Source organism: Psychrobacter sp. P11F6 (assembly GCF_001435295.1).
Classification (GTDB): domain Bacteria; phylum Pseudomonadota; class Gammaproteobacteria; order Pseudomonadales; family Moraxellaceae; genus Psychrobacter.
In genome coordinates this window covers 2,731,260-2,788,930 of the sequence record NZ_CM003594.1, presented here as the reverse complement: position 1 = coordinate 2,788,930, position 57,671 = coordinate 2,731,260, and the positions used below count along the sequence as shown (strand labels likewise).

The window sequence follows — 57,671 nt, the reverse complement described above, 5'->3', positions numbered from 1 at the left end:
CGACCGCGCATTACGTCACCGCTGAGCTTGATCAAGGTCCTATCATTGAGCAAGATGTACACCGAGTCACTCACCGTCAAGGTGTGACGGAGCTGCGCGCTATTGGTCGTGATATCGAGCGTAATGTCTTGGCACGCGCTGTGAACTGGCATGTACAAAACCGCGTGATTGTAGCGGGTAATAAAACCGTGGTTTTTAATTAGCCTTTAATTAGAGCGATTTTAAATTGAGAAGTGCTGGTTAACAGAAGGTTAAAAAAAGCCGTGAGTATTATTCATTAATACTCACGGCTTTTTTCTGGACCTATTGCTATTGCAGCGCTGATTTTATATCAGCATCTCTAACACAAACTTGCTGCCCACAAAGCCAATGGCTAATAGGATAAAAGCATAGATAGTCATATTGGCGGCACGTTTGCCCCGCCATCCAGCACGCCAGTTACCGACCAGTAGCGCCCCAAACAATAACCAAGACAGAAGGCTAAACACGGTCTTATGCACAATATGCTGCGCCATCAAATCCTCTACATAGATAAAGCCAATGCCCAATGCGATACTTAGTAGGACAAAACCGACCAATAGCATATCGAATAATAGACTCTCCATACTTTGTAGTGACGGTAGTTTATTCACCCAAAAACGATGAATAGAGTGGTGCTTGAGTTCGCGTATTTGTAGGCGTAAAAATAGCGCTTGCACCGCTGCCATCAGCAGCACACAATAGGCGGCAAGTGATAGTAATATATGAGCTTCAAGCCCAATACTGATATTTGTAATGGGTTGATAAGGCGCACGGCCAATATAGCCAATTGTCAACCCTACCAATGCTGTTGGCGCTGCCAGTATGCCCAGACTGACAATAGGGCGATATAAACAAAATAAAAAATAGAAGAACAAAAAGAACAAGCTGATTAGGCTAATGATATTAAAAAGATTGAAGTTTAGCCCGTAAAGCGTCACAACATAAGGATAAAGTAGCGCCGCATGCGCGAGCATGCCGACCATCAATAATCCCAAGCTGATGCCTTTATGGATAGGCTTATCCCGAGTCAGTGCCCAACTAAGGTAAGCGCTGACTAAGATATAGGCTAGGCTAGCAAGTAAGAATGCAAAGTGCACAGATAGAATGCCTCATCTCATACTGAGCGTAAAATAGCCGCTCAATTTAATGCTAAAGTGGTATTATCGGAATGATTAGAATAATCGTCCAATTTATCATAAAATGGGTGCCAATTGAGCACCAACTTGCTTATTCCTTATAAATGCTTGGCCAAGTTTGCTTGAATAAGCGCTCATATGCCTAGCTTATAAAGCGATTGTCTATAAGTCATAAAGCGCTGCGCTAAGCTTTGGTAATGCTGTATTTGCAAAATCATTATAATTTTGGCGTCGTCTTGGTGCTATAGTGTTGATAATAGACTATTTTTTATCATTGTTTTTATGAAGATACGATTAAATAATTTACAGTATTCCCTAATAATATTTATCCGCCATTTAAGCTGAAGCCAGTTTCACTAAGTATTGTTTTAAGTAAGCATTATTTTAAGTAAATATTGTTTTCACCAAGAATTATTTTAACTGAGAGTTATTTATGTTTGATACCTTAACAGAACGCTTATCGTCGAGCCTGCGCAATATCGTCGGTACTGGGCAGTTGACCGAAGACAACATCAAAGATACCCTGCGTGAAGTGCGTATGGCGCTACTAGAAGCCGACGTCGCGCTACCCGTCACCCGTGACTTTGTGAAGCGCGTCAAAGAGCAAGCGCTTGGTGCGGAAGTGCTCAAAGAGTTGGCACCGGGGCAAGCCTTTGTCAAAATCGTCCATGACGAACTGACCGAAATGATGGGCAGTGCCAATCAGCAGCTTGAGATGACGGGTAAGCCACCAGTTGTTTATTTACTGGCTGGTTTGCAAGGTGCAGGTAAAACCACGACGGCCGGTAAATTGGCGAAGTTTTTACAAGAGCGTCATAAGAAAAAGGTGATGCTAGTATCCGCTGACGTCTATCGTCCAGCGGCGATTGCTCAGCTTGAGCAAGTGGCAGGTCAAGTGAATGCCAAGTTTGTTAATTCAAGTAGCGACGAAAATCCGATTGATATTGCCTTACGTGCTATCGAAGAAGCAAAGATTCAGTACCAAGATATTTTGATTATTGATACCGCTGGTCGTCTGGCTATCGATGAGACTATGATGGCTGAGATTAAGGCGTTAACTGCAGCGGTCAATCCTTCTGAAACGCTATTTGTCGTCGATGCGATGACGGGTCAAGATGCGGCAAATACCGCCAAAGCCTTTAATGATGCGCTGCCATTAACAGGTGTCATCTTAACCAAAACTGACGGTGATGCGCGCGGCGGTGCGGCACTTTCTGTACGTGCGATTACTGGCAAACCGATTAAGTTTTTAGGTCGCGGTGAAAAATTAGACGCGTTAGAGCTGTTCCATCCTGAACGTATCGCTCAACGTATACTTGGTATGGGTGACGTACTGAGTTTGGTCGAAGAAGTTGAACAAAAAATCGACCGTGATAAAGCCGAAAAAATGGCGAAAAAGATGCAAAAGGGCGGTGATTTCGACCTTGAGGATCTATTGACCCAGTTTCAGCAAATGAAAAGCATGGGCGGCATGGCAGGCTTCTTAGATAAGATGCCAGGTATGGGCGGCTCGGATATGCAAAAAGCGGTCGAAGATGCTAAGCCAGAAGAAAAAGTACGTGAGATGGAAGCGTTGATTAATTCGATGACGCCATTTGAGCGTAAAAATCCCGATAAAATTAACCCAAGCCGCAAGCGCCGTATTGCCGCAGGTTCTGGTCGTGAGATTCAAGACGTCAATCGTTTGCTTAAACAACACAAACAAATGGCAAAAATGATGAAAATGATTTCCAAGCCTGAAGGCATCAGTAAAATGATGAAATCGATGCAAGGGTTGATGGGTGGCGGCGGTGCTGGTGGCGGCGGTGGCGGTCCTTTATTTGGTGGTGGCGGTCAGCAAGGCGGCGTCAAGGATGTGAATCCACAACAAATGACTAAGCAGATGGGTCTGGATCCAAACAACATGCCAAGCACCGAAGAGATGCAAAAACAAATGCAGGAAATGCAGAATCAAGCGCCAAAAAAGTTTAAAACCCGTTTTTAATTGATAGATGCTTAGATTGCTATAGTATTGAATTCTTAATGAAAACCCCAAGGTGTAAGTCGCTTTGGGGTTTTTTATGCCTGTCATGTTCCCATAAATATTGATGGATTAAGTATGAAAATTTAGAAATTAATAAAATTTGCCTATCCTAAATGCTATGATAGGCGCTGTTTTATAATGCTAAGTCAATAGGCCGAGGTTATGATGTTTTTAGCAATGGATACCGTGTTTGATCAGTGTTCGATCGCGATTTTAGATGCCAGTGGTCAAGTGCTATCGAGTCATACGGAGACGGGTAAACGCCAGCAAACCCAGCAAATTCTGCCAATGATTGACGCCGCTTTGTCCGAGGCTAAGCTCAACCTTGCTGATTTACAAGCCTTGATATTTAACCGTGGTCCTGGTGCCTTTAGTGGCATACGGATTAATACGGCAGTAGTACAAGCATTGTCTGTCGCCCATGATATTCCTTGTGTAGGAGTCTCAAGCCTACAAGCGATTGCGCAAGCGGCGTATCAAAAATATGGTGTGACCGAAGTGTATAGCGCCCTTGATGCGCGTATGCAGCAAGTTTATTTTGGGCAATATGTGCTAATAGACAACCTTATGCAGGCGGTTAAGCAAGAAAATGGCGAAGATACCGAGCAGTTGCTCGATTATGACAGCCAGACAGTGCTTAATATTCCCATTGCTGGCAATGGTGCGCCGTTATTAACATTACATGACGGTCAGATCATTCAGGCAGATATTCACCCTGACGCTACTGTGATAGGGCAGCTTGGTATTGCTCAATTTAGGGCGACAGGCGGCACAGAAGCCTCGCAAGCTTTACCAAAGTATCTTCGCAACCAAGCATGGAAAACGCTCAAAGAGCAAGGTAAGGCGTAACCATCATATTAATGCTAGCCATTATCAGTGCTATATAAAATATAAAAATACTCTAAAACACTATTAGCCAATAGATCCATATTTAGGAAAGCCATCGTGGATATCATTTTATTAATTCAAGCTGTTATCATGGGTATCGTTGAAGGTATCACTGAATTTTTACCCATCTCTAGCACTGGCTACTTGATTTTATCAGCGGATTTGATGGGCTTTTGGACCAAAGAAAAAGTCGATTTATTTGTGGTAGTGGTGCAGCTTGGCGCTATCTTAGCGGTCATTTATGATTACTGGGACAGACTATGGCAAGCGCTTATGGGTCTGCTGACAGGCAAAGCTGAAGGCATGAGTAATCCACGCCAGCTAGGACTTAGCTTGATTGTGGCGACTATTCCAGTGATGATCGTTGGCTTCACCTTCGCTGATGAGATTAAATCATATTTATTTAATCCCATCGTCGTGGCCATTATGCTGATTATCGGTGGTTTATTGATATTCTATGTAGAAAATCGCCCGAAAACGATTATTGCGCAAGAAGCAGAAGACGTCGGCCTAAAAACCGCGTTGATGATTGGTCTGCTGCAATGTCTGGCATTGATACCGGGAACATCACGCTCAGGCGCGACAATTATCGGCGCGCTATGGCTCGGCGTCTCACGTAAAGCTTCCGCTGAATTTTCTTTCTTTTTGGGTATTCCAGTCATCGTGGGCGCGGCATTATTGGATTTGCTAAAGCATCATGACGTATTAACCAATAGCGAGGATTGGCTGGTATTAGGTATAGGTACGGTGGTGTCATTTATCGTCGCCTTACTCTGTATCCGTTTGCTAGTAGAATGGGTCAGTCGTCGCGATTTTAAAATATTTGCGTGGTTACGCATTATTACTGGCATCATTGTATTAATAGCGGCTTGGGGTTTCGGTTATCAAATGGCAGGCTAGAGCCGATTGTAGGATTGGGTCTAGCCTGCCGCGAATAGGAAAGTAGAGATGACTGCTTCACGCCAAGGGTTCAAACAGAGTAGTAACATTATGCACTGCCAACTATACTATGTCAGCGAGTCGCAGCATAGTCAGGTTGCAGATATACAAGCGTTGATCATTGCACATCAGCTGCCCATTATTTTACACCTTGAGCTGTTTACCGATAAGCTTAGTCAAAAACGGCGCCAGCAGTTAAGCCAGACAGCTACCCAACCTATATTGTTGTTGGATGAAAAAAACAAGCTATCATGGCTGAGCGATGGGTTAAGCGTTGCACCAGAATGGGATAAGCTGCAACGCCGTGTGGTGAGTGCGGGGCGTAAGTCTGAGTTATTATTACAAGCAGTCAAAATCACATCTGACAGTCATGTTATCGATGCCACAGCAGGCTTTGGTCATGACAGCTTGATATTAGCCAGTACGGGCGCACAGGTCATTATGCTCGAGCAACAGCCCTTGATGGCATTGTTATTGTTAGTAGAACAGCAGCGTATGAGTGTGCTAGCAAATTGGCAAAAGCTGATGAGCCGTCTGCATATTATCAATACCGATGCGCTTGGCTATTTTGCAACTCTAGCAGCGGATGCGATAGATGACACTAAAGAAATCGATATGAAAGCAGTCGATGTGGTGTATCTGGATCCTATGTTTCCGGAAGACAGTTACCAAGATAGCAAAACGGGTAAAGGCGCTAAAGTGGGCAAGCATATGCAAGCCTTACACCAATTGGCTAGCCCACCAACGCTAGAACAAGAAGAACAGTTGCTACAAAGTGCGCAAGCAGTCATCCGTCAAAAGGGACAGAACACAAACATACAGGGGCGCGTGGTCGTTAAGCGTCCGCAATTTGCACCGTTACTTGCGCATCAACAACCAAGTGAGAGCTGGCATAACGAAGCCGTACGCTTTGATGGTTATTTTGTTTAATAGCCGTTTCTCATCATAATAAATGCGCCTAGCGATTGAACTTAGCTGTTGAACTAAGTTATTTGACTCAGTTATTGAGCTTAGAGCGCGCAGTTAGCAACTCCATATTTGTAAAATTGAGAGTGATTAGATTTAGGAGAAGGGAATGTCGACGCTAATTATTTGGATCATGGGTGCAGGATTATTATTAATAAATATCATTTTGCGCACCCGAATATTAAGGTTGGAAGCCCGTTTAAAAGAGTTCAGTCGTCCTGAAGATTATGTGGCATTTTTGCGTCAACAAGCCGCACCAAAAGACAAAATCCCTGCCATTAAAGCCTTACGCAAACAATATCCTGAGCTGTCGCTCATCGAGGCCAACAAATTGTGGCAGCAAATTCAGTAGCTCGCCAATGTATTAATAATTCAATGTAATAGCACTTCATATAAGAGCTGCCGAAAAAGTAGGCAAACACGCACAAAAAAACCTTCTATTAATGATAATAAAAAGCCATGACATTTAACGACAAACTACAAGCTTACCTGCAGCTGACGCGCTTTGATAAACCAGTAGGTATTGAGCTATTATTATGGCCAACGCTATGGGGCGTAATGCTGGCGGCGATGGGTCAAGCGCAACAGCAAGGTTCAAGTGCAGCTCTACCAAGTCTTAAGATGTTGGTGATTTTTGCGCTTGGCGCAATTTTTATGCGGGCGGCAGGTTGCGCGATCAATGATTTTGCCGATCGTAAGGTCGATGGTCATGTGACCCGCACCAAAGGCCGTCCATTAGCTGATGGGCGTCTGTCTGCTAAAGAAGCAGTCGCTGCTTTTTTAGTATTGGTATTACTCAGTGCCAGTTTGCTGTTCTTTTTGCCGATAGCCGTATTTTACTGGTCGCTTGGCGCAGCGTTATTGGCATTCATTTATCCATTTATGAAGCGTTTTACCCATTTGCCGCAAGTATTTTTAGCAGCGGCGTTTGGTTGGGCGATACCGATGGCGTATGTGGCGATACAAGGCGCGCCTGATATATGGTGTTGGCTGTTATTTGTCGCTTATATGTGTTGGACCGTGGCTTATGATACCCAGTATGCTATGGCTGACCGTGAAGATGATTTAAAAATTGGGGTCAAATCAACGGCGATATTATTTGGTCGCTATGATGTGATTATTATCTCGCTGCTACAAACATTGTTTTTGCTTATTATGGGCGCGGTCATTTGGCATTACTTTGCACCGACAAGCTTAGGCCTGACGCCAGTATTTGGCTTGGCGTTAGTTGCGATGATGTTTGCTAAGCAAAATAGCGCTTGTGCTACTCGTAATGCAAGAGCCTGTTTTCAGGCGTTTTTAGCCAATATATGGGTAGGGCGTTACGTCTTTGCTCTCATTGCAATCGCTTGTCTATGGACGACTTTAAATGGATAATTTCAAAAAGCTCTCAAAGTCAAAAGCGAAAAAATCTTCTGATGCCAATGCACCTGTCATCGATTATCAAGCAAAGCTAGCTGAGCATGGATTAACACGCGAACAAGTGATCGCCACCGAGCGTAAATTGGCTAAGTTTGCTAATACGATGGATTCGCTGGTACGTGTGCCTTTTACCAAACAAGGCATGGGTGCAGATGCGGCGCTTTCGACGATTCCGCTGGCAGGAGATTTAGCGGGACTGGCTTTAACCAGCTATGCTTTTGTATTAGGGCGTCAGCTGGGAGTACCAGCGCATAAAATGACGCCTGCGGTCAGACTGGCACTCATTGATATGGTCGTTGGTATCGTACCGGGTATTGGCACGCTGCTCGATATTTTTATTCGCCCCAGTCGTAAGACTTTAGGCATCGTGCATGAGCATCTGCACGATGAATATGGTATTACTGAAACGATGCACATGGATCGGCCGTTTTTGCATCAATCGCTAGAAGACAAACAGCGTAGCCGTTTTGGCGCTTTTTGGCACAATCCTATCATTGCATGGCTGTATTTGCACATTCCCGATCTGTTGGGATTGATCGTTATTGTGGTGGTTGGTTGGGGACTGTGGGCAGTAATCAGTTGGCTGGTCAGTCTGTTTGGCAAAGTAACTGGATTTGGCTAGAGAAAAGTTAATAGCATTAAAAAGGCGGCAAATATCATAAATATTTGTCGCCTTTTTAATGCTCAAGAGATTTTTTTATGTAACTTTTTAAAGGTGCTAAGCTGTATTTTTTAATCAATTACTCAGTGATGACTTCTGCTTCGGCACTGACTGCATCAAAGCTAGTAATTTTGTTATTTTGGACAAGGTCGATAGTACCACCACCAGCATGACTGACCAGCTCGATGCTGCCATCGCTTGATCGATAAGTCGGGTTATTGCCTTGACCTTCAGGTGCACTTAGTGTCATTTTTGGTTTATTAGGTAGGCTAATGATAGCGTTGAGTACGCCTGCTGCCGAGGTTTCAAAAACGACCGAGAGTGATTCACCAGCCGCATTTTTATAACGGACATCAGTAATTTGCGCGCCTTTAATGGCTTGTTCTGGATTTGGTGCTATGGCAGTATTGTTTGCTACCGAGTCTGTTGCACCAAGGTCATTTTCTAGCTTAGTTAAGCTTACATCTTGTTCTGAGCTTACTTCAGAATTTGCGATATCATCACCATTATCAGCGGTCGTATCAACATTAATATTGCTAGTCACGGGTGTGGTTTGTACTGCCGCTTCAGAGATTGTTTCGTTATCTGTCTCAGGCTCTGGTGTTTTTTGGCAAGCACTCAATAGTGAGAGACTTAAAAAAATAGCAGAAATCGCCTGAAAATAGGGTTTTGATTTTGCAATTGTAAGAGCATCGATTTTCATAATCATACGGCTACCCATTGGCAGAGTTTTTGTTTAAATATAGTGAACGACGTAGAATTATTTAACCCTCAAAGTCAAATATGACCGTCATCTGCTATTGTTATCAATTTCTTGCTTATTATCTACAGGCATTATTATTTCAGTTTTAGGTTGTCGGCTGCCATACCGCTTTCTTTATACACGTCATCTAAGTATCGACGGCTGGCAAGTAGCTTGTCTACAACGCCACTTTGGCTTTGGATATTGAGCTTTTGAGAAAAGTCTAAAATCGAGTTTAATTGATCTAATACCATGTCATAGCTGGTATTTTGTTTGTCGGTATCGATAATGACTGTTTTGGCATAATGTTGATCGAGGCTAAGGTAGTCGCCAATCAATTCTGGAACACGTGTGGTGATGAGTTTATTGAGAGTAAATAGCTGTGATTCAGTGATTTCTTCATGATGGGTAGACTCATATTGTTGTCCAATATCGTCCATCACAGATCGAAACGTCTTAGGTACTTGCTCGTCATAAAGTAGCTTGATAAAAGGATGTCGAGCTGAAAAGTTAATCATGCTGAGCCCGTTAGCTCGCTCATGATTTACCTCGTTGTTTACAGTCATACCTGCTTTAGACTGGGTAGCGACAAGATTTGCAGAAGCCAAGTATTCTTGATGCCGCTGTATAGAAGCAATCTGTGTGTGCTTAGACTTTTCTTTCATCACAAAAAATATGGGCACAATAACAATTAGGCTAAGCAAAATGAGTAAGGTAAAAAAAGACATGTCGTGACTCTGTCATAAAAAATGCTATTTATTAAAAAAATGTTTTTAGATTACAATATAACATGCTTGTGTTATGTTAAGGCAAAATAGCGGTCGATAAAAGTTGTATCTCGCTACTGTTTATCTCGCTATTATGTACCTTACCACTATATATCTTACGACTAAGTGCTTGCCTATTTCTAATTAAGGAAGATGATGAATAATGACACGATTACGAAGAGTCAGTTAGCCGCTTATAAACCAACTACTGCTTACGTCGGGACTTCTTGGGCGGTGATGTTGGTGGGTGTCCTAGCGTATTTACTTGGCTTATGGAATGCACAGAGTATGTTATTAAATGAAAAAGGCTATTATATAGCAGTGCTGGCGCTAGGTCTTTATTCAGCAATTAGTTTGCAAAAAACCCTTCGTGATCGTAGTGAAGGTATCCCAACAACCAATATGTATTATCTAATCAGCTGGGCGGCTCTTGGATTATCCATTGCGCTAATCGCGATTGGTTTGATGAATGCGGGAAGTTTAAGCTTAAGTGAAAAAGGATTTTATATGATGGCATTTACCATGAGTTTATTTGCTGCAGTGACCATCCAAAAAAACACCCGTGACGAAGCACAGATTCGCACTTTAACTGCACCAATGATTACGACTGATACTCAAAGTAGTACTAAAATTGGTCATCAAGAGTCCCGCGACTCTGACACTGGAAAATCACTTTTTGGCGCGGTTAAATCTAGAATGGAAGGCAGTGATTAAACCTTTGACTAAAAATCTCAAGTAAGCGGTGTTTGTAAACGCGTACGATTTGGCGACAGGCGCGCAAGCATCGCTGTTGATAAGGGGGCAAATGTTCCTAACATCATATCTGTTAGCGCTTCAGCACATATTGGTGCGATGGCATACCCCTTAGCTCCCATGGCACTCATCACCCAAGTTCGTTTGCTGTCTGCTAACGCTCCAACGATAGGATGGTAATCAGGCGTTTGCGTACGAATCCCCACCCGTCCTTGCCACAAACTAATATCTGTTGGAATAATCGAGTCCATCTCAGGAATGGCAGTCACTAGTTTGTCGCGGCTAATCTGATGCTCTTCTGTGCGGATATCTATGTCGGTATCATTGCGTATAAAGCTTGCGCCTAATAAAAACTGAGAGTGCTGTTCTACAACATCGTTCAATTGTGCATCGCCTGTTTGCGCGGTAAATAACGCACAGTAACCGCTGTATTTAAGCGGTATTTTGGGCAATATGGTGAGCTGCTCGGTTGTGGGCGTAAACCAAGAAAGCTGACCGCGAATTTTACGACAATCAAAAATACGCTTGTCCAGTTGATGACTCTCAAAAGCTGCGCAAATGACCACATTATCAGCGCTAATGGATATCGTCTGCTTATCCTGATTATTGCCCTCGATACAAACACTTTCTTCTGTTTCGCTAATACTCTTTACCTCTACTTGCTGAAAGTGGATGAGCGGATGCATTAGGATAGTATCTTTTAATGCTTGTGGATTGACCAAGCCAGACTGTGGTAAATACAAGTTCTCTGATAAATCTTGTGTTTTTAACCCGCTGACAGTTTGCGCCTGCTCATGGGATAGTGTGGTGGCCATCTCATCGGGATAATCAGCGATTTGCTCTGTGCCAATATTGGCTTTCATAAGTAGATCAAGAGCGCCCGTTGGTTCAAGTATTGGCACAAATTCTAATTTTTCAGCGTCTACATTTAGGCATCGATATAGCCTGCTGCTATAGAGATAGCCTATGGTATGCAAATGTTCGTCGACATGATGAATGGGCGTCATCTTGGGGGCAAGTAGGGCGCGAGGGTTGCCTGATGCGCCCGCCAAAGGTGCTGATTTATCTAGCAAAGTCACTTGAATACCACGATTGGCCAGTGACCAAGCCGTTAATAGCCCCGAAACGCCAGCGCCAATGACAATGCTATGGGCGGGCAGGTTGTCAGTGGGTTTGGCAGATTGGCTATCGTTGTCGGGCGCGGCGGTGCTAGCATTATTGTAAAAGGTGATGTCTTTATTGTAAGAGGTGATGTCTTTACTATTGGTGTCTTTACTATTGTCAGTTAAATTTATGGTATCTAGCATGACCGCCGTTAGCATTTCGTTCTTACGACCAAAGCCTTTCACTTTTTTAATCTGAAAGCCACAATCTTGCAGCGCACGTTTGACGATGCCGGCACAGCTATAGGTGGCGGCAGTTGTATTGGGTCGTGATAAACGCTGTATTTGTGCAAAAATACTATCCGCCCACAATGTACTATTGCAAGAGGGCGCAAAACCATCTAAAAACCAAGCGTCAACATAAGGTGCATGCAAGCTAGAAGAGTTATTTGCCAGTTTGGCTAAGCTCTCAGCAGCGTCACCCAACCATATATCAAAAGTCAAATTATCATCAAAGAAACTCAAACGATGACAGCCCGCGATAAGAGGCGGATAGGCCGCTAATAATAGCTCAATCAGTGTTGTCAATTCAGGCGCGCGCTGTCCCCATAAGGCAAGTATTTGGGTAAGGTCGGTAAGGGGTATCGGGAACTTTTCAGTGGTAATAAAATGCAGTTTTGCAGTTGCTAATTGAGGGTGTATATCTCGCAGCTGTCGCCATAGCTGCCATGTAGCGAGAAAATTCAGTCCAGTACCAAAGCCCAATTCAGCAACCGTAAAGCATTGCTTTGGTGCAAGATTGGTCAGTCGTTCAGGCAATTGATTGTGCGCCAAAAACACATGACGCGATTCCGCTAAACCATCAGCATTTGAGAAGTAAACATCACCAAACTCACCCGATACAGGCACTTTATTACCCGTATCATCCATCTGCCAATCAATCTTGGCAGGGGTGATATTTGATGAGTGAATGCTTAGTGACTGAGTGTTTTTAGAGGGTGTCGACGATGTATCAGTATCTTTTGATTCGAACATGGATTTAGACATAGACAGTCACATAAGATAAATCAATAAAAAGCGCGTGGTACTAGTTACCAGCGTTCACGGCGGACAAACACCAACCAAGAAATAAAAATACCGACCAGTAAGCTAATTAACACAGTAAATGCACCGTATAAAAAAAGCTGACCTTTGCTCTCGTAGACCAAAACATTCACTTGAGTTTGCAAGTCATTCAACTCGCGCTGCAACTGTGCATTACGGCTTAATAGCTGCTGATTGGCATCGGATAACGCTTTATCAGATGGTTGTAATTGCGCCGCCAATGTATCGCTGATATTCATCACTGAGTTTTTTGTTGGTTGAGCGGTCGATATTGGTTGAGCTGGCACGGGTGTCGTGAGTGTTGGATCAGCCACATCGATAGCTGTCACCGTCGGCGCAGCCTGTGCTGAAACAGTAGCCATAAAAATCATACTAACAATGCTACGCTGATAAGAGCGACTTTTTAACAAAGATAGGCACTGAATCACGATTTTGCTACTTTAGCTGATGCGCTGTCATCCGCTTTTGGCAATGTATGGATAAAGGGTTTGATATCTACGTGACTGTACACGCCATCACGTAAGTAAGGCTCATCATTCGCCCATGATTGCGCTGCTTCTGCAGAGTCAAAGTCAGCAATAATTAAGCTGCCTGACATCTCATCTTTGCCATGCTCGATAGGTGTTGGACCAGCGATAATCAGTCGATTGTCATGATCTAAAGCTTGCAAGCGTTCGACATGTTCAGCGCGGGTAATCTGACGTTGTGCGCTGCTATTGGCCACGTCATGACCAATAATGGCAAATAAGGACATGAGACTTCCTCGATTAATAAAAATTATGATTAATTTAAAGTGTTTTGCTTAATGCGCCTGAGCTAATTGCGATTAATGATTGTCGCTATTGGCATTTAGAAATAGCATTGGCTTTATTATAAAATGATAGAAAATGATAAATTGAGTATTATTTGACGGTTTTATCCGTGAGCGCAGGGTTGAGGTGCTTTTTTAATACGGCAAACTGGGCGATGACGAACACCAACATAATCGGAATCCAGCCATAAGTTTTAAAGTTAATCCATGCCTCATCTGACATCGTAAACGCTGTGATATAATGCAGTATGCCCATAAAGGCGAAGAATAGTGCCCAAGCGAGAGTGAGTTTTTTCCAACCACTCATCGTTAGCAAAAAAACATCTTTCATCGCCAGTTGCATCAGTGGCTTATTAATCGCAGCACTGACTAAAAGTGTTAGTGCAAAGATACCGTTGATAATGGGTGACTTCCAACGCAGATAGATATCATCACGCAATAATAAAGTACCACCACAAAACAAAATGGTTAATAGTAAGACAACCCATTGCTGTTTATCAAAAGTGCCTTTTTGGCGAATAAAATGAATGGCATAAACAATGATAGTGGCGATGAGCAACGCACCTGCCCCCGCTAAGATACCGCTGTAGCGAGCAGCAATGAAAAAGGCAATTAAGGGAATAAAGTCTAATAAAGCTTTCATAGCAAAGGGGATGTCCGACAAAAACGTATGGGGTAGTTTACACGTCTACTGCGCCAAAAAAAAGCAATCAACACGATAATCATGCTATATCACAGGCCTGCGTAGCAATATCTCATGATTATGACTCATAATCATGACAACTGCCAAATATAACGGCTTATTGGCAATGTGCTCATTTTTTTATTTTCTACACTTTTAATTTTTAATGCTAAGGCTTCTCTTATGAAATTCGATTTACATTGTCACAGCACTTGCTCTGATGGTACTTATGCACCAACGGAAGTAGTGCAGCGCGCCCATGCGGCCGGCGTCAATGTATTGGCATTGACCGATCACGATACGCTGGCAGGAATTGATGAGGCGCGTGAGGCTGCCATTGCCTGCGATATGCAGCTGATTAATGGGGTCGAGATAAGCTGTGAGCACACACTTATTGGTGGGTATGGCAAAAATAAATCAACCAATAAAATCATCCATGTGCTGGGGTTAGATTTTACCGATCGCGAAAAAATGCATGCAACGCTGCAGCAATTACAGGATAGCCGTGCCACGCGTGGTCAGCGAATCACTGAAAAACTCAGCGCGCTATTGGATATTAACTATGATGAGCTGTGGCAAGCCGTACTTGATAAAGCTGGCGGCAATCCACAAGCGGTCGGGCGCGCGCATATTGGTCAAGTATTGTTTGAGCGCGGTGAAGTCAAGACAGTACAAAAAGCCTTTGATAAGTATTTGGCAGATAATAAGCCTGCTTATGTGGCGATTGATGCACTGAGCATGGCTGATGGCATTGAGCTGATCCATGCTTGTGGTGGCAAGGCGGTGTTGGCGCATCCCACGCGCTATCAGCTTTCAGCAACACGAGTCCGTAAACTGATTGAAGAGTTTGCTGGTCTTGGTGGCGATGCTTGTGAGCTGCCGTCGAATAGCGAACCGGTTAGTACTCGCAGAATGGTCGATCGCAGTATCGCTGCCCACAATCTTGTCGCCTCGATCGGCAGTGACTTTCATGGTAGCAATATGCCGTGGCGTCGTTTGGGTGATGTACCGACAATGAACCCTGAGCAGCAGGGAGTTTGGCAGTCTTTTGCAATGTTTTCGTAGCCAAGAATTCATTGCTGAGTACAGTTTTGAATGTTAACTCAGCTGAAATATCAATTGACAGGTTATCCAAAAATCATGCGTCATATGTTGACGCATGAAGGCACTAAATAGATTGATAACTGCGACAGAAATTGCCACACTAGATAAGTGGGATTTATTTTTAAAAATGAAATCGTCGATGTTAACTCCCATTTAGTTTAAAAAATGTAGTACCGACACTCGCATTCTTATCTACTTAAGTTTTTGGGAATGGTATAAGGTAAAAAGTCATATCATTTATTATTGTTGATTCAGGCTTTTGATTTTTATTTAATGGTTTTAATGTCGACTTAATAACTTTCAATATTTGCGGTAGCCCTACTATGGCTGTATCGATATCTCATCTAGGCTACACCAAGCTATCTCAAGCAATTTTTGAGTGGCAAGCTGCTGATAAAACGTCATTACTGGCTTTATTTATGGTGATGGAGGTATCTTTACACTGGCTATGGTGTTTATTTGTTTGGTGGCGCCGCGATGTTTATGACACCTATGTCGATATAGCCCTGCTTTATCCACTATGGTTCGGCGTGACACTGGTAGCTTTGTTTTTATTATGGATGACCAGTCGTTTTTCACCTGTCAAAAAAGCCAATAGCAATCTGTATAAATGGCAAGGCATACTAATTACGGTTTATAGTGCCTATATTGCAATGGTTATTTTAGTTTTAGGTCATAGTAGCTTGGTCGCGGGCGTCTCTTTAGTCGGCGGTGCGATATTAGGGATGATGCTTATACGTCGGCGCTATGTATGGAGAGCGTTTTTAGGGCACGCAGCCGTCATTCTGGCAGTCACATTTATTCCTTATCTTGGCGTTACTTTACCCAATCTGCGTCAAATGACGCTCACGGTCATTCCTCTTGATACCTATTATAGTTATATCAATTATAGTGAAATTACGACAATCGAAAACGCCATCTCTGCCTCTATTTTTCAAAATGGCACGCTAAATTGGGACAGTGTTGATCAATTGCGCCGATCTTCCGCTTTTTTTTGGCGTTCTACACATATTTATATGGCGCTACCAAAAGCTATTTTTATTATCTATATGTTTCGTACTTTGTTACTAATATTAGATGATAGTAAAAAGGAAATTCTGCAGCATGCCAATCAAGATGAGCTAACCCAACTCAAAAGTCGCCGTTACGGGATGATGCAAATGAAGCAGGTGCTGAAGTCAGTAGAAGACCATCAAGATATCAGCGTTATTTTATTGGATTTGGATTGGTTTAAAGAGGTCAATGATAGTTACGGTCATGAGATCGGGGATCGAGTATTGGTAGAGGTCGCGCAGACGCTCTTGCAGTCTTTAACTGATGAAACAATCGTGAGTCGCTATGGCGGTGAGGAGTTTTTGATTGTATTGCCAGATACGAAGCACGACACAGCTATGATAATTGCTGAACAATTACGGCGTGTTATCGCCAAACACGTCATCATTCTCGATGACGATACAACCTTTAGTGTGACTGCCAGCTTGGGGCTATATACACTAACCCATGGTGAGCGTAATTGTATAAAACAAGCCTGCGAAACTCTGAATAAAAAGGATGCCTCGCAGTCGCTTGCTAAACCGCAGAGAATCCCCTCGTATAGTAGCAAACGCGTGAATCTTAAAATTCCCGCAGTGCAGCTACCTCACGATATTTGCCAGCGCTTAATTTGTATGGCAGATAAGGCTTTGTATGAAGCCAAAGGCCGTGGCCGTGATCAAGTGGTGAGTGCCAACGAGATGTTGGCCGCAAAAAATAATAATATTGAAGCGCTTTATGGCACATAGCTAACTGCCATAGTCGAAGGGTCAACTACGCTTTAGTATATTAATTGTTTTACTAAGCTTGCCAAGACACTGGTGGCAAAGCTACCTGTCGTTAACGTAAAGCTCAGCACCAATGTCTGTTCATTATCCTTATCCTGCCATTCCCAAGACAGCGCTTCAATAGGTAGGCGCAGCGCGCGTCGCTGTGCTTTTACATCGCGCTGCTCTAAACCATTGGCTAAGCGAGCCAGTAGCGGATTTTGCTGAATCACATTTTTCTCAATATTCGCTGCCATGCCACTGACTTTATCATTATCCTTGCCCCATAATGCAGCAGTGGGATGGATATCACCCGTCTCAAGGCGTGCACGCAACGTGTCATCTATGGCTTCGCTAGTAAATATTGACCCTGAACCCTCTAAGTTAAACACTTCGCCTGCCAGCCCAGTATTCCAGCTGCCATCACGCACTCGTACTGCCAATATCTCATTGAAAATTAAGCTACGTGCGGCAGACAGCTCCATTGTATTCTGCTCACGTGGCGCGTGCTTGCGTTTGCTCTTTTTGGGTTGTGCTCGACTTTGCTGTAGTGGACGCGCAAACAGTGATAATGCTTCTCTAATATTATTGCCATTTCGTCCAAAACGCTGAGGGCCAAAATAATTGGGCACGCCATTTATAGCGATGCTTGATAAATGCTGTTTGACATCTTGCTTCGCCGACAATAATTGCTCAGGTGCTGGCAATGCTGTATCAAAATCAGCAAATTGGATATCACGCAAGGTAATGATGAATTGATTGGCGCGATGCGTGCCGCGATTGAGCTTTTTGTTGTGCCATTGCTGGTCGATGATCGTGACCGATTCATTGGCTCCGATATCGACTGGTGCAAACTCAGCAGCTGGCAGTTGTTTTTTTGGGATTCGCAAGCTAAACCACTGGGTTGTCAATGCATGGCGATCTTTAAGACCTGAATAACCAACATCGCGCAGAGGAATCTCTGCCCACTCTGACAGCAGTTTGGCAAGATAAGCGGTATTCATCCCTGATTTTTGGATATGCAGCCATAAATGCTCACCTTCACCGGTGAATTCGAGCGGCAATAGCTCATTAACGATGAAATCAGTTACGTTGGCTTTATAGGTTGCTTGCTGTACAGGTGGTTGAAGAGGCTGCGGTAACTGCGCAGTATCCGTCGCTACGGTAATATCGATACTGGCCATATCAAACTGCTCATTATTAAACGACCCATTAGCAGGTAACTCGTTATCAGGTTGAGTGCTTTCAAGAGCGGATTGAGGGCTAGCATTAATATCGGTCATGTCATCACGAGAAGTCATAAAGTCGTCTTTTATTTTGAGGATAAGATTTAAAAAAATAGGTAAGCATAGGGATTAACAGTTAACGATTACGTTTTGCAACGCAGGAAACATACAAAAAAAACAGCGTGTGCGAAAGTGTCTTGCTACTATCAATGGATAGCGTTTTAAAAAAGCATTTAAATAAACGTATCGAGAATGGTATTTTTCGTTGAAATTGGCTGATGCGATAGGGTTATTTTCAACACGTTTGATTCAGGGAACCATTATAACTGTTAAGGAAGACTTATGACCAATGCAACGATTGACACAGTGACTATTAATAAGGCTGATATTGCCAATGGCGGTATGAAATCGTACAAGCAAGATGATGATAGTATCATTTTAATTACCCGTGACGACGATGAGTTTCAGGCGTTCGATGGTAAATGCCCGCACGCAGGCGCAGATTTAGGCACAGGATTACGCTGTGGCAATCGCGTGGTCTGTCCTTGGCATCATGCGACTTTTGATAGCCGCGATGGTACTCTGTTAGAGCCAGTCGCGACAGAAGGTTTGACTCAATACGAAGTGACCGATAATGGCGACAGCTTGACGGTGAATACCTCAGCGAAGATAGACAAAAAGATTGCAAATGATAAGCTTATCGATACACACACCCTTATCGTGGGCGGCGGTGCGGCTGGTTTCATGACAGCGCATCAGCTACGTAACACTGGCTATGGTGGCAAAATCACCTTGATTAGTGCTGATAACAAAGCCCCTTATAACCGTCCGTTATTGTCCAAAGCATTTTTAGCTGGCAATATGCCTGAAGAGAAGCTTCTACTAGGCGGTGCAGATTGGGCGAGCAAACACGATATTAGTTTGCGCTTGAATCAAACCGTCAGCGAAGTATTGCCTAATGAACGTACCATTATCATTAAAGATAAAACTGGTCATAGTGACAGACAAACTGCTGATTTTTTAGTGGTTGCAACAGGCGCTGAGCCAAAGGTTCCTCCTTTTAAAGGGGCAGAGCTTGATGGCGTTTATACGCTGCGTAGTATGGATGATGCCAAATTGATAAAAGCGGCCAGTCACGATCAGCGTGTGGTGATTGTCGGTACTGGCTTTATCGGTATGGAGGTCGCTTACGCATTGGCACAAGCAGGCACGACGGCTTCTATTACCGTCATCGGACAAGATCATCGGGTAATGGGAAATATCGTCTCCGAAACCGTCAGTAATGCGCTGATCAAGCTGCATGAGGATAATGGCATTCAGTTTGTTTTTGATGCCAGGGTCAATGAAATCACTGAGGTCAAAAGGGTTGTTAATCCGTCTGAGAATGAAGAAGAAAACCAAACCTTTTCACAAGTGGGCGGTGTCACGCTGGCGAATGGTGAGCAAGTTGATGCAGACATCGTGATTTTGGGGACTGGCGTAGCACCACGTATAGAACTATTTGAAGAAGTAAACGCGCCAGATGGCGTGCAAGTGGATGAGCATTTACAGCTACGCGATGGGGTTTATGCATTGGGCGATATTGCGAAAGCTTCTGGACAAATGGGACGCATGCGCATCGAACATTGGCGGGTGGCCTTGCAGCATGGTTTAGTCACTGCTGCCACTATCTTAAACGACTCCAATGTCAACTCACTAGCCGCGCGCATTCCTTTCTTTTGGACGATGCAATATGGTAAGAGCCTACGCTATAGTGGTCATGCCACGACACCTGATAATAATATCTTGTTTGGTTCACTAGATACGTTAGATTATATCGAATACTACTTTGATGATGACGGGGAAGACACACGTGCTAGTGCGGCTAGCACTTTAGGGCGTGATAAAGAATTGGTTGCCTTTTCTGAACTGCTCCGCCGTGGTCATGCGCCAACGCGTGCACAGCTTAAGGCAGGATTTAATATTATCGACCAAGCACAGGTGTTATCGCCCTAGTACTCAAGATGGATACATATTACTATTAAGGCTGACCTATCGATTTGGGTCAGTTTTTTTTAATACAAACAGGGAAAGGAAAAATTATAATATGAATAAAAATATTATAGATAAAAATAACTCGGAGAGAGAGTCCGTGTTTTTGCGACAAGCGCAAGCCGATGATATTAGTGCACTTGAGCAATTATTAAATCGCTGTTATCGCGAGACCGCAGGTTGGACCAATGAGGCGGATTTAATTGGTGGTATTCGAACCACGTCAGCCGAGCTCGCTGCCGTAATTAATGACCCTAATCACTATTACTTTGTCTATCCAAAAACGACAACGGGTGACCGTGATGGAGAGGAAACGGGTGAGATACTTGGTTGTATCGCTGTCGATATCAAAACCGATGCTGATTCAAACAACAAAGCCTATATCGGTATGTTTGCGGTAGATCCAGAGCTGCAGGGGCATGGCGTTGGCAATGTGATTTTGCAAGCGGCAGAAACCTTTGCTACTCGTCATCTACAGTCAGATGGGCAAGCAGCAGCTAAAAACACTGCGCGTTTGACCATGTCTATCTTAAGTCATCGTCCTGAGCTGTTGGCTTACTATCAGCGCCGAGGTTATGAGTTAAATGGTAATAAAATGCCATTTCCAAATGACGGTAATAATGGCGAGCCAAAGCGTGAAGATTTAGAATTATTGGAGTTGGAAAAAATAGTTCATTAAAGAATATTGAATGTTTAAAGGCTGATTTTATCAACCCCAAAAATGACCAAAGGTCATAAATAGCCCAACACTTAGCAGTATAAATGCCACGATAATTAAGCGCTTGAACCAGTTAAAAGCGGGCAAGCGCGTGGCATTGTCATCAGACATCAGATAAGCAAACAAAAATAACAAACTTGCTGCCAAGGTCATAATTCCCAGACCAATCGGTAATATAAAAAAGTACACCTGCCACACAGTTATCTCGCAACGGTTTTGAATACCACATCATAGCAGTATCGTGAATGCACTGTCAGTATACACCGCACGTTAATTCCTTCATCTCATTAAATTATTAAAGCTATTCATCATAAATCCAAACTTGTATTCTAAAATTAAGTTGGGTATTTAGAAGTAATTCTGTATAGTGAAGTAACATTATAGATACATTGAGATTGAGATGACTAATCTGAAAAAACTGGCAGCCATAGCATTACTAACACCGCTATTTGTCGCATGCTCTAATGCACCTTCTGAAAGCACGGTTGAAGCGTTAATCGAGGCACAATACGAGCAAGCCAATAGTATGATGGACGATGCGATGGCGAACGCAGGCAATGATGAGATGGCAAAGGCGATGAGCGGCATGATGGAGGGTATGATGCCAAAGCTTGAACGCGTCGAGAATATCAACTGTGATACTGTTGATGGCGACAATACTTATATGTGTACCGCTGATATCACTCAGACAATCGCGGGGGAGAGCCGCACTAACAAGACCAATTTCAAAGTTTATCAAGTGAACGATGAATGGGTATTAGGTAATTAAAGCAGAGCTATGTTTTTTAAAGTTACTCATAACAAAATCATCAGAACTTTCAAATCACATTCACTTTATTCTTAGAGAGATAAAATGCTAAAAAAAATCGCTTTTCTAACGATTACATCAATACTATTTGCCGGTTGTGCTTCTGTACCCACTGAAAATATCGAAGTATCTAGCGTACTCAAGCAAGTGAAAGCACCTAGTGCCAACAATGCTGGTCTATATATTTATCGTAGCAATAGTGTGGTGGGTGGGGCTCTAAAGAAAGATGTGTGGGTAGATGATGAATGTATTGGTGAAACTGCACGGGGCACTTTTTTCTATCATGAAGTACTGGGCAATATGCAGCACAAAGTTTCTACCGAATCTGAATTTTCTCCTAACGATTTAATGATTGATACTACAGCGGGTAATAACTACTTTGTAAAACAATATATTAAGCCAGGTTTAATTGTTGGTGGTGCGGGTGTTAAACTGGTACCTGAAAGTGAAGGCAGGGAAGCAATCGCTGACCTCAAACTCGGCATAAAAGGGACTTGTAGCAAGTAGTGCAAGTCATTATCTATAAAGAAAGGCTACCTCATTAAGGGTAGCCTTTCTACTAATTTAACCCAGTCTTTCTATCAAACTAGCGCATTGTCACAAACTCTTCTGATCCAGTTGGGTGAATGGCAACCGTATTGTCAAAGTCCGCTTTAGTCGCGCCCATTTTGATGGCGACGGCAAAGCCCTGAATCATCTCATCAACACCAAAGCCAAGACCGTGTAGACCAATGACTTTTTCCTCATCGCCCAAGCATACCAGTTTCATCATACACTTCTGACGATGCTGGGTCACCGCGCTATACATCGAGGTAAAGGTCGATTTATAACATTTGATATTTTCTTTGCCATAGCGCTCAACCGCGTCGATTTCAGACAAGCCAATCGTACCAATAGCAGGATGGGTAAAGATAACCGTCGGTATCAACGTATAGTCCAAATGCTCATTAGGTTTGTTGTTAAACAAGCGCTCGGATAAGCGGCGACCGGCGGCAATAGCTACTGGCGTCAAATCCACACTGTTTTCGATAATATCGCCGACCGCATAGATGTTCTTAACATTGGTATTTTGAAACTTATCGACTTTAATTTTGCCAAACTTGGTCGTCTCTACCCCTGTCACTTGCAGGTTGATATTGTCTATCGATGGCGCACGACCGATCGCCCAAATCAAGCAATCTGTCGTGTCTAAGCTGCCATTTTCAGTACACAAAGTCAGGCTGCCATCTTCGTTTTTATTGACTTCCGTGAGCGTGGTATTGGTATGCAATTGAATACCGTCTTGCTCCATCTCTATCAGCAACGCCTCTACCACACTGTGATCAAATGAGCGCAGCGGCGAGTGCTGGCGTACATACAGATGCACCTCAGCGCCTAAACTGTTCAACACGCCTGCGATTTCAACAGCGATATATCCTGCTCCCACAATTGCCACGCGTTTTGGCAAATGATTCAACGCAAAAAAGCCGTCAGAGTCGATGCCGTATTCTGCGCCCTTGATATCTGGCTGAATCGGGTGACCGCCTGTGGCAATCAAAATATGGTCAGCGGTAATCAGCTCACCATTCACTTCTACGGTATTGGTATTGACAAATTTGGCAAAGCCTTTGATCACTTCTACGCCATTTTTGGCCAAATTATTATCATAAGAGCGATGAATGTTTTCGATATATTGTTGACGGCTCTGCACCAGTTTTTGAAAGTCAAAACCTTTAACATCCACATCAAAGCCATAATCTGGCGCATATTTATGAATCGCCTCGGCAATTTGCGCGCCATACCACATCACTTTTTTGGGAACGCAGCCCAAATTCACACAAGTGCCGCCCAGTTGGTTGGCTTCGATAATGGCACATTTTTTGCCATAGCTCGCCGCACGGTTGATTGAAGCAATGCCACCGCTACCGCCGCCAATGGCGATATAGTCATAATGTTTTGTCATGGTTAAGTCTCTTTATTCAGGACGTATTGATGCGTATTGGTGCAATTTTGCCGTCTATTATTTTTTAATTCTGTTGCTTTGAACTCTATTGTAATGGGTATCATTATTAATCTTACAAGGTTTTGCTTATGAGGATGTACCAGCTAGCATCAGAATATAAAAGCATTTAGGCAAAAATAGCCTGACATCTAATAATTCCATTTAGACCCAACTAGACTTACTTAAACAATGGCACGTCGTCTATAAAATAACAGTCCCGGAATGGATAAGCCAAGCACCAATCCTGAGGTGACAAATAATGCTTCAAACAAATACACCATCATTTGGCTAAATAACTCGTCTGAAAAACCAAAATAACCAATCTGCACCATACTGACCATCGCCTTATAAGCGGCGATACCGGGCATCATACAAATGACACTAGGCGAGATAAGTGCTTTGGGTGGTAAGGTATATTTCTTAGAAAAATACACGCCCAAAAAGCTGGCAAGCATCGCCCCGAAAAAGCTGGCAACCACGAGATGCACATGCTGATAAACGAGAGCAGTCTTTAATCCAAAGCCAAAAGCAGTCATCAGCAAACAAGGCAAAATATAGCGTTTGGGTACGCTAAACATCAGCGTCCAACCAAGGGTAATAATACATGACAGCACAACAGTCTCAATGAACCACATCTCAAAACCCCCAATGCTGTATGCGAAGTAAAACCAGTGCCATCACGATACCAACGCACGCGGATAAGGTAAGCATATAAGTAAACACCGCACGCCCAACGCCAATATTGACATAGCCTTTTAAGATATCTGAGAACGAATTAATCAAAGGAAAGCTAGGCACCAGTAGCAAGACGCTAGAGGCAACCGCAATATCGGCATTATTACCAATGTCAAAATAATAGGTCGTCGCTCCAATTAAAGAAGCAATAAAAGCGGTCACAATGACGGTGATAAAAGGATTAAAGTGGTGTTTGGACAGATAAATACGGGTGAACATCGCTACCATACCCGCAATAAATGTCACGGTGGTAATCGACCAACTGCCCCCATTCAAATACGCAAACGCTGCGCAAGACGCACCAACAAATATGCCCACCAGCCACGTTGGGTATACGGTCTTATCTAACTCATCAAAGGCAAGGGTCGTGCGGTCAATCAAATCGGTACTATCGACGGTAGCTTCAGTTTTATTGATAATTTGCTGGATTTGTACCAATAAATTGACATTGATGCTCTGATTGATCGTGTCTCTGGTGGTGGTGATACAGCGCTCGTCACAGATGGTCGTCAGGGTGATGGCGTTAAAATTCAGTGAACATTCGACGCTGTTCATCCCCAAAGCAAGCCCTAAACGTTTAGACAAGTCCACGACTACGGCAGACTCAGCGCCATACTGCATAAGGAGTAAGCCGCAGCGCACGCATAGTCTAGTAATGCGCTGCTGCTTTACGTAGCTGATAGAGGTCATGGGTGAGATACGCAGGTTGGTATTGATACTCTATTATAAAGGGTCTGGGAGCTGCTGCGCAGACATTATCGGACATTATGTTTGATGCTACGATAAATTATAAACTTTTTTGGCAAAGAGAAAATAGAACGTACGGTAGATGCGTGAGTGATCAATGTGATACGAGCGTTTATTTAGTGGAATCTATTGCAGGCTGCTCTCTGAGCAGCGATTTTAATTAAAGGAATAAAGTTGTAGGCGTCAAATGGAGGTTGGCTGGGAATTGTGATATCAAACAAATAATATCAAACAAATAATAGACTATAAAATTAATAGACTATAAAATTAATAGACTATAAAATTAATAGACTTTTGTTTTCTATAATGATAATCTCTTCCTCGATAATTTAGACACATTACTTACATTATAATTACATATTGATTGAATTTTAGTTACGTTCTCAATGACGTATCGCTCTCAATTAATGTGTGGCAAGACATGAATTTCGATCGTGGAATGTTAAGTCTATCAATTCATTGCCTGTAGCTTAGCTATTTAACTCAATTGCATCTCTCAACCAGGACGTCTAATGACCAGTTTTCATAACATAAAAAATGCTCTATTGCTGACTACTATTACTACTTTAGCAGGGTGTACTACGGTCGCCGATATGGCAGGGTACGATACGGCTACATTAAATACTGATGCGGCTAAAAGTTACTCTCAAGTGGTCTCTAAAGCCAGTAGTCAAGGCGCGGTAGATAATACTTCTGCTACCGCTATTCGAGTGAAAAACGTCTTTAATCGTATGAAGCCCTACGCCGTTCGCGCTAATACAACAGGCGTTCCTTTTGATTGGCAGGTCACGGTTATACGTTCACCTGAATTAAACGCTTGGGCAATGCCGGGTGGTAAGATGGCTTTTTATACCGGTATTGTAGAAAAGCTACAGTTAACAGATGCAGAGATCGCGGCAATCATGGGACACGAAATGACCCATGCGTTATCTGAGCACAGTAAAAAGGATGCTGGGCAAAAAATTCTGACCGGCTTAGCGCTGCAGTTAGGTGGTGCCGAACTACAGTCAAGAACAGGGTTAAGTGATGATGCGTTGGGTTTGATTAGTGACTACGGACTTGATAAGCCATTTTCTCGTAGTCAAGAGTCACAAGCCGATGCGGGTGGTCTACGCTTAATGGCGCAGGCAGGCTACAATCCAGAATCTGCCGTTGCAGTATGGCAAAAAATGGAGGCTGCCAATGGTCGTAGCAACGCTCTAGCCACGTTGATGTCTACCCATCCAAACTCTGGGCAGCGTATCGCTAAAATTCAGGCACTCTTACCTGAGGTTACGCCCGTTTATCAAGCGGCGGCTAAAGCACCTGCTAACGCAACTAGTGGGGCAACGACTGGAGTAACGACTAGAACCATTAAACGTAAATAATTCAGTAAATGCTATCAAATGTAAATATTACCCAAAAAGGTAAGTCAAAAGACTTGCCTTTTTTCGCAGTGAAATATCTAAAGGTGGCTGATTTGGACTTTATGTGACGTCTGGATATTGGGTGTCGAGTAGGTTGGCGTTGAGGTACAAGACCTAACAGCTAAATATTGGAGCCAATCCCGCTTTTCGCTCATATCTACTCACTGATACGAGGCGAGGGCTACGGTTTGTTCTGTCTCTTGCTCCGCGTAGCCAATCCAAAACCTAGTCCTCGCAACTCGTTCAATTGAGCAGGATAACCGCTACAATCCGGGCTAAACCGCGTCTCAAGGCGACTATTTAGTATTACTATTACACATTATCTAAGTTATTCGTAAGCTCTAAAAGATGCTCGATAGCTGCTTTGCTGTTAGGCTTTTCTACACTTCTTTCTTGAAGCAATTCTAGAGTCCATCGCTTAACTTCATTTAACTTGCTTTGAATAATAACTGGTTGATGGATAAAAGCAAATGGCTTTTGAGCATTTACCAGCTCTTGATAATGCCAAATCGCTGTATCAATTCTATCTTCGTTGTTAAATTTGGCAATCTCAACTTTAAAAGCAGGGTGTTTTAGCAATTCTCGAATATATCTAATTCTATCTATTCCATCATCAAGCGGTTGCCAAACAACAGAACTGAAATTTTCTTTACTAATCTTTTGTATAGCTTCAAAAAAATCCTCACTATCATTTCCATGTTTGCAAAATCGCATAAAAATTTCGGATAGGGTACTAGCATCAGTATTTAGAGCCAGTCCCTTTTTTTGATCATTAATTGTTTGCAAAAGAAAGTTATAAAAAATATCGGGAGTTACTGGAGTTCTAAGATAATAATCTCCTATAAACCACTCTTCTGGTCCTTTCTTAACTCTCTCTTCTATATATTGTTTCACTAACTCTTCAAATTGGTTGGCTAACTCAGAAGAACCATTTTTTTCGAGTATATTATAATGGAAGCTTAAATTAGGGAATGCTTCTCTGTCTATTCTATCTTTAATATTGTCAAACAGTCTCTGATTGAAGCTTTGATCTGAGTTTAAATTACGATATTCAGCCATCAAATCTTGCTTTTCTCTATCGCTTTCTAATTGAGTTTCTGTGAGTCTATCTGATCGACTTAATTCTTCGATAACATCACTTTCTGCATCTAAGTTGATGAGTAAGTCTGTTATTATTTTATTCCAGCCTGACAGTTCAAAGTAGCTATAAAACTGAGAAATAACATCATCCATTACTTTGAATTTTCTTGCTACTTCAACTTTCTCTTCATCATCTAATCTATTTTCATCTAATTTGAATGCAAGATCAAAGTCATAACCACGAAGCTCATCGACTTTAGGTGAGCTGAATGATTTCACAAAGAAATCGAAATCGATAGTATTGTCAAAAGTAGAAGGCATATCATGAGCCATACGTATAATTAAAAGAGCTTCCAAAATTTGTTGTTTACTAGTGAAAGACAGGTCATCGTCTGAATTATCTAGTATAGCTTTGAAAGTTCTTTCAACTCGCTGGTAAAACCTTATATTTTTGATGTCCATAGTTTGATAAAAATTTTCATATATAGGAAAAAGCTCATTATTTATGATTATCTCTTTGATGATAGATAGTGAGTTATCTAAAGTTAACACTTCATCAAACACTTTTTCCTTATATTCTATAAAATCTTTGTCTGCTTTACCTTCATGTAATATCACTACTACTTTACAGTTTTTTTCTAAGCTTAAATGATTTACTAAACCCATCACATCTTTAATGTCTAGGTTTTTAGATAGCCTTTCAATATCGTCAATGCAAATCAACGTGTCTCCAATAATACTGGTAATGGCACTGCTAATTAAGCCTTTACCGAGAGACAAAGTGACACCTGTACCTTCAATTTTTGGTAAGTCTATAGCATCCAATCCTTTCTTAAATATGCTTTTTAGTCCAGTAGCGTAGTCCTTCTGTTGAGTAGTAGCATGAGTGCTAAGTGCAATCTCGAACTTCAAAGCATCTATTGAATCAACGCCAAATAGCGAAACATAAGAATATTTACTGACTCCTAAATCTTTATGGTTTTTCTTGTAAAACTCTTTCCAAAAATGAGTCTTACCAATTCCCCATTCGCCAGTCAGTGCAATAGCCCAAGGTTTTTTAGTATCGACAAGCTCTAAAAATCGTTTCTCAAGATTTTCTACATTTGCCATTGCTTATTGCCTTACATATGTTCTTAAATTAACGATTATATTAACACCAAAATAAAACTCCTACCCAACAAAAAAGGCCACTCCCTAAAGAGTGGCCTTTCATCAATGATCATCTAACAAATACCAGTTATTAGTGACGACCTTGGCCTGCAGGCTTCTCAAACCCTTTTGCACTCATGCATGAATCTATTTTCTTCATATCGCTTTTACTTGGACGACTCTCTTTATTCATTTTTACGCCAACTCGTTGAGCACAATCATTCATGGCTTGTTTCATGTCTGCTGACATAGCAGGTCTTTGATGGTTGCGATCGTTTGAGCCATTTGATGTACCGTTTGACGCACAGGCACTAATGCCAAGAGTAGATGCTAAGACAATGAACAGTAGTTTTTTCATAAGAAGTCCTTGAGAGTTTTAGGGATAGGATAGGGGTTAGCTGTGTCAATGTGTAAGTGCTATTGCTTGCTACCCAGTTTTTAACCAGATATTTCTATATCGTATGCGTCTACGCATCATATCTAACCCTTTAAATATTAATACAATCAACGTTTAAGTATCTTTAATAAAGATTAAGAAAGGTAACGCAACGCGCTATATATCTTGATATCTTAAGAAAGATATATAGTGTGCAGATTGGACAAAGCCTTATATTAGCCAATAAAAAAGGCCACCCTATCAAGAGTGGCCTTTTATCAATTATTCACTAACTTGTATTAGCTGACTTCTTTCATGCCTTGCTCTAGCATCGGCTTTAAGAATATCCCCGTGTAGGATTCTGTGACTTCAGCTACTTGTTCAGGTGTGCCTTCAGCGATGATCATACCGCCACCTTTACCGCCTTCAGGGCCAAGATCAATCACCCAATCAGCCGTTTTGATGACGTCAAGATTGTGCTCGATGACCACGATGGTATTACCTTTATCGCGTAGGGCATGTAAGATATGCAGCAGCTTATCGATATCATGGAAATGCAAACCAGTGGTCGGCTCATCCAAGATATAGAGCGTCTGTCCCGTATCGCGTTTGGCAAGCTCACGCGCCAGTTTGACACGTTGCGCTTCACCGCCTGATAGCGTTGGCGCAGACTGACCTAAACGAATATAGCTAAGACCAACATCCATCAAAGCTTGCAGACGACGATAAATCGCTGGAATGGCTGAGAAGAATTCAGTGGCATCTTCGACGGTCATATCTAGGACATCGGCAATATTTTTACCTTTATAGTGAATCTCTAAGGTCTCGCGGTTATAGCGCTTACCTTCACAGGTATCACATGGCACATACATATCAGGTAAGAAATGCATCTCAACCTTTATAAGACCATCACCTTGGCACATCTCACAGCGTCCGCCTTTGACGTTGAAACTAAAGCGGCCCGGCTTATAACCACGAGCACGCGCTTCTTGAGTTTGGGCAAACATCTCACGTACCGGCGTAAACACACCGGTATAAGTCGCTGGGTTTGAGCGCGGCGTACGACCAATCGGGCTTTGATCGATATCGACCATTTTATCCAAATGCTCAAGACCACTAATACTCTCATGTTTATCAGCGATAAGCGTTGAGGCATTATTTAACTGGGTTGCTGCTAATGGCATTAAGGTACGGTTGATCAAAGTTGATTTGCCCGAACCTGAGACACCAGTCACACAAGTCATAATACCAATGGGAATGGTCAAATCTACATCATCCAAGTTATTACCTGAGGCACCTTTTAGCTCAATCGTCATCGGAACTTGTTTGGGTTTGGCTTTACCTTTGACTTCCATATCGGTCGTTTTGGCTTTATGACGAATGGCTGGAATCTCGATTCTCTTCTTACCAGACATATATTGTCCAGTTAGCGAATCTTTGTTTGCCATGATGTCATCGACCGTACCTTGAGCGATAATATGACCGCCATGTACACCTGCGCCGATACCGATATCGATGACGTGATCCGCTTGCCGAATCGCATCTTCATCATGCTCAACGACCAGTACAGTATTACCCAAATCACGCAAGCGCGTTAGGGTTTTGAGCAAGCGATCATTATCGCGCTGATGCAGACCGATGGACGGCTCATCAAGTACATACATCACGCCCATCAGACCTGCGCCAATTTGGCTGGCAAGACGGATACGCTGTGCTTCACCGCCTGATAGGGTTTCAGCAGAGCGGGCAAGGGATAGATAATCAAGTCCGACACTAACGAGAAAGTTTAGACGCTCATTAATCTCTTTAAAGATTTTTTCCGCGACTTCGCCTTTATGACCGCTAATTTTAATAGTCTTATAATATTCAGCCGCATCACCGATAGACAACTTCACGATTTGAGCGATGGTTTGGTCATCAACGCGGACATTGCGTGAAATCTCATTGAGGCGTGCACCATCACAGACGTTACAAGTGGTATCCGCTAAATATTTAGCCAGCTCATCACGGACAAGGTTACTTTGAGTTTTGGCATAACGGCGCTCTAAATAAGGCAGCACCCCTTCAAATGATACGGTTTTATTTGTTTTACGACCGCGCTCATCGGTAAAGTTAAAGGTCAGCTTCTCTTTACCAGAGCCTTGCATGATGAGGTCTTGCTGCACTTTGGTCAGATCTTGCCACGGCGCATCCATATCAATTTTGAAGTGATTGCAGACGGTAGAGAGCAAACCAAAGTAGTAGGCATGACGTTTATCCCAACCATTAATCGCCCCTTGATTGAGCGATTTTTCATGATGAGTAATCAGTTTTTCAGCCGCGAAGTATTGACGTTTACCAAGACCGTCACAGCTTGGGCAAGCGCCATATGGGTTGTTAAAACTGAACATACGTGGCTCAAGCTCAGGTACGGCACGATCACACACAGGGCATGAATGCTTGGCTGACATGACTTGATTGTCATCGCCGCCTTCTTTTGGATTGCCATCCATAAAGTGCAGCGTGACCAGACCTTGTCCTAGACGTAGCGCCGTCTCTAGACTTTCAGCGACGCGGTTACCTAAGTCATCACGGACTTTAAAGCGGTCAACCACCACTTCGATGGTATGTTTTTTCTTTTTATCGAGTGTCGGTAGCTCGTCAGTATCGTAGACATCGCCATCGACACGCACACGTACAAATCCTTGACCAATTAATTGCTCAAGTAAAACCGTATGTTCACCTTTACGCTCACGAATCACTGGAGCTAAGATCATGATTTTGGTGTCATCTGGCAACGCCATGACTTGATCGACCATTTCAGTGACCGACTGCGCGACCATTGGCTCGCCATGCTCAGGGCAAAAGGGCGTACCGATACGCGCATAGAGCAGACGCAAATAGTCATAAATCTCGGTAATCGTCCCGACCGTTGAGCGTGGGTTATGGTTGGTCGATTTTTGCTCGATAGCAATCGCAGGGGATAAGCCCTCGATACTATCGACGTCAGGTTTTTCCATTTGCGAGAGGAATTGACGCGCATACGCCGATAGACTCTCGACATAACGACGTTGCCCTTCGGCATAAAGTGTGTCGAATGCCAATGACGATTTACCAGAACCTGATAAACCAGTAATCACCACAAACTTGTCGCGTGGAATGTCTAAATCGATATTTTTTAGATTATGAGTGCGTGCGCCGCGAACCTTAATATACTCGTGTGCCATCGGTGTTAGGTTTCCTATTTGCTAAAAGGGGATTGAAAATATCTCAAATTAAAAGCTAAATACAGATCAATAGAATGGTTGGTTAAAAACGTGAATATTTTGTAAGTTTATAATATGGTTATAAATAATATTTTTATAAAGTGTTCATACGTTGATGAAGTGAGAGCTATAGATGCCTAATTTACTGTTTTAATTTTTATAATTGCTGAGCGGTATACTGCTTGGCGTTCATTTTGCTGTTTTCTCATTCTACAGCCTTTGAGGCAATTGATTTTCGTAGGACTAAGCAAATCTAAATCAAATCAATGTTAAGTAGTAGTCATCTTTTGTCATGGTTTTGACCAAAATGTCATTTTATAGAGGAGTTTGTCATCTAAGCGATCGCTCTAGCTGACGAGCAATAATATTTATGACGCCTTACTTTATTGTCATGGCGACCGCATTATTCAAGGTGTGATTGCGCATCCGATGCAGTTGGTAACAAAATAATCGCGTAATATGAATGGCTTGGGTCGAGAAGGTATAGGAGGCTGCACTCATAAGACAAAAGTCTCGGCACGCAAACGGCGAATGTCTTATACTAGTGGGCTTAATTTGTAGCTAAAGTCTTGATAGCATCACAATAGTACAAGCAGCGCAGTAGTGATAAATCAGCAATGACGAACCAGTGAGGCAAGTATGAATAGCGTAGAAAAACGGGCAATCCTCGGGGTCGGTGGTATATTTGCTTTGCGGATGATTGGTCTGTTTATGATTGTGCCTGTGTTTTCTGTATATGGTGACAATTATGCGCACGCGACGCCGTTTTTGATTGGTTTGGCGGTCGGTATTTATGGACTGGGACAGGCGATATTTCAGATTCCCATGAGTTTGGCTGCGGATAAATTCCCGCGTAAGCCGATTATCTTTTTAGGGCTGATCTTATTTGCCATAGGCGGTATCATTGCGGCAAATGCGACTGATATTTACGAGGTTATCATTGGTCGGGCGCTGGCAGGTAGTGGCGCGGTATCTGCAGTATTGATGGCATTATTGGCTGATGTGACGCGCGAAGAAATGCGTACCAAAGCGATGGCGACGATGGGCTTGACTATCGCGACTTCTATTATGCTTGCTTTTGCCTTTGGTCCGTTATTGGTTGGCTCGCTAGGTATCTCTGGTTTATTTTGGTTGACCTCAGGCTTTGCCGTATTGGCGATGCTGTTATTGTTGTTTGTGCCGACACCGCTACGAGTGCTTAAACACAATTTAGACAATAAATCGATTGGTCAACAATTAGCGACCGTCCTCAAAATCGGCGATTTAAACCGCCTACATATCGGTATTTTTGCTCTGCATCTGACCATGACGGCGATATTTGTGATATTGCCGCATCAGCTTAATGAAGTGATGGGGTTGTCGGTACGTCAGCAAGGCTTGGTTTATTTGCCTTTATTATTTATCGGTTTTGCCGTCGCCATTCCTTTTATTATCATCGCTGAAAAGAAACACAAAATGCGTCAAGTATTCTTAGGCGCGATTGCGCTGATGACGGCTGCTTTAGCGATATTAGCCATTGGTAGTCAGGTTGGTGTTGGTATTATATTAGGTTTGCTTCTGTACTTTATGGGCTTTAACTTGCTTGAGGCAACGATTCCTTCGTGGATATCTAAGCGCGCCCCAGTCGCCAATAAAGCGACAGCGATGGGGCTAAATTCATCTAGCCAGTTCTTTGGGGCGTTTGTCGGTGGAGCAATGGGCGGGTTGTTATTGAATCAACCTAACCTATTGGCGTGGGGAATTTTAGCCGTCATTATGGGCGTGGCACTACTCATTATCATTCCGATTGCTCAGCCACCGTATTTATCAAGTACGACCGTCACTATTCCTAAAAATATCAATATCCAAGACTGGTCACGGCAAATGCTGGCGGTAGATGGCGTGGATGAGCTGGTCGTGATGGCAAAAGAGCAAGTGGCCTATCTCAAGCTAGACAAGACACAATTGACAGATGACTCGCGCATGCAGTTATCGAGTTTGGCGCAAAGTCCGCTAGATATTTAACAAAGGGTATAGACAACGACTAGATAGACAGCCATTATTAATAAGTGAACGCTAAATCTTTATCTCTATTTAAAAGGAATTAATATGAGTAAGTTTACGATGTTGTCTGGTGGTGTTAGGAAAAATGTTGCGCCTCGAGTAATGGCCAAACTGGCAGTAGGTCTTGGTCTATCAGCCACGTTACTACTCTCAGGCTGTGCCACACAAAACATTCAGGCCTATCAGCACAGCACGCCCACGCTCGATATGCATGAGTTCTTCTCAGGTCAAATCGATGGTTGGGGCATGTTTCAAGGTCGCAATGGCGAGGTCAAAAAACGCTTTTACGTCGATATTGATGCCACTCACGAAGGCGATAATGTCATCGTTTTAGATGAAAAATTCTCATGGGCAGATGGGTCAAAATCACAGCGTATCTGGCGACTGACCAAACAAGCTGATGGTAGCTGGAAAGGCACAGCAGGCGATGTCATTGGCGAGGCAACAGGGGAAGTGGTTGGCAATACCTTGCATTGGAATTACTTGTTAGAGCTACCCGTTGAGGATAAAACCTACAAAGTTAATTTTGATGATTGGATGTATCTAGTCGATAAAGACGTCATGCTCAATCGCTCAGTGATGAAAAAATTTGGTGTAGAGCTGGGTAGCGTCACCTTGAGTATGCATCGCAATAACGAGAGCAATGATTCTAAATAAGTTTCTAAAGGACAGAGTGAGTTGATAAGTCAGTAACTGGTAATAGTATTAATTCGCTTAATAAAATGGCAAAATAGCAATATCAGGGTTTTTTAAACCCAAAAATTATAATATATATCTAGACGACATAGATTGTCGTCTTTAATAGATAGCTTGTAGATATTCCAATAAAAATTGATTACAGTAAAATCATTAATGAATGCGCTTAGCTGCACAGTCATTAAAGCGATTCATAAAATTATTCATAAGTAAAAGGACGGTATCATGCGCGGAGTTAATAAAGTTATCATCATCGGTAACCTTGGAGCAGACCCTGAGGCACGTCAATTTAATAACGGCGGTAGTGTGACCAATATCTCGGTTGCAACGTCAGAGCAGTGGACCGACAAGCAAAGTGGCGAAAAAAGAGAAGCGACGGAATGGCATCGTATTTCTCTATTTAATCGTTTGGGTGAAATTGCCGCGCAGTATTTGCGTAAAGGCAGTAAAGTTTATATCGAAGGCAGTTTGCGTACCCGTAAATATCAAGATCCCAATGGTCAAGACCGTTATATTACTGAGATTCGCGCTGAGCAAATGCAAATGCTAGATGGTGCGACTGGTGGTCAAAGTGATAATAGCTTTGGCGGTCAAAATCAGGGTCAAGGTGGTGGCTATGGCAATCAAGGTGGTCAAAGCAATCAAAACAACTTTGGTCAGCAAGCAAACAATCAGCCAGCACAGCAAGGCGGTTATAACCAGTCAGGTGGTCAAAACAGCTTTAACAATCAAGGCGCACCTGCTCAGCAGAATCAGTTTAATCAACCTGCGCAAAAGCCTGCACAGTCAAAGCCAACAGCAATGCCAGACGGTCCTGTCGATGATGATATTCCGTTCTAGGATATACCTTAGAATTATCTGTTAAGAGTAATCTATAGAAGACCCTGCAATTGCAGGGTCTTTTTATGGCTAGTGATAAATGACTTAAAAAAATAAATTTTCTATAGTGCCCATAAAAGTCGGATGAGAGTGAGCACGTTAAGAAAGATAGATTTTATCAATTGCTATATGATCTCGCTAAAAAAGTAAAACGTTTGTTGGTTTTTATAGTTGCGCCCTGATAGTTATTCGAAAAAAAGAAAATTAATTATTGGTTAGTAAACGATTTAGTAAGAAGATAAAGCGGATAAACAGTAGCCTGCCTCATTGAGTTTATCGATTTTTTTATTCTCATTATCTTATCAAATTTTATATTGAAATTTATGAAAACTACCTTTCATATCCTATATAGACCGTCTGTTCTATTGGATTTAATTAATGCTAACGGTTTATTAAATGGGTTGATATAATCCACTCGAATCAATAATTCAAACAATATTAAATGTGGGGCTTTGATTTAAAGTGATTTTTATTAACCAATAAAAAGTCAAAATTTGACTGTTTATTGGCTGAAATAATAAAAATTCATCTGGTCGACTGCTTAGGACAGGGTTGGTTCAATTTGAAAGGTTAAAGCTGTCACGCTTTTATAATCAATTGACTATAAGAGTGCCCACCTTACTGCTAGTGCTGAGTACAAAGAATGAAAGATGGTGATGTGTTTCAAAAAACTGATTTGGGCAGAGAAGAGATTAAATCTCAGAGTCTCGGCATATTGCCGCGTGAAGCGAGAACATTGCTTATTATGATCGATGGCAAACGCACGTATCAAAGCTATCTTGATACGCTTGACCGTAGCAAAATGTTTGCCGATTTTGGCGGTGTTGCACCACTATTTGAGTTGCTGTTAGGGCTTGAGTGCATAGAGATAGTGGGCGCTGATAATGCTGCCTCCCAAACATTCACTGCGCCGCAAGCATCGACGGCTTATCAGTCTCAAGCATCGTCGTCTGAACGAAATATTGAGACAGAGTTTGATCGCACCTTTAATGATAAAGGTCTCAATAAAATGGCAGCATTAGGCAAGAAATCAATCAGTAGTATTTTCAAGGCTAGGTTGTCTGGTGCGAGCTACGAAACGATAAAGTCAGAGTTGGCCAACTATATTGAAAAAAACGCCCCACCAGTAGAAGCTTGGGGTTACTTGTTGAGTTTAGAACAATGCAAGGATAGCTCGCAATTATTGAGCTTGGTCAAAGAAATACAGAGCACCAGTAGCAGTAATTTATCGCGCGGCATGAATGATTTTATCAAAAAAATTCAACGTTAATATATACGCGATTTATTTTATAAAAAATGACTTATACCACAAATACTCGGTTATAAAAGACAGTAGCTGGGTGGTGATAGGTGAAAAATTTAGCAAACTAATTGGAGTGTTTTGTGGAATCAGCTGAGCTTTCAGAATTAAATCGCCTAAAAATGCATCATGGCGAGCATATTATTTTACGTTTAACTTATATTAGCCGTTATAACACCGACAATCCTAAAGGTGAAGTAACGCGCATCCTGACACAAGCTCAGCAAAATAATGAGCGCAATGGTATTACGGGTGCTTTGGTGTTCAATCACAATTATTTTTTGCAAAGTATTGAAGGAGCGAGACCCGTCATCAATGAATTGCTCAGAAAACTGGTTAAAGATGATCGGCATCATGCCTTACAAGTCATCGAATGCCGTGAAGTAGAGCTGCGCCATTGGAGTAAATGGTCAATGAAGTATTTGATTCCGAGCGATGAAAACAAAGGACTTGCGCTCAAATTTTCGACAGGTACTCAGTTTAATCCTTATTTGATGAACACCAATCAAATCATGATGTTGATTGAGACGTTATCAGACCTTCAAGAGCAAGAAGCAGTGAGCGCCGCCAAAAAGAAGAAACCATGGTTTTCTATTGGCTAATTGACTGACGTTTATAAACGCAAAGAACCATCACACCCATGACATTTTACAAGAGATAAGATATGACATCAGCAATGGAAGATGCACACATTTTGATGAGCATGACATACGCTAGCCGTGCCAACCCAGATGTATCGGCCAACGACTTCAACGAAATCTTGCAGCAAGCACAAGTAAATAATGCCGCCAATGGCATCACTGGTATGCTGACGTTTAATAAAGATTATTTTTTGCAAACCATTGAAGGGCCAAGAGCACAGATCAATCGTCTGTTATATAGTTTAATTGCTGATCCGCGTCATCATGACTTACAGGTTATTGAAACACGTGAGTTAAAGCATCGAGCATGGTCTAAATGGTCTATGAATTATGCTTCCCCGACTGAAAAAAATGCGGCGATTTATTTAAAATATTCGACAACGATTGATTTTAATCCCTATTTATTGAGCGCCGAAGCAGCCTATAATTTGATGAATGAGCTTAGCGATCAGCATGATTAATCAATGGCGATTTTAACTAATCGGTAGGTATATATATAAATTGGTCGCTATTTTTAATGAATTTATGTTTACGAATAACTATTAAATAAATAGTGGTTTTTTATTTACCCGATTTTACTATTCACTGACCTTTGTTATAGAAGATATAATAATCTACTGTTGTGATAGCAAGGTTTTTTGTTTATATTATCTACGCCCTTAGGTATTGTGGCTAACAATATTTTATTTGGTTGAAAAAATATCGATTTGTGACATTCATCGTTGTATTTAATGATGAATAGGTCATTCTTAGTCCTTAATAGTGAATAATGTCTATTAAGGTTATATTTTTTATCTTACAGTTGGATTTATTATGAGCAAAAATACCGCCATTGATTTAGAAAACCTGAACGTTGATGAGCTACGTGCCATCACTGAAAATGCTCAGCAGCTTATTGCCAAAAAACAACATCAGCGTTTGTATGACGCTTATATGCAGTTTGAGAAAATTGTAGAAGACAGCAATGCCTCTATCGAAGAAATTCTAAAAGCTGGTGAAACGCTAGAGAAAAAACGCAGCATCAAGTATCGCAATACTGACAACAACGAAGAAACATGGACTGGTCGTGGTCGCAAGCCAACGTGGTTGGTTGAAGCGCTAGCAGCAGGTCGTAGTATCGAAGATTTTGCCATCTAATAGTGTAGTGGCTAACAAGATGATGTCGGTTTAGATTTAGCAAGGTACAATTTTTATTAAAGGCTATTTAAAATAAGCGCTCGTCTAAATAAGAGCTTGTTTAAATAAGTCCTGTTTTGAACAAGCACCATGTTACATCTACTCTGATCATTGGGCTTGTTTCTCATGATTTGTGTGCAATCATAGCGTTTGATCGTGATAGTCCTTTCGTCTTAGAAGCTGATAAAAGCCAGTATCTTTATTGCCATTATTTTGGTAAAAAGATACTGGCTTTTTTTCTGTCATCTGTATGCCATTGTTTGTTATGATAATGACGTTTTTGTCTTATATAAGAGTTATGCAACCGTGCCCCAAGTATCTGCGTCGTCTTATAAGCGCCCTCGTAAGCTGTGGTGGCTGGTTGGGTTTGTATTATTTGCATTATTTGCTGTATTGCAAATGCCAGCGGCGTGGCTGCTTGAAAAGTATGCTCCCGAAGCGCCTTATGTACAGCATGTGTCGGGTAATTTATGGCAAGGCTCCGTTATCTGGCAGATGCCTTTAGCAGCCAAACCGCTCACAGGTACGGCAGAATGGTCGTGGCAGCCAAGGCATTTGTTATTGGGTAAGATAAGTGCAGAGGTCGATATCACTTCAGCACAAACTCGCCTCAATGGACAAGTAAAAATAGGCACCAGCTCATGGCAAGTAGATAATATGAGCGGCAAGGTAGCACCTGAGACGTTGGCAAGTTTGGTTGATTGGCAATTGCCCAATACACCGATTCAGGTCAATAATGTTTCGCTCAGCCGTCAGTCTGGCTCAAGTGCTGCAGCAGAAAATGCTTCAACAAAAAAATCATCTGGTTTTAGTCAAGCGGATGGTCAGTTGACATGGGTCGGCGGTGAGATAGGTTATCCTAGTGGTGGCAAAGTTTTTTATCTGACTATGCCTGCGATGCGTGCTGAGTTAAGTGCCGAGCAAAAAAACAATAAAAACCTGCTCCATATCAATTTATTAAACAATCAAGATAAGCGCTTGGGCGACTTATATATCGATGGCGATAATATGTTGGATGTCAGTTTGACGCAGCGTTTATTAGAAAGTATGCCTGAGTATAAAGGGCAAGCACCCCAAGATACGCCAGTTGTCAGTGTGCGTCAGCCGTTGCTAAATGGGCTGGGGACACGCTAGATGATGAATGTTTCTACAACTTTAAAACCTGTGCTTAACTCCCTTAATCGATTCTCAGGTTGGGTATTATTATTGGCTGTTGCTTGGTTATGTTGGACAGCGGCTCGATTACTATGGTTGTTGCTCGCCGCACCATTGGCACCGATGCTGCCACCAGCGCCTTTGCAAAACACATCGGCATCTGGCAAGGACTATAGTGGATTATTTGCTATTTTTGCAGACCCTGATCCTATTGCAGCAGCAGTGCAGCCACCGCCCAATGTCAATCTAAAAGGGGTTCTGTTAGCAATGCCAGAGAGCATGTCCTCGGCACTATTGGATGTCAATGGTGAAGTGAAAAACTATCGAATCGGTGATGCGCTAAAAGACAGTGGCTTTACCCTTGTCGCTGTCGACTGGAACTCGGTTGTCATCGCTGATGCCAGTGACAAGCAAACCGTCATTAGCATGCCAGCCGCGATGCCATTAGACCAAAGTGACATGATCGCAGGTGCCGTCAGTAATCAGCGCTTGCCAGAGAACAGCATGTTGCCTAATGCCCCTCAGCCTACACAAAATACTGAGGAGGCGTCCGCTGCGACAGGCAGTGACAGTAGCTCGCAATCTGCTATCGATGAAGCGGTCACAGAATTGCAAGAAAACCCCGCCAGTTATTTGAGTAGGATGGGGGTTATGGCAGCAGGGGAAAGCTATCAAGTAACACCTGCAATGCCAGCAAAGCTGCGTAATCGCCTAGGGCTTGAGCCAGGTGATAAAGTGCTAACGGTTAATGGTCAAAGCGTGGGTAGTAATCCTGCCCAAGATGCTAGTGTGCTGCAACAGGTACAGCAATCAGGTGAGGCGCAAATAGAGGTGCAACGCGGCGATCAAGTCATTACCATTCGTCAGCAGTTTTAAGCACAATAAATGGGTGAGAGCTCTTATTTTAAGCAAATAAGTTTTAAGTAAACAAGTATTTAGATAGTGCCACTTAAATAATGCCATTGTGGGCAGAACGTTAAGTGAGCAAAGCAATCATTGAGCACCTTAGCACACAATAAATCCAGTATATACTAAGCGACATCACTGTAGGTAATCATCAATATGGTAAGTTTTCATAATTTTTCAGTCACGCCTCTGTACCATGTTTTGCAGCGCCTGATGCGCCTGTGTCGTCCTCTTTGCTTAGCCGTACCATTATGGGCTGCCAGTACGGGTCTTGCGAGTGCTGAGAGCTGGAAAGTCAACTTACAAGATGCCGATATCAAAGCCTTTATTAATGAGGTGGCAACCATCACTGACCAAAACTTTGTCCTTGATCCGCGTATTAATGGCAATGTGACGGTAATTTCTAACAAAGCCTTGTCCCGTGACGAAATCTATCAGCTGTTTTTGAGTGTGATGCAAGTCAACGGTATTGCAGCGATTGACTCGGGAACGACCATTAAATTGGTGCCAGATAATGTCGCCAAACAATCTGGCGTGGCTGTTGATTTACGCGGTGACAGTGTTGGTGAGGCGTTAGCTACTCGTGTTATTTATTTAACCAATACCCAAGCCGCAGAAGTGCTGGGTGTCATCCGTCCGCTTATGCCCCAATCAGCTCATGCCGCTGCCGTGCCTGGTGTCAATGCCTTGGTATTGTCCGATCGTGCAGATAGTCTTAATCAGCTGACGTCGCTCATCCGCGATTTAGATAGCAACGTCAATGACAGTTTGCAAGTGATACCACTACGTCACGTCGATGCTGAACGTATGATGGAATTGATTAGCGCCTTGGTTGCAAGCGCTGGTAGCGGGCAAGCACAAGGTGGTAATAACCAGCTTAAAGTCATCGCTGACACCTCTAGTGATAGATTGTTGGTGAAAGGCAGTCCGGAGATGATTGCTAAAGTTAAAGAGATGGTCAATCAATTGGACACCACGCCTACAAGGCGTTTGAGTGGTCTGCGCGTCTTTCGATTAAAATACGCCAGTGCAGGTCACATTGCAGATATGCTACGCGGATTGCTCGCCAATCAATCTATTAATAGCGCTGGAGCAACGTCCTCGTTAGAGTCGGCATCATTGAACGATTCCAGTAGCACGGGTGCTACCTTGACTAATGAGTCTAGCACTAACACGACTAACAACGCGTCGACCTCAGCGACCTCTGGTGCCAATTCGAGTAGTACTGGTACAGGTGTTGGCGGGCGACCTTTTAGTATTATCGCTGATGAAACCCAAAATGCCGTTATTGTCAATGCAGCACCTGAGCTGATGTTTGAGATTGAAGATGCGGTCAATCAGTTGGACAGTCGCCGCGCGCAAGTATTGATTCAAGCGGCTATTGTAGAAGTGTCAGGTGATGATGCGACCCAGCTTGGTGTCCAATGGGCGCTTGGCAATGCCAATAGCGGCTACGGAGTCGTAAACTTCAATAACGTAGGCGCGAGTGCTACAGCACTTGCCGCCGCGGCGTTGGGTGGCGGTGCCGCCAGTATCAGTGCAGCAGCAGGCTCGATAGCTGGTGCTTTGATTGGTATTGGTGATAGCAGCAAAGACAGTCAGGGAAACACCCAGTTTTATGGGGCTATCTTGCAAGCGCTTGATTCTTCTACCAGTGCCAATCTGCTTTCTATGCCATCAATTTTGACATTGGACAATGAAAAAGCCAGTATTTTAGTGGGTCAAAACGTGCCTTTTGTGACAGGTTCCTTTACCACCAGTGGCAACGATTCTAGCAACCCCTTTCAAACCATTGATCGTCAGGATATTGGTATCAACCTAAATGTCATTCCTCATATTGGCGACAATGGCACCGTACGCTTGGAGGTCTCGCAAGAAGTATCGTCGGTGGTGCCGGGCAGTACGGGTAACGCCAGTGGTTTGATCACCAATAAAAGCCTCATCAATACGACGATTCTGGCTGATGATCAGCAGACCATTGCTCTCGGTGGCTTGATGCGTGAAAACAGCACCACGCGCCAACAAAAAGTCCCTGGCTTGGGTAATGTACCAGTCATTGGTCGACTGTTCCGCTCTGACAATGACACGACGCAAAAAAGCAACTTAATCATATTTTTACAGCCAACCATTTTACGTGATGGCAGGGCAGTCGCCAGTGTCACCGAACGCAAATTTAACCAAATGCGCGTCCTACAATTGGTCATTGATAAAAACGGTACCATTAAACAGCTGCCATTGAGCGGTACAGAAGGTTGGAATGGCGATGTTAGCGCAGATTATGAATTGATGCCGCTCAATCCCCTTGTTCCTAAGCGTGATCAGACACCAAAGTCTCAGTCTCAAGGTTTTACCAAAGTAGACAGTCCTAATAATGGTATGACAACTTATCCTTTAAACCGTTAAGAACTCAAAAAAGCGCTTTATTAATGATAGGTTAATAAAGCGCTCGCCTCCTATTCTTATAGCATGTAGAGACACGGTGTAATAAATAGACTACGCCGTACATTAGCTTGCGTATTCATAACACAGATAAACATAGCAGTTTGTATATCGCAGTATACTAATGAGTAATTGAGTAGTAAGTATGAACACTTGCTGATAAATATTGTAGATGATGATATAAAGGTAGGGGTGGAAGCAATGACAAGTCATACAAACGCTAAAAAGTGGTTTTTATTAGCAGTCGCTGCCACCGCCTTATTGGTGATTCCTCGGCGTAGCAGTCGACAAGCTGATACCAGAGCGTTAGATGAGCACAATGTATCAGATGAGCACAATGCAAAAGCCAATCATGATAATACTAATAGGGCGTGTTGAAGGTCTCTTTACTTATCAAAAGCTCTTTTGTTGATGAGTATTTTTCTAACTGTCTAAATCATTTTAAATAAAGTTGCCATTCTAAAGTGTTCATTGACGTGGTTATTGCTACAAAATGACAAATAATGTCTATTGAATGACAAATCACGGAACGCCTCGCTGAAAACTATTAATTTTGGAGTCTATCAATGACCCCTATCGATTCACCTAAGATGATCAAACAGCCCTTATCTACTATTTATCCTCTCATTGACACGCATACTCATTTTGATGCCCCAATATTTGATGATGATAGAGAAATACTGACGCAGCAGGCTCACAATCAGGGAGTACGCAATCTGGTATTAGTGGGTTATCTATATCAGCATTTTGAGCGGATGTATGAGACTGAGCGCCTGTTAAATACGCTGTCATTACCTACGACAGCCAATGTCGATAGACAAAAAGTGTCAAATTTTAGTAGCCATGTTGCGGTCGGTTTGCATCCTTTTTATATCAAACAGCATACTGACGATCATTTAATCGCTATGGCAAAAAGGATTACTGATAAACGCCCATTAGCAATCGGCGAGATTGGTTTAGACACCTTTACTGAGGCGATGAAAGCGCCTGACATATTTGCCAAACAAGTACGATTTTTTAAGGCACAATTGGATATGGCGGTGACTCATCAGCTACCAGTGATGCTGCATATTCGTAAAGCCCATGCAGAAGCGTTGGCCATACTAAAAGCGCATGATTACGATGCACACAAACTTGGCGGTATCGCGCATAGTTTTAGTGGTGGGACGCAAGAGGCCAAAGCATTTGTTAAGTTAGGATTTAAGCTTGGGGTTACCGGTCAAATCACTAACCCCAATGCTAAGAAACTGCGCCGCGCCATTCAAGCAGCGGTTGATAGCTATGGTGTTGAATGTTTGGTGATAGAAACGGATTGCCCTGATATGACGCCTATCATGTGTCAAATATCTGACCATGATTCATTAGTACCAACTCAAAACTCAGGCAGTGCACGGAGGAGTACAGCCGTACATAATAGAAATGTACCTGCCAACCTGCCATGGGTATTGCTAAGCTTGAGTGAGTTGCTTAATGTACCACCCGCCAGTCTTGCTAAGCAATTGTGGCACAACAGTTGCAGTGCTTTGCAAACAAAATGGGATTATCCGTTATCGTAGTGCCACAGATTTTAGTCAATGAAGGTTTATTATATGGCTAGCCATTGATATGATAGTGAATGAAATAGCCGTGAATAAAGAAATTAACGTAATATAAGCGTCACCAAAATAATTTAAAAGAGCATTTAATCTGTTATGAGTGAAACACAACCATTTGAGCAAACAATGACAGAGTCAGTTGGCACCGAAGACTTTACAAAAGCAGAGCTGAGCGAAGAAAATGTACAATATGAGCGCCGTTTTCAAGGTACGCGCACTCTTTATGGTGCGACAGCTATCACTACTTTTGCTGATGCGCATGTATACGTTATCGGAGTAGGAGGCGTTGGTTCTTGGGCAGCTGAGGCTTTGGCAAGAACGGCAGTGGGCACTATTACGTTGATTGATTTGGACGTATTGGTTGCGTCCAATGTCAATCGGCAGTTGCCTGCACTAGACAGCACCTTTGGTGAGAGTAAAATTGCAGCGATGGCCACCCGTATTCGTGAAATTAATCCCAAAGTAACGCTAAACTTGATCGATGATTTTTTAACTGTAGAAAACGTCGCCACTTTATTGCCAAGTCGCGATGAAGTAAAAGCCGCTGTTGCTCAAGGCAGACCTATGGTTATTTTGGACTGCGTAGATGATATGAATGCCAAGCTTGCCATCGCGCTACATTGTCGTTTTAATAAATTAAAACTGGTGTGTGCAGGCGGCGCAGGTGGCAAGATAGACCCTAGTCAGATTAGGGTGAGTGACTTGCGTGACAGTTACCAAGATCCTTTACTTGCCAAATTACGCAATAAGCTGCGCCACGAAAAAGGCATTAATAGTACACTAAAAGAAAAGTTCGGGATCAAATGTGTCTACTCTACAGAGCCACCACGTGTAGATAAGAGTTGTCAGACAGGCGGGTTGCAGTGTGGTGGTTACGGCTCAGCAGTAGTGGTCACATCGGTGGTTGCGATGATTATGGTGAGTGAAGCATTACAATTATTAATAAAACAGGCGGGCATCAAGCCGAGCGTCTGATCTTATTTAATGGAGTCTATCTTGTCTATATTGAACGCACCTAAACACAGCTACCCAGTAGCGGCAGATGAAGTAGAACGCATCAATAAGCTTAGGAAGTATCAGGTGCTCAATGATAATGATGAGCCTGCATTTAAGCGTCTAATTGATCTGGCAAAGCTGTTTTTTGATGTACCAGTTGTGACCATCACTTTCATGGACGAAGAAACACAGTATCTAAAATCTGTCCAAGGACTAGGCGGTGTTTGCCGAACGACGCGTGAAGTGGCTATTTGCAATTATACCGTGCTTTCTAACGACGTCTTTGTAGTACCAGACTTGACCAAAGACAGCCGCTTTAGCCACAATCCCCTAGTGACAGAATCGCCATACCTACAGTTTTATGCTGGTGCGCCAATTATCTTGCATGAGGACAATAAAAGCTATCGTTTGGGCTCGCTGTGTGTGATGGATATGAAGCCCAATCATGACTTTGATGAGCAAAAAGCAAAGGTGTTGGCTCAATTTGCGATGATGGCGGCAGATGCCTTGCAGTTACAGGATAAGCAGCGTGATGCCAAACATGCCAATGAGATGAAATCAGACTTTTTGGCCAATATGAGTCATGAAATCCGTACCCCAATGAATGGTATTATTGGTATGGTGGAGATGCTCGGTGAGACCAAACTTAGCAGTGAACAACAAGAATACGTGGATAATATCAAAGTTTCCAATGAGCATTTGATGGCGATCATTAACGGGATTTTAGATTTATCGAAAGTAGAATCTGGGAAAATGACCATTGATTCTATTCCTGTTAACTTATCTGCATTATGTAATGAGGTGGTCAGCCTCTTTGCTGTCAAAGCACGTCAGCGAGGGCTCGTTTTAGACTACCATTATACCGAGTCGTTATCGCCCTATGTACAAGGCGATCCGGTACGCCTCAAACAAATTTTAGCAAACCTTGTTAATAATGCGATTAAATTCACTCGTGAGGGCGGGCGAGTCACTATTGATGTCAAACACGTACCCAATTGTCATTGTGATGGTTTTGACGATGACAGCGCTGACCAATATCGCGCTCAAGGCATTTCGGCAAGCGATCTCAGCAAAATAACGGCTCAAGAAGCTATCAGTAATACCATCTATCATGAAGTCATGACCTTATGCATTGAAGTCACAGATACGGGTGTCGGCATCAAAGCTGAGTCATTGGATGCAATATTTGATGCTTATGACCAAGCAAATAAATTCACCCACCGTCTTTATGGTGGCACAGGTCTAGGACTCTCGGTTTGTAAGTCTTTGGTTGATTTGATGGGCGGTTATATCGATGTGGATAGCGAAGTGGGTGTGGGCACTACGTTCAGTGTTTTATTACCGCTACCGACTATTGATGAAAACCAGTATGAGATGTGGCAAGAGTCAAATGACTTTACGATGATTGAGCCGACCCATGAGCGTGCTGGTCATATATTGTTGGTTGAAGACGATACCGTCAATGCCATTATCGCTAAAAAAGCCCTGAATAATAGTGGTCATACGGTCACGCATGTCACTGATGGGCAGCAGGCTATTGAAATTTTTGCGCTCTCACCTGAGCGTTATGATGTTATTTTAATGGACCATCACATGCCTATTTTAGATGGTGTACAGGCCACTATTAAATTGCATGAACTTTATGATCCTCAATCATTACCACCTATTATTGCGTTGACCGCCAATGCAATGGACGGTGAGCGCGAAAAGTATTTAAAAGTTGGGATGCAAGATTATTGTACCAAGCCTTTTAAACAAGAGCAGTTGAATGCATTGGTACAATATTGGCTGATACAGAAACACTCATCAGCAGAGTAGTGGTTTGGTAAAAATGTATAGAAGGTTATTTATCATCGCTGTCATCAATAGCGACAGTTCATCCACTATAAAAAACCACAGCGTTAACCTTGCTTGACATACTCCATATGAATTTTTATTCGGTTGCTTGGGAGTACTTTTTAATCAAATCAACTACAGAGACAATATTAAAAAAATATTCATAAATAAAAAAAGCTGAACCGCTTTATCATTGGTTCAGCTTTTTTGTGGAATAACAGCTAGAGGCTAACTGTTAAGTTCTATTATGTCGAGCGCTATAACTTTTACATGCTATTGGCTAACGCGAGTTTGATAGTCACCTGTGCGAGTATCAACACGCACGACTTCTTCTTGTTGTACAAACAACGGCACACGGACGACAGCACCTGTCTCTAACTTGGCAGGTTTGCCGCCACCACCTGAAGTATCACCACGCACACCAGGATCTGTTTCAGTGATTTGCAACTCAACAAAGTTAGGCGGTGTTACTGAAAGAGGAGTGCCATTGAATAAAGTGATGGTACATAGTGCATTACTGTTTTCTTTTAGCCACTTTATTGAATCGCCCATCGCTGTTTTGTCCGCTTGAATCTGCTCAAAACTTTCAGGGTGCATGAAATGCCAAAACTCACCATCGTTATATAGATAGTTCATTTCAGTATCCATGACATCAGCAGCTTCTAAGCTGTCGCCTGACTTAAAGGTTTGTTCCAATACTTTACCACTACGAAGGTTGCGCAATTTAACACGGTTAAAGGCTTGACCTTTACCTGGTTTGACAAACTCGTTTTCAAGAATGGCACAAGGGTTGCCATCGAGCATGACTTTTAGACCAGCTTTAAATTCATTAGTAGAAAAACTTGCCACAAGAAACTCCTAGGGGTTATAAATAGGGTGGTAGATAAGTGAATGAATAGCTTGCTGCGTTAAAATCGCTTATTACGCTAAGTGTTTAAAGGATAGGTCGTATGCTTTGATAGGCTACGCACTAAGCGCGTATAATAGCGACTTTTGGGCACAGGTATTAGGTTGTCATGATAAACCATTTAATCACACAAAAAAACTGGCAAACGCAATTATCCGAGGCCATTACCTCTATTGATGAGCTGTTAAGCATCCTAAAGCTAGAATCATTGCGGGCAGAGGTTTATGTACCTAAGCATTTTGAGCTGCGCGTACCACGTGGATTTGTGGCAAAAATGAGTATCGGCGATAGCAATGATCCTTTACTGAGACAAGTATTGCCTGATCAACGCGAGCAAATCAAGGTAACGGGCTATGTGGCGGATCCCTTGAGCGAGAATACGCAAAACCCAGTCAAGGGTATGCTGCATAAGTACCAATCCAGAGTATTATTGACCGTGACAGGTGCTTGTGCCATTCATTGTCGCTACTGTTTTCGCCAGCATTTTGATTATAGCGCCAATATGCCAACGGCTGATGCCAAAGAAAATATCATCAACTATATCAGCGCACATCCTGAAATTAATGAGGTGATTTTGAGTGGTGGTGATCCATTAAACGTCACCAATAGACGCCTGTTTGCCTGGCTAGATACGCTAGAGTCACTCCCGCAATTGACCACTATTCGCTTACATACGCGCTTGCCGCTGGTCATCGCAGCGCGTTTGGACAATGCGTTATTGACCAGACTGTCTCAAAGTCGCTGTCATATTGTGATGGTCATCCACTGTAATCATGCCAATGAAATCGATGCCTTAACAGCAGAGCATCTGCAACGTGCTCGAGCGGCTGGCATCACTTTATTGAATCAAGCGGTGCTATTAAAAGGCATCAATGATAGCGTTGCTGTTCAAATGCAATTAAGTCAGCGTTTGTTTTCATGTGGGGTACTGCCTTATTATCTACATGTATTAGACAAAGTTGCTGGTGCCGCACATTTCGATAATGATGAGCGCTTCGCAATTGAGCTGTATTGGTCATTGTTGGCAGCACTCCCTGGTTATTTGGTACCCAAGCTGGTGAGAGAGCTACCAAATAAACCTTTCAAAGTACCGATTGATATTTACAATGATCGTTAATATAGGCACTATGGTATATTGAAAAATTAGTGAACAAAGCGTGGTTTTTAGAAGATAGGCGTGCGGTTAGATGATGCTATAGAAATTAATCGTTACTAAAAATGGGTGCTGTCGATTTTGATGGTTGCTGCTGATTTGTATCTTTTATCTTGTATTGTTGCATACGGCATGGTTGAATATTTGCCTCCTGCCAAGTTACTCAAGGTTACTAGGAATACTGATGATAACTTTATCGACGTTTCAAGAGCACCTATCTTCTACAGAGGCATTGCCACTAGTTTCTAAGCGATCCGCTAATGGCCAAGAAGGTTATTTGCTAAAATTGTTGGCAGCGTTACCTTCGCAAACGCAAGCACAGCAAGCTGAACAATTAGCAAAAATACTTACGGTACTACGTGTGGCCAATATCGATGAGTCGCAACGTCTTACCCTTATGGCGACGGTGATAGACGCCTCAGATCAGTTAATTGCCACTTTGCGACAGTCTTATATTTATGAGACAGGTGCGCTTAGCGACATTCAAATGGGTTATGTGGCTCAAATAAAGTCGCTATATTATTCAATGATTATGGTCTATGACAGAGTGATACGTCATAAAACCTCATTGCTCAATAATCAGCGAAAATACGCTGCAAGTAATGGCTGGCAGCGCTATTTTAATGGTGATAAGTCTTCATCAACGACACTCGCCATTGCTATTTACCAGACGCTGCTGATGTACCAGAAGCTATTGGGCGAAGAAGCACTGTGCTATCAAAAACCCTCATCTTACTTATGGCATAAAATCAATCAGCTGTATTACCTTGCTTATCAGTACCATGCGGCTGAGATTAATATGAGTGTTACGGCAGGCACCCAGCGTGCCAAGACGGTTCATCAGCTGTATTGCCAAATTTGTTTATACAGTCTATTAAATGTACGTGCCATGCGTCGTCCCAATATTCTGCTCGTCCAACGTTTGTTACCTGAATGGGCTAAGCATATCGTTGCGACGATTGAGCCAACCACCGAGACCCGCGTGTTCGTTGATTTACAAAGTGACAATCCGCCAACTTACCTGACGGCCAGCTCTACAATTAACCCATACGACGATCGTTATCACTGTTTATTTATAGAAATTGCCCCGCTGGTTGAGTATCTTAAACGACGCAAACAGGCTTTAGTTAAGGAAGGGGGTGACGGCGTTGAGAGTCATTTGCTTAATAAAATAGCGATGACGCTCAATTACCGCTATTTACAGCCGCCGCTTACCCTAGCGACTAAACATAGTGCGAAAGAAGACGCTGTTTTGATTACAGGTTTTAATAATATTCATTATCGGGTGAGCCATTCGCATAGCTTTACCAGTTTAATCGCTATAAAAGAGTTACCAGATGAGCAGCGTCCTCGTTATGATACCGTGAATAAAAAACAAGACAGCAGCCACGTATTAGCCAGTGAAACCTTTGATCGTAATGATGATTTGTCATTATTTCGTACCCTACGATTATTACCAACAGTAGATATTTTAAATAAAGACCACTTTCATAAAGATCGCTTTCATGAAGAAAGTGTTCATGAAAATAGCCTTAATATAGTAGCTGATGATAATACATCTGCGACGACTGCACCGCCAGCATTACATATGATGAGCCTTTTTTTGGTCTGTCGATCTGATACAATCACGCCGCCTGATTGGTCAATGGGCGTGGCGCGCTGGCTTGATTTTGATAGCAAAAACCCAGAGATCGAGTGGCAAGTACTCGGACATCAGCTAGTGGCTTGTGGCTTGCGTTTAGAAGGTAGAGAAACGCGTAGTCGCCATTTTGTGCCAGCATTTATCCTTGGTAGAGATGAGCGACTACAAACCACTGGTACTTTGATTGTACCGACTTCTTACTTTCAGACCGATGATAGAGTCATTATGCGTATTAATAGCAAACAAACCCCTTTACGTTTGGGACAGAGGTTGCTGATTACGGATGAATTCAGCCAGTATGAGGTGGTGCAGCTTTAGTTTGTTTGAGCGTCTATTGAAAAGTTGTCAAATAGTAATGTCAATAAATACTGGTTTAAAGGTTACTTCATTGAATTTTTTTATTCGATAATAGCAGTGAATAAATGTACTGAATAATGATGATAAGTTAGTCTGCAATCAGTCAAGTTATTGTCTATAATGATTGATACAGTTATGTTCGTTTATATGATGTTTTGGCTTCGCCAAGATGTCGCCTTGATTCGAAAGACGATGCCAATCTACTAAAAACCGCTAAGCCTATCCCTGATAGTATTTTCCTTGCTAGGTTAATGCTTGGAAAAGGTGTAGGGTATCAAACATAAAAATAAGATCACAAGATCCAAAAGGCTTCTTATGCGTACTCAGTCCATCTTAAACCTTTTAGTCATTGATGACGATCAGCTCTACGCTGAGCGTCTTGTGCACTTACTAGGTTGCTATTATGACACCATCAATTTAGGGTTTTTGGACGATAAAGAGGAGCTGTTAAAGTCACTTCGACAACCGTGGGATGTCTTGGTGTTTGGCAATGCTTATGATATGAGTTTCACCGATGTGGTGGGCGTCGTTCAAGAGCAAAGTATTGATTTGCCTATGATCTGCCTATTCAATGAAGAGATGGTAGCGTCCACCAATAACGATGAGGGGCTACCTGATATTATTAGCGGCACGATGGTCAAATCGCTCAAAGTAGACCAAGAGATGGCAGTAGTGATGTCTATCTGCCTACAGCATGATAATTTACGCAGTCGCCGTGAGCTTAGAACGTTGCGCCATGTTCTCTCTGAAGCAGAGCAACGCGCCAACGTATTGATTAAAAACTCTAAAAGTGCGGTCGCCTATATTGATCAGGGTATCCATATTTTTGCCAATGACCCTTATCTTCAGCTTTTTGGTTTTGAGTCGATGAATGATGCCATAGGCGTGCCTGTTGTTGACCTGATTGCAGGCGGTGATAACGTTAAGGGTTTCAAACAGTTCTTACGTCAATTTGATAAAGGTAGCCGCCAAGAAGTCGAGTTCAATTTTGAAAGTAAGCGGATGGATGGCAGTACTTTTGAAGCAAAGCTACAATTGGCAGCCGCGACCTTAGATGGCGAACCGGTGACGCAGGTTATTATCCAACAAAACCATAATAACAGTGCGGAAGTCGCCAAGCGTTTGGCAGCTGCTGAATGCAAAGATAGCCTGACAGGAATCAACAACCGCCGCGGCTTTGAAGAACAAATGGCAATCGTGTACCAGCAAGCACGTCAAGGTGTACTGACGGCTGGGCTTTTGTATATTCAGCTCGATAATGTCGGTAAAATAAGAAGCAGTCTAGGTTTGCAAGGGGTAGATGCGACCGTCAAGCAAGTCGCCTATGCGTTAGATGAGCTGATATCAGACGGGCATGTGAGTCGTTTTAGTGATACCGCCTTTACCATACTGGTCGAGGACAAGAGCACCACAGAGCTTGAAACACTGGCTAAGCAAATTGGTTCACGTATCAGTGATATGCTCATTGAAGTAGATAAGCGTACGACCAGTACGACTGTCAGTATTGGTATGGTCAAAATCGAAACCAATACAGCAGAGCCAAGTATCGTGCTCGAACGTGCGATGGATGCCATCAATCAGATTATGATAGAGACCTCTAATCATGGCGGCACCTATCATTTATATGATCCAAGCGAGCATGCCAATAGTGATGATCATGCGCTTGCCGAATCTTTAGTTGATGCCATTGCCAATAGCCGTTTTGAGCTGTCATTCCAGCCAATATATGATATTAACAATGACCGAAGCGACTTTTTTGAAGTATATCTGCGGTTGCCGTTGGCGGATGCGGACAATACGATATTGACACCTGATCAATTTATGGCAGTCGCCAAGACGCATAAATTGCTCGAAAAAATAGATCGTTGGGTGCTCATCAATGCCTGTAAAAAGGTCAATGAGGTACGTAAAACGCATTCTGAAGCCAGATTGCTAGTGCAATTGACTAGTGCCTCATTGATAGACAAAAAACTGCCTAGTGTTGCCAGTCAGCTTATAAAAGCGGTGGGCGGTGCAGCTGGTGTACTCACCTTGCAGTTCAACGAAAAAGACGTCTCAGACCATCTTACAGTGGCAAAAACACAGTTTGCCGCCCTTAGCCAAGTCAGCTGTCAGATGGGTATCAATAACTTCGGTTCTTCTGCCAAATCCATAGAGATTGTCAGTTTTGTGCAGCCATATATGGTGCGTTTAGCACGCAGCTATGTGGATGGCATTGACTCAGCAGACAATTTAGAAACTGTCAAATCACTTATTATGCGTACGAATGAAGTCAATGTGGACGTATTGATGCCTTATATTGAAGATGCGGCAACCATGTCCGTTGCTTGGAGCGTGGGCGCGCGCTATTTACAAGGCTATTATTTAGAAGAACCCAGCAGTACGATAAAAGTTGCGACCTAAAGTCATTGAGAGTGCGTTTGATATGCAACTATCAACAGTGCCTATTTATGGAATATTCTACACGGCTTAATCGTTCATAAATTCTTTATCGTCATACATTACAAAAGTTTTACTCAAACTGTCCTATAAGCGTTGTTTATTGGCTTAATATGCCCCAATAAATAACGTCATGTTTTTACAAGCAGCTGTTTAGACGTGAAGAGGGTTCCACTTTGCATGTGTTTGACCCTTACCTTATTATCTATATTGTTCACCTATAGCTGACATTCCTTAACCAAAGATTGCCGAAAATGCCCATCATTAATAAATATCAAATAAGCAGTGTATTTGCTGCTGTTTTATTGCTCAGCGCTTGCGGAGAAAGTACGCCACCGGATCATCGTGCTGCTGTGACATTGCCACTCTATACGGAAGGTGATGCTGATAGCGGCGCGATCATTTATCAAGACGCTTGTGGTCAATGTCATCAGCTGAATGCGGGGCTCAACAAAAAAGGTCCGCAGCTGATGAATATATACGGTGCACCCGCCGCTGAGCTAGAAGATTACACCTATAGTGACGGGCTAAAAACATCAGGTTGGATATGGGATGCGCAAACGCTCGACCCTTATATTGCGGATGCAGAAAAAGCCATGCTAGACTCAAAAATGCTATCAAACCCGATGCCCGATGCGCAAGAACGCGCAGATGTCATCGCTTATCTGTCAACGCTTCGTGCCGCCGCGCCGATAACTGAAGATGACTCAAAGCAATAGACAATCTATGGCGTGTCCTCAAGCTAAACGAAAGCGACTAAATGGGCTAAAGATGGTTGAATTTTGCCAAACCACGTCAAACAGTTGGTTAATATCTTGATATTATCAGTGCTATTTTCCTTGTTTGGCTGCCATTTATCTCATTTTTATCACCATTTTTAAAATAAGAACACGCCCTAGAAACACTAATCCCATAAGAAATGAGCCAATAATTGACTATGACCCACGCAGCCATCGATAGAGCCATTACAACACCACATCAATCAGCAGCAGAGGTGATTCATAAGTCGACCTTTAGCGCTGCCGACTGTCGTCACAATCAGCAAAAAATTGCCCAACTTATGGCGCAGTTAAATCAAATAGTGCTGGATAAGCCGCAAGTGGTTAAGCTTGCGCTGAGTGGTATTTTGGCAGGTGGACATTTGTTACTGCAAGATCTGCCGGGTATGGGCAAGACGACATTGGCGCAAGGCTTGGCGCAATTATTAGGCTTGAGCTTTAGCCGTGTACAGTTCACCAATGATATGCTGCCAGCAGATATCTTAGGCATGAGCATTTATGATCAAAAGAAACAGCAATTTGAGTTTCGAGCAGGTCCTATTTTTACTCAGCTGCTACTCGCTGATGAGATTAATCGCTCTAGCCCTAAGACGCAAAGCGCATTACTAGAAGCGATGGAAGAACGGCAAGTCACCCAAGATGGGCAAACCTATCCTTTGCCGCAGCCGTTTTTTGTCATTGCGACCCAAAATCCTTTGCAGCAAGCAGGTGTCTATCCACTTCCTGAATCGCAGTTAGATAGATTCTTATTATGCTTGTCGCTTGGTTATCCGTCGCCTACCGCAGAACGTGAGCTATTAAAAGGTCAGGATCGCCGCGAGCTACTAAAAAATTTAGATGCGGTGCTTGATACCGAGGCGGTCTTATTAGCACAGCAAGGTGTTAAACACGTTTATGTCGCGGATGTGGTCTTGGATTATCTGCAGCGATTGGTCGCAAAGACACGAGCAAGCTCCGAGTATCATGGCTTATCACCGCGTGGAGTATTGTCGCTACAGCGTGCCGCGCAGGCTTATGCGTATGTATCGGGGCATATGGAAGTGACACCTGAGGATATCCAAGCGGTGTTTGCAGCGGTCACAGATCATCGTCTCGGTCAGCGTTTTGTCCCAGCGCATGTGACTGGTGGGCAGGCGACGCAGACAATCGCGCAACGTATATTGGCAGAAGTGGCTGTTATCAGTTAAATGATGGTTATTTAAATAGTTGTTACTTCAATCACTATTATCTGAGTATTTATTTTTCAGCTGCTTGTTGTTTCATAGCGTATTTGTTTTTAAAGCTATCACCAATTATGAATGAGAGTATCAATTTTATGGTAAGGATAGGGTAGTCATGAGCTTTTTGCCAAAAGCCTTAACCGTACCAGCCACTTCAGCATTAAGCCGTTGGTTCGCCTCGCGTGCGCCTAAAAACGATAGCGCCACCCTCAATTTGCGTAACGTCTATATCTTTTTTAGCCGTGAAGGGGTGCTATATGCAGTGTTACTAATCATCACCTTTATCGCTGGCATTAACTATGGCAATAACTTGGTGTTAGGTTTATGTTTTTATTTGGTCAGCGTTTGGCTTATCAGCTTTCATGTAACCTTTGCCCATATCTCAGGTCTGCAAGTACGTTTGCTTGAAGTGACTATGGCAGAAGCGGGCGCGCCTGTTTGGGTGACTTTGCAGTTGCGCAGTGAGAGCCGTCAACCAAGACGACAGTTGTTATTTAGCTTTGAGCAGACTGATGATAAGGCTAATAGCAAGCTTAATAGTAAGACAGATAAAAAAGCCAATAAGAAAATCAAAAATAGCGTTAATAATCAACAGTCGATACTTGTGACACGACTGCAAGGCGAGCAAATTATTCGCTTGCCAGTACTGACGCAGAATCGTGGGCAGTTTGAATTACCACGCTTAAAAATAAAAACCGTTTATCCTTTGGGCATTATGCGGGCGTGGTCCTATGTTTATTTTGCCCGTACTGCTTGGGTCTATCCAAAACCTGAAGTGTTTGATTGGCAGACGCAATATGCCGTTGCCAGTCAGGAGGATTTGCCAACAGGTGGGCAATATCGGCAAGGTCAAGATGATTTTGAGCGGCTAGATAACTACGTTGAAGGCGAGTCGCTGGCACGGGTGTCGTGGGGACATGTAGCACGTGGTCAAGGCATGTTGACCAAGCACTTTGCTGATCCAGTCGGTCATGAGCAAACGTTAGATTATGCGGATATGCCAGCAGCACATCATGAGCAAAAACTCGCACAACTGGCGTATGGGGCGATGAAATTAGGTGAGCTGGGCGTGACATTTCATATGCGCTT

General features: G+C 42.8%; 52 protein-coding genes (2 of these 52 cut by a window edge). 36 read left to right on the top strand and 16 right to left on the bottom strand.

Annotation, left to right across the window (positions count from 1 at the left end; all coding sequences use genetic code 11):
• Window positions 1-203: the final stretch of a formyltetrahydrofolate deformylase gene (gene purU, locus AK822_RS11495; RefSeq protein WP_087945720.1), read on the top strand. It extends 727 nt beyond the left edge of the window; only the last 203 of its 930 coding nucleotides appear in the window; the start codon falls outside the window, past its left edge; it ends in the stop codon at window positions 201-203.
• 123 nt (window positions 204-326) lie between these two features.
• On the opposite strand, the gene AK822_RS11490 is transcribed toward purU, so the two are convergent.
• The gene (locus AK822_RS11490) at window positions 327-1,118 is read right to left on the bottom strand and encodes a cytochrome C assembly family protein (RefSeq protein ID WP_055124689.1); all 792 of its coding nucleotides are present in this window, start codon (window positions 1,116-1,118) and stop codon (window positions 327-329) included.
• 472 nt (window positions 1,119-1,590) lie between these two features.
• On the opposite strand from AK822_RS11490, the gene ffh reads away from it, so the two are divergent.
• The 7 genes from ffh to AK822_RS11455 all read left to right on the top strand — a co-directional run bounded on the left by ffh (window position 1,591) and on the right by AK822_RS11455 (window position 8,017).
• Window positions 1,591-3,141, top strand: coding sequence for a signal recognition particle protein (gene ffh / locus AK822_RS11485; protein WP_060491742.1), 1,551 nt, complete (start codon window positions 1,591-1,593; stop codon window positions 3,139-3,141).
• A gap of 204 nt (window positions 3,142-3,345) precedes the next feature.
• Window positions 3,346-4,029 carry a tRNA (adenosine(37)-N6)-threonylcarbamoyltransferase complex dimerization subunit type 1 TsaB gene (gene tsaB / locus AK822_RS11480; protein WP_060492298.1) on the top strand — a complete coding sequence of 228 codons (684 nt, stop codon included), beginning with the start codon at window positions 3,346-3,348 and terminating at the stop codon, window positions 4,027-4,029.
• A 96-nt stretch (window positions 4,030-4,125) separates the two neighbouring features.
• Entirely contained in the window at window positions 4,126-4,968 is an 843-nt protein-coding gene (locus AK822_RS11475; RefSeq protein WP_060491741.1) for an undecaprenyl-diphosphate phosphatase, read from the top strand.
• A 48-nt stretch (window positions 4,969-5,016) separates the two neighbouring features.
• Window positions 5,017-5,937 carry a class I SAM-dependent methyltransferase gene (locus tag AK822_RS11470; protein WP_060491740.1) on the top strand — a complete coding sequence of 307 codons (921 nt, stop codon included), beginning with the start codon at window positions 5,017-5,019 and terminating at the stop codon, window positions 5,935-5,937.
• Window positions 5,938-6,082: 145 nt separating this feature from the next.
• On the top strand, window positions 6,083-6,325 hold the full coding sequence (locus AK822_RS11465; RefSeq protein WP_060491739.1) for a hypothetical protein: 243 nt from the start codon (window positions 6,083-6,085) through the stop codon (window positions 6,323-6,325).
• Window positions 6,326-6,432: 107 nt separating this feature from the next.
• Entirely contained in the window at window positions 6,433-7,350 is a 918-nt protein-coding gene (gene ubiA, locus AK822_RS11460; RefSeq protein ID WP_060491738.1) for a 4-hydroxybenzoate octaprenyltransferase, read from the top strand.
• Window positions 7,343-8,017, top strand: coding sequence for a DUF4112 domain-containing protein (locus tag AK822_RS11455; protein ID WP_060491737.1), 675 nt, complete (start codon window positions 7,343-7,345; stop codon window positions 8,015-8,017). Before ubiA ends, AK822_RS11455 begins: the two co-directional genes overlap by 8 nt.
• 118 nt (window positions 8,018-8,135) lie before the next feature.
• Here AK822_RS11455 and AK822_RS11450 read toward each other — a convergent pair whose 3' ends face one another.
• Together AK822_RS11450 and AK822_RS11445 are read right to left on the bottom strand one after the other, a co-directional pair.
• Complete coding sequence (locus tag AK822_RS11450) at window positions 8,136-8,765, bottom strand: hypothetical protein (protein ID WP_228139022.1); 630 nt, start codon at window positions 8,763-8,765, stop codon at window positions 8,136-8,138.
• 128 nt (window positions 8,766-8,893) lie between these two features.
• Window positions 8,894-9,526, bottom strand: a complete 633-nt coding sequence (locus tag AK822_RS11445) for a hypothetical protein (protein WP_060491736.1) — start codon at window positions 9,524-9,526, stop codon at window positions 8,894-8,896.
• 195 nt (window positions 9,527-9,721) lie between these two features.
• Between AK822_RS11445 and yiaA the strand changes: the two genes are divergently transcribed.
• Window positions 9,722-10,279: an inner membrane protein YiaA gene (gene yiaA / locus AK822_RS11440; RefSeq protein WP_055124683.1), complete on the top strand. Its 558-nt coding sequence runs from the start codon at window positions 9,722-9,724 to the stop codon at window positions 10,277-10,279.
• 17 nt (window positions 10,280-10,296) lie between these two features.
• Here the strand turns inward: yiaA and mnmC are convergent, their stop codons facing one another.
• The 4 genes from mnmC to ispZ all read right to left on the bottom strand — a co-directional run bounded on the left by mnmC (window position 10,297) and on the right by ispZ (window position 13,979).
• Window positions 10,297-12,468, bottom strand: coding sequence for an FAD-dependent 5-carboxymethylaminomethyl-2-thiouridine(34) oxidoreductase MnmC1 (gene mnmC / locus AK822_RS11435; protein ID WP_087945644.1), 2,172 nt, complete (start codon window positions 12,466-12,468; stop codon window positions 10,297-10,299).
• 44 nt (window positions 12,469-12,512) lie between these two features.
• Window positions 12,513-12,887 carry an SH3 domain-containing protein gene (locus AK822_RS11430; RefSeq protein WP_227676030.1) on the bottom strand — a complete coding sequence of 125 codons (375 nt, stop codon included), beginning with the start codon at window positions 12,885-12,887 and terminating at the stop codon, window positions 12,513-12,515.
• Window positions 12,888-12,949: 62 nt separating this feature from the next.
• Window positions 12,950-13,279, bottom strand: a complete 330-nt coding sequence (locus AK822_RS11425; protein ID WP_060491735.1) for a YciI family protein — start codon at window positions 13,277-13,279, stop codon at window positions 12,950-12,952.
• Window positions 13,280-13,427: 148 nt separating this feature from the next.
• Window positions 13,428-13,979, bottom strand: coding sequence for a septation protein IspZ (gene ispZ, locus AK822_RS11420; RefSeq protein ID WP_045444273.1), 552 nt, complete (start codon window positions 13,977-13,979; stop codon window positions 13,428-13,430).
• A gap of 222 nt (window positions 13,980-14,201) precedes the next feature.
• Here ispZ and AK822_RS11415 point away from each other — a divergent pair, with 222 nt between their 5' ends.
• Together AK822_RS11415 and AK822_RS11410 are read left to right on the top strand one after the other, a co-directional pair.
• Entirely contained in the window at window positions 14,202-15,083 is an 882-nt protein-coding gene (locus tag AK822_RS11415) for a PHP domain-containing protein (RefSeq protein WP_060491734.1), read from the top strand.
• A gap of 362 nt (window positions 15,084-15,445) precedes the next feature.
• Complete coding sequence (locus AK822_RS11410) at window positions 15,446-16,903, top strand: GGDEF domain-containing protein (RefSeq protein WP_087945643.1); 1,458 nt, start codon at window positions 15,446-15,448, stop codon at window positions 16,901-16,903.
• A gap of 32 nt (window positions 16,904-16,935) precedes the next feature.
• Here the strand turns inward: AK822_RS11410 and truD are convergent, their stop codons facing one another.
• Window positions 16,936-18,222, bottom strand: a complete 1,287-nt coding sequence (gene truD, locus AK822_RS11405) for a tRNA pseudouridine(13) synthase TruD (RefSeq protein ID WP_416202327.1) — start codon at window positions 18,220-18,222, stop codon at window positions 16,936-16,938.
• A 267-nt stretch (window positions 18,223-18,489) separates the two neighbouring features.
• Between truD and AK822_RS11400 the strand changes: the two genes are divergently transcribed.
• The gene (locus tag AK822_RS11400; protein WP_060491733.1) at window positions 18,490-20,142 is read left to right on the top strand and encodes an FAD-dependent oxidoreductase; all 1,653 of its coding nucleotides are present in this window, start codon (window positions 18,490-18,492) and stop codon (window positions 20,140-20,142) included.
• 91 nt (window positions 20,143-20,233) lie between these two features.
• Window positions 20,234-20,857: a GNAT family N-acetyltransferase gene (locus tag AK822_RS11395; protein WP_060491732.1), complete on the top strand. Its 624-nt coding sequence runs from the start codon at window positions 20,234-20,236 to the stop codon at window positions 20,855-20,857.
• Window positions 20,858-20,887: 30 nt separating this feature from the next.
• Here the strand turns inward: AK822_RS11395 and AK822_RS11390 are convergent, their stop codons facing one another.
• Entirely contained in the window at window positions 20,888-21,049 is a 162-nt protein-coding gene (locus AK822_RS11390) for a hypothetical protein (RefSeq protein WP_227676031.1), read from the bottom strand.
• A 247-nt stretch (window positions 21,050-21,296) separates the two neighbouring features.
• Here AK822_RS11390 and AK822_RS11385 point away from each other — a divergent pair, with 247 nt between their 5' ends.
• Both AK822_RS11385 and AK822_RS11380 read left to right on the top strand, forming a co-directional pair.
• A complete protein-coding gene (locus AK822_RS11385) occupies window positions 21,297-21,665 on the top strand; it encodes a hypothetical protein (protein ID WP_060491731.1) in 369 nt (122 codons plus the stop codon).
• Between the two features lie 84 nt (window positions 21,666-21,749).
• Window positions 21,750-22,211: a DUF2846 domain-containing protein gene (locus AK822_RS11380; RefSeq protein ID WP_060491730.1), complete on the top strand. Its 462-nt coding sequence runs from the start codon at window positions 21,750-21,752 to the stop codon at window positions 22,209-22,211.
• A 79-nt stretch (window positions 22,212-22,290) separates the two neighbouring features.
• Here AK822_RS11380 and gorA read toward each other — a convergent pair whose 3' ends face one another.
• From gorA to AK822_RS11365, 3 genes are all read right to left on the bottom strand, one after another.
• Window positions 22,291-23,646, bottom strand: coding sequence for a glutathione-disulfide reductase (gorA, locus tag AK822_RS11375; RefSeq protein WP_060491729.1), 1,356 nt, complete (start codon window positions 23,644-23,646; stop codon window positions 22,291-22,293).
• 221 nt (window positions 23,647-23,867) lie between these two features.
• On the bottom strand, window positions 23,868-24,320 hold the full coding sequence (locus AK822_RS11370) for a threonine/serine exporter family protein (RefSeq protein WP_010201359.1): 453 nt from the start codon (window positions 24,318-24,320) through the stop codon (window positions 23,868-23,870).
• Window position 24,321: 1 nt separating this feature from the next.
• Window positions 24,322-25,110 carry a threonine/serine exporter family protein gene (locus AK822_RS11365; protein ID WP_060491728.1) on the bottom strand — a complete coding sequence of 263 codons (789 nt, stop codon included), beginning with the start codon at window positions 25,108-25,110 and terminating at the stop codon, window positions 24,322-24,324.
• A 569-nt stretch (window positions 25,111-25,679) separates the two neighbouring features.
• On the opposite strand from AK822_RS11365, the gene AK822_RS11360 reads away from it, so the two are divergent.
• Complete coding sequence (locus AK822_RS11360) at window positions 25,680-26,534, top strand: M48 family metallopeptidase (RefSeq protein ID WP_060491727.1); 855 nt, start codon at window positions 25,680-25,682, stop codon at window positions 26,532-26,534.
• Window positions 26,535-26,885: 351 nt separating this feature from the next.
• Here the strand turns inward: AK822_RS11360 and AK822_RS14930 are convergent, their stop codons facing one another.
• From AK822_RS14930 to uvrA, 3 genes are all read right to left on the bottom strand, one after another.
• Window positions 26,886-28,763, bottom strand: coding sequence for a P-loop NTPase family protein (locus tag AK822_RS14930; protein WP_157292419.1), 1,878 nt, complete (start codon window positions 28,761-28,763; stop codon window positions 26,886-26,888).
• Between the two features lie 130 nt (window positions 28,764-28,893).
• Window positions 28,894-29,160, bottom strand: a complete 267-nt coding sequence (locus tag AK822_RS11350) for a hypothetical protein (protein WP_060491726.1) — start codon at window positions 29,158-29,160, stop codon at window positions 28,894-28,896.
• Window positions 29,161-29,477: 317 nt separating this feature from the next.
• Entirely contained in the window at window positions 29,478-32,384 is a 2,907-nt protein-coding gene (gene uvrA, locus AK822_RS11345; RefSeq protein WP_060491725.1) for an excinuclease ABC subunit UvrA, read from the bottom strand.
• Window positions 32,385-33,062: 678 nt separating this feature from the next.
• Here uvrA and AK822_RS11340 point away from each other — a divergent pair.
• The 14 genes from AK822_RS11340 (at window position 33,063) to AK822_RS11280 (ending at window position 48,067) form a co-directional block, all read left to right on the top strand.
• Window positions 33,063-34,427 (top strand): MFS transporter, encoded by a 1,365-nt coding sequence (locus AK822_RS11340; RefSeq protein WP_060491724.1) that lies wholly within the window; start codon window positions 33,063-33,065, stop codon window positions 34,425-34,427.
• 84 nt (window positions 34,428-34,511) lie between these two features.
• Window positions 34,512-35,123, top strand: a complete 612-nt coding sequence (locus AK822_RS11335; RefSeq protein WP_087945642.1) for a DUF3833 domain-containing protein — start codon at window positions 34,512-34,514, stop codon at window positions 35,121-35,123.
• Window positions 35,124-35,387: 264 nt separating this feature from the next.
• Window positions 35,388-36,002 carry a single-stranded DNA-binding protein gene (gene ssb / locus AK822_RS11330; RefSeq protein WP_060491723.1) on the top strand — a complete coding sequence of 205 codons (615 nt, stop codon included), beginning with the start codon at window positions 35,388-35,390 and terminating at the stop codon, window positions 36,000-36,002.
• 697 nt (window positions 36,003-36,699) lie between these two features.
• The gene (locus AK822_RS11325) at window positions 36,700-37,311 is read left to right on the top strand and encodes a hypothetical protein (RefSeq protein ID WP_157292416.1); all 612 of its coding nucleotides are present in this window, start codon (window positions 36,700-36,702) and stop codon (window positions 37,309-37,311) included.
• A 113-nt stretch (window positions 37,312-37,424) separates the two neighbouring features.
• Window positions 37,425-37,943 carry a BLUF domain-containing protein gene (locus AK822_RS11320; protein WP_228139021.1) on the top strand — a complete coding sequence of 173 codons (519 nt, stop codon included), beginning with the start codon at window positions 37,425-37,427 and terminating at the stop codon, window positions 37,941-37,943.
• A 62-nt stretch (window positions 37,944-38,005) separates the two neighbouring features.
• On the top strand, window positions 38,006-38,443 hold the full coding sequence (locus AK822_RS11315; RefSeq protein WP_060491721.1) for a BLUF domain-containing protein: 438 nt from the start codon (window positions 38,006-38,008) through the stop codon (window positions 38,441-38,443).
• Between the two features lie 352 nt (window positions 38,444-38,795).
• Window positions 38,796-39,119, top strand: coding sequence for an H-NS histone family protein (locus AK822_RS11310; RefSeq protein ID WP_060491720.1), 324 nt, complete (start codon window positions 38,796-38,798; stop codon window positions 39,117-39,119).
• Window positions 39,120-39,464: 345 nt separating this feature from the next.
• Entirely contained in the window at window positions 39,465-40,292 is an 828-nt protein-coding gene (gene gspN, locus AK822_RS11305; protein WP_060491719.1) for a type II secretion system protein N, read from the top strand.
• Window positions 40,293-41,189, top strand: coding sequence for a type II secretion system protein N (locus AK822_RS11300; RefSeq protein ID WP_060491718.1), 897 nt, complete (start codon window positions 40,293-40,295; stop codon window positions 41,187-41,189).
• A 186-nt stretch (window positions 41,190-41,375) separates the two neighbouring features.
• Complete coding sequence (gene gspD / locus AK822_RS11295; RefSeq protein ID WP_060491717.1) at window positions 41,376-43,622, top strand: type II secretion system secretin GspD; 2,247 nt, start codon at window positions 41,376-41,378, stop codon at window positions 43,620-43,622.
• Between the two features lie 237 nt (window positions 43,623-43,859).
• On the top strand, window positions 43,860-44,036 hold the full coding sequence (locus AK822_RS14925) for a hypothetical protein (protein ID WP_157292414.1): 177 nt from the start codon (window positions 43,860-43,862) through the stop codon (window positions 44,034-44,036).
• A gap of 188 nt (window positions 44,037-44,224) precedes the next feature.
• Window positions 44,225-45,214, top strand: coding sequence for a TatD family hydrolase (locus AK822_RS11290; RefSeq protein WP_205628050.1), 990 nt, complete (start codon window positions 44,225-44,227; stop codon window positions 45,212-45,214).
• A 165-nt stretch (window positions 45,215-45,379) separates the two neighbouring features.
• Entirely contained in the window at window positions 45,380-46,228 is an 849-nt protein-coding gene (locus AK822_RS11285) for a tRNA threonylcarbamoyladenosine dehydratase (RefSeq protein WP_060492290.1), read from the top strand.
• A gap of 21 nt (window positions 46,229-46,249) precedes the next feature.
• Complete coding sequence (locus AK822_RS11280) at window positions 46,250-48,067, top strand: GAF domain-containing hybrid sensor histidine kinase/response regulator (protein ID WP_228139020.1); 1,818 nt, start codon at window positions 46,250-46,252, stop codon at window positions 48,065-48,067.
• Window positions 48,068-48,358: 291 nt separating this feature from the next.
• Here the strand turns inward: AK822_RS11280 and efp are convergent, their stop codons facing one another.
• A complete protein-coding gene (efp, locus tag AK822_RS11275) occupies window positions 48,359-48,934 on the bottom strand; it encodes an elongation factor P (protein WP_045444336.1) in 576 nt (191 codons plus the stop codon).
• A gap of 167 nt (window positions 48,935-49,101) precedes the next feature.
• Here efp and epmB point away from each other — a divergent pair, with 167 nt between their 5' ends.
• The 6 genes from epmB to AK822_RS11245 all read left to right on the top strand — a co-directional run.
• Complete coding sequence (gene epmB, locus AK822_RS11270; protein WP_055124653.1) at window positions 49,102-50,109, top strand: EF-P beta-lysylation protein EpmB; 1,008 nt, start codon at window positions 49,102-49,104, stop codon at window positions 50,107-50,109.
• A 220-nt stretch (window positions 50,110-50,329) separates the two neighbouring features.
• Entirely contained in the window at window positions 50,330-52,105 is a 1,776-nt protein-coding gene (locus AK822_RS11265; protein WP_060491715.1) for a hypothetical protein, read from the top strand.
• A gap of 354 nt (window positions 52,106-52,459) precedes the next feature.
• A complete protein-coding gene (locus tag AK822_RS11260; RefSeq protein ID WP_060491714.1) occupies window positions 52,460-54,547 on the top strand; it encodes an EAL domain-containing protein in 2,088 nt (695 codons plus the stop codon).
• A gap of 290 nt (window positions 54,548-54,837) precedes the next feature.
• The gene (locus tag AK822_RS11255; protein WP_060491713.1) at window positions 54,838-55,302 is read left to right on the top strand and encodes a c-type cytochrome; all 465 of its coding nucleotides are present in this window, start codon (window positions 54,838-54,840) and stop codon (window positions 55,300-55,302) included.
• 218 nt (window positions 55,303-55,520) lie between these two features.
• Window positions 55,521-56,549 carry an AAA family ATPase gene (locus AK822_RS11250; protein ID WP_060491712.1) on the top strand — a complete coding sequence of 343 codons (1,029 nt, stop codon included), beginning with the start codon at window positions 55,521-55,523 and terminating at the stop codon, window positions 56,547-56,549.
• A 148-nt stretch (window positions 56,550-56,697) separates the two neighbouring features.
• Window positions 56,698-57,671, top strand: partial view of a DUF58 domain-containing protein gene (locus AK822_RS11245; RefSeq protein WP_060491711.1) — the 5' portion only. The gene runs 88 nt beyond the window's last position; only the first 974 of its 1,062 coding nucleotides appear in the window; its start codon is at window positions 56,698-56,700; its stop codon lies off the right edge, out of view.

What these genes read in the sequence shown, in the direction of transcription:
- ffh (WP_060491742.1), top strand. Translation starts at nt 1,591, where the DNA reads ATGTTTGATACCTTAACAGAACGCTTATCGTCGAGCCTGCGCAATATC.
- tsaB (WP_060492298.1), top strand. Translation starts at nt 3,346, where the DNA reads ATGTTTTTAGCAATGGATACCGTGTTTGATCAGTGTTCGATCGCGATT.
- AK822_RS11470 (WP_060491740.1), top strand. Translation starts at nt 5,017, where the DNA reads ATGACTGCTTCACGCCAAGGGTTCAAACAGAGTAGTAACATTATGCAC.
- AK822_RS11465 (WP_060491739.1), top strand. Translation starts at nt 6,083, where the DNA reads ATGTCGACGCTAATTATTTGGATCATGGGTGCAGGATTATTATTAATA.
- ubiA (WP_060491738.1), top strand. Translation starts at nt 6,433, where the DNA reads ATGACATTTAACGACAAACTACAAGCTTACCTGCAGCTGACGCGCTTT.
- AK822_RS11455 (WP_060491737.1), top strand. Translation starts at nt 7,343, where the DNA reads ATGGATAATTTCAAAAAGCTCTCAAAGTCAAAAGCGAAAAAATCTTCT.
- AK822_RS11450 (WP_228139022.1), bottom strand. Translation starts at nt 8,765, where the DNA reads ATGATTATGAAAATCGATGCTCTTACAATTGCAAAATCAAAACCCTAT.
- AK822_RS11445 (WP_060491736.1), bottom strand. Translation starts at nt 9,526, where the DNA reads ATGTCTTTTTTTACCTTACTCATTTTGCTTAGCCTAATTGTTATTGTG.
- yiaA (WP_055124683.1), top strand. Translation starts at nt 9,722, where the DNA reads ATGAATAATGACACGATTACGAAGAGTCAGTTAGCCGCTTATAAACCA.
- mnmC (WP_087945644.1), bottom strand. Translation starts at nt 12,468, where the DNA reads ATGTCTAAATCCATGTTCGAATCAAAAGATACTGATACATCGTCGACA.
- AK822_RS11430 (WP_227676030.1), bottom strand. Translation starts at nt 12,887, where the DNA reads ATGGCTACTGTTTCAGCACAGGCTGCGCCGACGGTGACAGCTATCGAT.
- AK822_RS11425 (WP_060491735.1), bottom strand. Translation starts at nt 13,279, where the DNA reads ATGTCCTTATTTGCCATTATTGGTCATGACGTGGCCAATAGCAGCGCA.
- ispZ (WP_045444273.1), bottom strand. Translation starts at nt 13,979, where the DNA reads ATGAAAGCTTTATTAGACTTTATTCCCTTAATTGCCTTTTTCATTGCT.
- AK822_RS11415 (WP_060491734.1), top strand. Translation starts at nt 14,202, where the DNA reads ATGAAATTCGATTTACATTGTCACAGCACTTGCTCTGATGGTACTTAT.
- AK822_RS11410 (WP_087945643.1), top strand. Translation starts at nt 15,446, where the DNA reads ATGGCTGTATCGATATCTCATCTAGGCTACACCAAGCTATCTCAAGCA.
- truD (WP_416202327.1), bottom strand. Translation starts at nt 18,222, where the DNA reads ATGACTTCTCGTGATGACATGACCGATATTAATGCTAGCCCTCAATCC.
- AK822_RS11400 (WP_060491733.1), top strand. Translation starts at nt 18,490, where the DNA reads ATGACCAATGCAACGATTGACACAGTGACTATTAATAAGGCTGATATT.
- AK822_RS11395 (WP_060491732.1), top strand. Translation starts at nt 20,234, where the DNA reads ATGAATAAAAATATTATAGATAAAAATAACTCGGAGAGAGAGTCCGTG.
- AK822_RS11390 (WP_227676031.1), bottom strand. Translation starts at nt 21,049, where the DNA reads ATGACCTTGGCAGCAAGTTTGTTATTTTTGTTTGCTTATCTGATGTCT.
- AK822_RS11385 (WP_060491731.1), top strand. Translation starts at nt 21,297, where the DNA reads ATGACTAATCTGAAAAAACTGGCAGCCATAGCATTACTAACACCGCTA.
- AK822_RS11380 (WP_060491730.1), top strand. Translation starts at nt 21,750, where the DNA reads ATGCTAAAAAAAATCGCTTTTCTAACGATTACATCAATACTATTTGCC.
- gorA (WP_060491729.1), bottom strand. Translation starts at nt 23,646, where the DNA reads ATGACAAAACATTATGACTATATCGCCATTGGCGGCGGTAGCGGTGGC.
- AK822_RS11370 (WP_010201359.1), bottom strand. Translation starts at nt 24,320, where the DNA reads ATGTGGTTCATTGAGACTGTTGTGCTGTCATGTATTATTACCCTTGGT.
- AK822_RS11365 (WP_060491728.1), bottom strand. Translation starts at nt 25,110, where the DNA reads ATGACCTCTATCAGCTACGTAAAGCAGCAGCGCATTACTAGACTATGC.
- AK822_RS11360 (WP_060491727.1), top strand. Translation starts at nt 25,680, where the DNA reads ATGACCAGTTTTCATAACATAAAAAATGCTCTATTGCTGACTACTATT.
- AK822_RS14930 (WP_157292419.1), bottom strand. Translation starts at nt 28,763, where the DNA reads ATGGCAAATGTAGAAAATCTTGAGAAACGATTTTTAGAGCTTGTCGAT.
- AK822_RS11350 (WP_060491726.1), bottom strand. Translation starts at nt 29,160, where the DNA reads ATGAAAAAACTACTGTTCATTGTCTTAGCATCTACTCTTGGCATTAGT.
- uvrA (WP_060491725.1), bottom strand. Translation starts at nt 32,384, where the DNA reads ATGGCACACGAGTATATTAAGGTTCGCGGCGCACGCACTCATAATCTA.
- AK822_RS11340 (WP_060491724.1), top strand. Translation starts at nt 33,063, where the DNA reads ATGAATAGCGTAGAAAAACGGGCAATCCTCGGGGTCGGTGGTATATTT.
- AK822_RS11335 (WP_087945642.1), top strand. Translation starts at nt 34,512, where the DNA reads ATGAGTAAGTTTACGATGTTGTCTGGTGGTGTTAGGAAAAATGTTGCG.
- ssb (WP_060491723.1), top strand. Translation starts at nt 35,388, where the DNA reads ATGCGCGGAGTTAATAAAGTTATCATCATCGGTAACCTTGGAGCAGAC.
- AK822_RS11315 (WP_060491721.1), top strand. Translation starts at nt 38,006, where the DNA reads ATGACATCAGCAATGGAAGATGCACACATTTTGATGAGCATGACATAC.
- AK822_RS11310 (WP_060491720.1), top strand. Translation starts at nt 38,796, where the DNA reads ATGAGCAAAAATACCGCCATTGATTTAGAAAACCTGAACGTTGATGAG.
- AK822_RS11300 (WP_060491718.1), top strand. Translation starts at nt 40,293, where the DNA reads ATGATGAATGTTTCTACAACTTTAAAACCTGTGCTTAACTCCCTTAAT.
- gspD (WP_060491717.1), top strand. Translation starts at nt 41,376, where the DNA reads ATGGTAAGTTTTCATAATTTTTCAGTCACGCCTCTGTACCATGTTTTG.
- AK822_RS14925 (WP_157292414.1), top strand. Translation starts at nt 43,860, where the DNA reads ATGACAAGTCATACAAACGCTAAAAAGTGGTTTTTATTAGCAGTCGCT.
- AK822_RS11290 (WP_205628050.1), top strand. Translation starts at nt 44,225, where the DNA reads ATGACCCCTATCGATTCACCTAAGATGATCAAACAGCCCTTATCTACT.
- AK822_RS11285 (WP_060492290.1), top strand. Translation starts at nt 45,380, where the DNA reads ATGACAGAGTCAGTTGGCACCGAAGACTTTACAAAAGCAGAGCTGAGC.
- epmB (WP_055124653.1), top strand. Translation starts at nt 49,102, where the DNA reads ATGATAAACCATTTAATCACACAAAAAAACTGGCAAACGCAATTATCC.
- AK822_RS11265 (WP_060491715.1), top strand. Translation starts at nt 50,330, where the DNA reads ATGATAACTTTATCGACGTTTCAAGAGCACCTATCTTCTACAGAGGCA.
- AK822_RS11260 (WP_060491714.1), top strand. Translation starts at nt 52,460, where the DNA reads ATGCGTACTCAGTCCATCTTAAACCTTTTAGTCATTGATGACGATCAG.
- AK822_RS11255 (WP_060491713.1), top strand. Translation starts at nt 54,838, where the DNA reads ATGCCCATCATTAATAAATATCAAATAAGCAGTGTATTTGCTGCTGTT.
- AK822_RS11250 (WP_060491712.1), top strand. Translation starts at nt 55,521, where the DNA reads ATGACCCACGCAGCCATCGATAGAGCCATTACAACACCACATCAATCA.